Raw genomic sequence first — 49,397 nt, 5'->3', positions numbered from 1 at the left:
CCGAGCTACAAGCGCCGAGCTACAAGCGCCGAGCTACAAGCGCCGAGCTACAAGCGCCGAGCTACAAGCGCCGAGCTACAAGCGCCGAGCTACAAGCGCCGAGCTACAAGCGCCGAGCTACAAGAAAACCCCGAAGGCTGAGCCTTCGGGGTTTTCTTTTTGCTCTGGGCGATTCCAGGCTGTCGACCTGCAGCTTGCAGCTTGCAGCTTGCAGCTTGCAGCTTGCAGCTTGCAGCTTGCAGCTTGCAGCTTGCAGCTTGCAGCTTAGACGGCGTCCTTATCCGTCTCGCCGGTGCGGATGCGGATCACCTGCTCCAGGGCGGTGACGAAGATCTTGCCGTCGCCGATCTTGCCGGTGTTGGCGACCTGGGTGATGGCGTCGATCACCTGCTCGGCCATGGTCTCGTCCACGGCGACCTCGAGCTTCACCTTGGGCAGGAAGTCGACCACGTATTCGGCGCCGCGATAGAGCTCGGTGTGGCCCTTCTGACGGCCGAAACCCTTGACCTCGGTGACGGTGATGCCCTGGACGCCGATGTCCGAGAGCGCCTCGCGTACGTCGTCGAGCTTGAACGGCTTGATGATGGCGGTCACCAGTTTCATGGTCATCTCCTCGATGGTTCGTATCCGATGGCGCCATTCGCCATCCCTGACGGAGTCATTGTGACAGAGCATACACCGCCGGCGGGAGGAACGAAAAATGGCCCCGCGAGGGGGCCATTTCGAGGTGCTGCATCGGTCGGGGCGATCAGGTGCGAGCGGCCATCTGCGGCCGGCCCGCGCCCTCGCTGCGGGGGCGGCCGGTGCCGCCACCGCCGTGCACCTTGGAGACGGTGAACTCGGGGTAGGCCTCGAGGCCACACTCGGCCAGGTCCACGCCCTCGTATTCCTCTTCCTCGCTGACGCGCACGCCCATGATGGCCTTGATGATCAGCCATACCACCAGGCTGGCGATGAAGACCCAGGCGAAGATGCCGATGATGCCGATGATCTGCGGGCCGAAGGAGGCGCTGTCGTTGGTCAGCGGCACCGCGAGCACGCCCCAGATGCCGGCCACGCCGTGGGCGGAGATGGCGCCGACCGGATCGTCGAGCTTCAGCTTGTCGAGGCCGACGATGGCGACCACCACCAGCAGGCCGCCGAAGGCGCCGATCAGGGTGGCGGCGAGGGCGCTGGGCGACAGCGGATCGGCGGTGATGGACACCAGGCCGGCGATGGCGCCGTTCAGGGCCATGGTCAGATCGGCCTTGCGGAACCAGGCCTTGGCCAGGATCAGCGCGGCGATCACGCCGCCGGCGGCCGCGGCGTTGGTGTTCACCAGCACCTGGGCCATGTTGTTGGCGGAGCTGACGTCGGACACCTTCAGCTCGGAGCCGCCGTTGAAGCCGAACCAGCCCATCCACAGGATGAAGGTACCCAGGGTGGCCAGCGGCATGTTGGCGCCGGGGATGGCGAAGATGCTGCCGTCCTTGCCGTACTTGCCCTTGCGCGGACCGAGCACCAGCACGCCGGCCAGCGCCGCGGCCGCACCGGCCATGTGCACGATGCCGGAACCGGCGTAGTCGGAGAAGCCGAGCTCGGAGAGCCAGCCGCCGCCCCAGGTCCAGTAGCCGGAGACCGGATAGATCACGCCGGTCATCACCACGGCGAAGGCCAGGAAGGCCCACAGCTTCATGCGCTCGGCCACGGCCCCGGAGACGATGGACATGGCGGTGGCCACGAACACGACCTGGAAGAAGAAGTCGGCGCGCATGGAGTAGTAGGGCGCGTCGTCGCCGCCGGCGGTGACCGCCGCGACGGTGTTCTCGTCGCCCAGCAGGAAGCCGAGGTTGGGCAGGATGCCGCCCGCGTCGCTGGAGTACATCAGGTAGTAGCCCAGCAGCAGGTACATGGTGCAGGCGATGGCGAACAGGGCGATGTTCTTGGTCAGGATCTCGGCGGTGTTCTTGGACCGCACCAGGCCGGCCTCGAGCATCGAGAAGCCCGCGGCCATCCACATCACCAGGACGCCGCAGATCAGGAAGTAGAAGGTATCGAGCGCGTAGCTCAGCTCTGTTATCTCGTTCATGGCTGTCACTCCAGGGTAAAGGGAGAAACGGTTGACTTAGACGGCGTCGGCGCCGCGCTCGCCGGTGCGGATGCGGATGACGTCCTCGAGCGGCGTCACGAAGACCTTGCCGTCGCCGATCTTGCCGCTGTTGGCGGCGCTGCAGATGGCGTCCAGCACGCTGTCGAGGCGGCCGTCGTCGACGGCGATCTCGACCTTGACCTTGGGCAGGAAGTCGACGACGTATTCGGCGCCGCGGTAGAGCTCGGTGTGGCCCTTCTGGCGGCCGAAGCCCTTGACCTCGGTGACGGTGATGCCCTGGACGCCGTTGTCGGCGAGCGCCTCGCGCACGTCGTCGAGCTTGAACGGCTTGATGATGGCGGTAATCAGCTTCATCCCGGATCTCCCCATTGGATGAGCGCGGGCTGCTCCGCGCGGTGTGTGTGCAGGTTTTCCTGTTACTGCTTAAACCGTGCCACCAAACCGAATTCGCCATGGTTTTCATGATCTTGTTTTTCCAACCTGACCCGATGGTGAGATTCTGGTGCAGGCAGGAAAGGACGCTGTGCACTGATTTGATGCCGGTGAGCGATCGCTTCGCACCATCCGGGAGCGCGGCCGGCGACATGCGGGAATGCGCCCGCCGAACGGCTTGCGTATCCTTGGAGGCAGCCCCATCTCACTCGGGCCTATCCCACTCAGGAGAGACATCATGGTCAGCCAAGACCGCATCGGCCGCCTGGCCCAGCAGATCGGCGAGCGCCTTCAGGGCGCCTCCCAGGCGCCGGAAGACATGCAGAAAGGCATCCAGCAGGTGGTGCGCGGCGCCTTCGACCGGCTCGAGCTGGTGTCGCGGGAGGACTTCGACATCCTGATGGACGTGCTGCAGCGCACCCGCGGCCGGGTCGAGGCGCTGGAGAAGCAGGTCGCCGCCCTGGAAGAAGCGCTGGATGCCAGCCGCCCGGGCGGCGAGGCGCCGGCCGTGGCGGATGAGGCCGCGATGGTCGACGAGGCCACTCCGCAGCCGTCCTCCCGCCCCGAGCAGGACGCCGGCGCCGGTGAGACCGGCCGCTGATCGAGCTCCTGCCGGGCGGTGCCCGCCGCGCTGAACTAGCCTTAGGACTTACCTGAGGAAAGGAACCGCGCGAGGGACCGCCGATGACCCTGTCGATCGTTCGCACCCGGGCCGGCCTCGGCCTCGAGGCCCCCGAGGTGCTGGTGGAAGTGCATCTGGCCAACGGCCTGCCCGGCATCACCCTGGTCGGGCTGCCTGAGACGGCCGTGCGCGAGAGCCGCGAGCGGGTGCGCAGTGCCCTGGTCAACGCCGGCTTCGATTTTCCCCTGCGCCGCATCACCCTCAACCTGGCCCCCGCCGATCTGCCCAAGGAGGGCGGACGCTTCGACCTGCCCATCGCGCTGGGGCTGCTGGTGGCCTCCGGGCAGGTGCCCGCCGAGGCGCTGGCCGAGACCGAATGCGCGGGCGAACTCGCCCTGGATGGGGCGCTGCGCCCGGTGGTCGGCGTGCTGCCGCTGGCCCTGGCCACTCGCCGGGCCGGGCGGCGGCTGATCGTGCCTCGGGCCAACGCCGACGAGGCGGCGCTGGCCGGCGGTCTCGAGGTGCTGCCCGCCGACGATCTGCTGCAAGTGGTGGCGCATCTGCTGGGGCAGACGCCGATCGTGCCCCATCGTGCCGCGCGCCCCGCCGTGGCCCTGCCGGCGGGGGCGGACCTCGCCGAGGTGCGTGGTCAGCATCAGGCGCGGCGCGCCCTGGAGGTCGCTGCCAGCGGCGGCCACAACCTGCTGCTGGCCGGCCCGCCGGGCACCGGCAAGACCATGCTCGCCAGCCGCCTGCCGGGCATCCTGCCGCCGCTGACCGAGGACGAGGCGCTGGAGGTGGCGGCGGTGCGCTCGGTGTGCGGGCTGCCGCTCGGCGAACAGTGGGGGCAGCGCCCCTTTCGCTCTCCCCATCACACCGCCAGCGCGGTAGCGCTGGTCGGTGGCGGTTCGCGGCCCAGGCCCGGCGAGATCTCGCTGGCCCATCAGGGGGTGCTGTTCCTCGACGAGCTGCCCGAATTCCCGCGCCAGGTGCTCGAGGTGATGCGCGAGCCCATGGAGTCCGGGCACATCCATATTGCCCGCGCCAGCCACGAGCGGCGCTATCCGGCGCGCTTCCAGCTGGTGGCGGCGATGAACCCCTGCCCCTGCGGCCATCTCGGCGATCCCCGCCGCGCCTGTCACTGCACCGCCGCCCAGATACAGCGCTATCAGGCGCGGCTCTCCGGGCCGCTGCTCGACCGCATCGACCTGCAGGTGGAAGTGCCGGCGCTGCCGCCCGAGCAGCTGACCGCCCGGGAGCGCGGCGAGCCCTCGCAGGCGGTGCGCGAGCGGGTGCTGGCGGCCCGCGAGCGACAGTGGGCGCGCGGCGCGCTCAACGCCCATCTGGGCGGACGTGAACTGGAGGCTGCCTGCGCGCTGAGCGGGGCCAACCGGGCCTGGCTGGCCGGCGTGCTGGAGCGGCTGAACCTGTCGGCGCGGGCCTATCACCGGGTGCTGCGGGTGGCATTGACCCTCGCTGACCTGGCCGGCGAGCCGCATCCCGGGCGTGAACAGCTGATCGAGGCGATCGGCTATCGCCAGCTCGATCGGCTGCTGCAGGGGCGCTGAAGGGGAGAGGTCGCTAGAGCGCGCTGGCGTCCAGCGCGCCGTCCAGCTGCGTCTGCCACAGCGGCGTGTCGCTGCCCGGACGGCGCAGGGTGAGCTGCAGGCGATAGGGCAGCAGGGTGCGGTCGGACAGCGTGAGCCGCGGGCCGGCCGCGATCAGTCGGCTGTCCAGCCGCCACTGGTTGGCCTCGGCGCCCCGTGACAGCGCGGGCCGCCAGTCCAGCACCTGGGGCCCCCGGTCATGGCCCAGCAGGGCGCGGCTCAGGCTCTCGAGCAGGCGATCGTCGTCGACGCCGAGGGCGGCGTCGATCTGCGGCGCGGCCAGCAGCAGTACCTGGTCGGTGGCCGGATGCGGCAGCGGCGGTGCCGCGATCACCTGGTCCGCGGCGCGCTCGCCGAGGCCGTGGAGGGCCTGGCGCATCGTCTGGGGATGCGCCGGGACGCCGGTGGCGCAGCCGCCGAGCAGCAGTACCGTCAGCATGAGGGGCAGCAGGGTCGGCAGGAAGGCGGTGGGGCGAAGGCTCATCGGTGGGGGGCGTCTCGGTGGGCAGGCGCGGCGGCATCGGTCGTCTCGAGACCGGCAATGAAGCGCGTGAGTTCCTCGAACAGCGCCCGGCGGATCGGCTCGGCCTCGTTGACCAGATGGTGGCGCGCCTCGGGGTGGCGATGCACCTCGGCTCGCGGAAACTTGCGCGTCAGCACCTCCAGGTTCCACTCCCAGTCCACCGTCAGGTCCTGCTCGCCCTGCAGGATCAGGGCCGGCAGCGGGCTGGCCGGCATGGCCAGCAGTCGCGGCATCCAGCGGCGCATGGCGTCCACCCATTCCATGGCCAGGCGGTCCGGCTGCAGCGGATCGCTCTCGCGCAGGAAGGTGGCGAAGTCGCTGTCGGTGGAGTTCTCGCGGAAGCGGCGTGGCACCGAGCGCACGAAGGGCCCCAGCAGCCGGTGCAGCCAGCTCGACTGATTCCAGCCCCAGGGGCGGACCAGCGGGGCCAGCAGCACCAGCCCGCTCCAGTGGCCGTCGTGGCCCCGGCGCAGGGCGTCGGTGGCGAGGATCGCCGCGCCGGTGCTCTGGCCGATGCCGACCCAGGGGCGAGGCGCCAGGTCGCGGGCGGTCAATTGGGTCTGCAGGTTGTCCAGACAGCTGCCATAGTCATCGAAGTCGGCGATGGTAGCGCGGGGGCCGCTGGACAGCCCGTGCCCCGGCAGGTCCCACAGCACCACCTGCCAGCCGCGTTCGAGCAGGCACTCGAGCAGGTGGCGGTAGAGACCGAGGTGATCGTAGTAGCCGTGCACCACGAACACCGTGCCGCGCGGCGACGGCGGGCGCCACACCTGGGTCCACAGGCGGAAGCCGTGGGCGTCCACGTACCCCACGTGCAGGCCTACCCGCTCGGCGAGCAGCGGCGCCAGGCCGTAATGCCCCAGGTAGCCCTGGAGCGGACTGCCGTCGGGATCGGCCGGGGCAATGGGGCCCAGGGCCTGCAGGGGGGTGAAATCGCTCATCGGGTCCTCCGTCGTGGCTGCTCATGCTAGCGCCCTGCCGGGATCGTCACCAGCGCTGCGCTTCCAACGCCGACGTCTCGTCTATTGGTCGAGTCTGCGGGGTGGTTCGCAGGCTTCGGGTTTACATGTGGAAGTATTTTCCACAATACTGTTGGCACGCAGTCACCATTGCCTGTCCGGCCACTCGGCGCTTGGGGAGCGCCGAAACGCCCCGCATAGGAGAACGACCCATGACCCAACGCATCACTCGCCATCGCCTTCAGGTGGCCGCCGAACTGGACCGCTTCATCAACGAGCGGGCCCTGCCGGGCTCCGGCGTCGATCCCGAGGCCTTCTGGGCCGGCGTCGACGCCCTGTTCCATGATCTGACACCGAAGAACCGCGAACTGCTCGCCGAGCGCGACGCCATGCAGGCCGAGCTCGACGCCTGGCACCGCGAGAACCGCGGTCCGGTGCGCGACATGGCCGCCTACCGCGCCTTCCTCGAGCGCATCGGCTACCTGCAGCCGGCGCCCGCCGAGGTCAAGGTCACCACCACCAACGTCGACCGCGAGATCGCCGTCCAGGCCGGCCCGCAGCTGGTGGTGCCGGTGAACAACGCCCGCTACGCGCTCAACGCCGCCAACGCCCGCTGGGGCAGCCTCTACGACGCACTCTACGGCACCGATGCCATCGCCGATGAAGACGGCGCCGAGCGCAGCGACAGCTTCAACCCGAAGCGCGCCGAGAAGGTCATCGCCTACGCTCGCGGCGTGCTCGATCGCGCCGCGCCGCTGGCCACCGGCTCTCACGCCGAGGCCGTGAAATACGCGCTGCGCGATGGCCACCTGGTGGTGAGCCTGGAAGGCGGCCGCGAGACCGGCCTCAAGGAGCCGGGCAAGCTGGTCGGCTACCTGGGCGAGGCCGACGCGCCGACCTCGGTGCTGCTGGCCAACAACGGCCTGCACCTGGAGATCCAGATCGACGCCACCCACCCGATCGGCAAGACCGATGCGGCAGGCGTCAAGGACGTGGTCGTCGAGGCCGCGCTGACCTCGATCATGGACTGCGAGGACTCGGTCGCGGCGGTGGACGCCGAGGACAAGGTCGGCGTCTACGCCAACTGGCTGGGCCTGATGGCCGGCGACCTCGAGGAGCCGATCGAGAAGGGCGGCAAGCGCTTCACCCGCAAGCTGGCGGCGGACCGCACCTGGACCGCGCCGGACGGCGGCGAGGTGATCCTGCCCGGCCGCTCGCTGCTGTTCGTGCGCAACGTCGGCCACCTGATGACCACCCCGGCGGTGCTCGACGCCGACGGCAACGAGCTGCCGGAAGGCATCCTCGACGCGGTCATGACCAGCCTGCTGTCCATCCGCGACCTGCAGAAGGGCGAGGGCGAGGCCCGCAACTCCCGCGAGGGCTCGGTCTACATCGTCAAGCCGAAGATGCACGGCCCGAAGGAAGTGGCCTTCACCAACGAGCTGTTCGGCCGTGTCGAGGACCTGCTGGGCCTCGAGCGCGACACCCTCAAGATGGGCATCATGGACGAGGAGCGCCGCACCTCGGTCAACCTCAAGGCCTGCATCGCTGAGGCGACCTCGCGGGTGGTGTTCATCAACACCGGCTTCCTCGACCGCACCGGCGACGAGATGCACACCGCCATGCAGGCCGGCCCCATGGTGCGCAAGGGCGACATGAAGAGCGCCGCCTGGATCGGCGCCTACGAGCGCAACAACGTCCAGGTCGGCCTGGCCTGCGGGCTGCGCGGCCACGCCCAGATCGGCAAGGGCATGTGGGCCATGCCGGACCTGATGGCGGCCATGCTCGAGCAGAAGATCGGCCATCCCAAGGCCGGCGCCAACACCGCCTGGGTGCCGTCGCCGACCGCCGCCACCCTGCACGCCCTGCACTATCACCAGGTCAGCGTGGCCGAGGTGCAGCGCGAGCTGGAGGCCCAGGGCGAACCGGACCTGCTGGACGAGCTGCTGACCGTGCCGGTGGCCGAGAACACCGACTGGTCCGAGGACGAGCTGCAGCAGGAGCTGGACAACAACTGCCAGGGCATTCTCGGCTACGTGGTGCGCTGGGTCGAACAGGGCGTCGGCTGCTCCAAGGTGCCGGACATCCACGACGTGGGCCTGATGGAAGATCGCGCCACCCTGCGCATCTCCAGCCAGCACGTGGCCAACTGGCTGTATCACGGCGTGGTCGACGAGGCCCGCGTGCGCGCCACTCTGGAGCGCATGGCCAAGGTGGTCGACGAGCAGAACGCCGGTGATCCGGCCTACACGCCGATGAGCGCCGACTTCGCCGGCTCCCATGCCTTCCAGGCCGCCTCGGACCTGATCTTCAAGGGCATCGAGCAGCCCTCCGGCTATACCGAGCCGCTGCTGCACCACTGGCGCGCCGTCCACAAGGCCGGCTGATCGTCGCTCGCCAACGTGCCGCCTGCCGCCCCCTTCATGGGGGCGGCTTGCGTTCGGGGCGAGAAAAATAAAAGAAGGGAAAAGGGAGATGCCCCGGGTGTGCGCCGCGCGCGGGCTGGGCTATCTTGTGGCCATCGTTCAGCCGCAGGGAGCGCGCCCATGACCGTGATGACCGCCGCCGCCATCGAGGAATTCCTCGACGAGGTGTTTCCCCAGCGTGCCGGCACCATCGAGGGCGTCGGCGAGGGCCGCGCCACCATGAGCCTGGCCATCGAGGACGAGCATCTGCGCCCCGGCGCCAGCGTCTCCGGCCCGACCCTGATGGGGCTGGCCGACGTCTGCCTCTACGTGGCGATCCTGGCCCAGATCGGCCCCGAGCCGATGGCGGTCACCAGCGACCTGCACTGCCGCTTCCTGCGCCGCCCGCGGGGCGATCGCGACCTGATCGCCAATGCCCGGCTGCTCAAGCTGGGGCGGCGGCTGGCGGTGGGCGAGGTGCAGCTGTTCTCCGACGGCGAGGAGGCGCCGGTGGCGCTGGTCACCGCGACCTATGCCTTGCCCGATGCCGACTGACTGCGCCAGGCCGCCACGGCCAGCGCCAGCCAGCCGAGAATCAGCAGCCCGCCGCCGATCGGCGTGATGGCGCCGAGCCCCTTCACGCCGCTGATCGCCAGGGCGTAGAGCGAGCCCGAGAACAGCGCCATGCCGGCCAGCCACAGGCCGAGGATCCAGCGCTGGCCGGCCAGCGGCCGCGCCGCGCGCCAGGCCAGCACGCCGAGCATCGCCAGGGTGTGCCAGGCCTGGTAGCGCACCCCGGTCTCGAAGACCGTCATCAGCCTCGGCGTCAGCGTGCCGTTCAGGGCATGGGCGCCGAAGGCCCCGGCCATCACCGTCAGCGCGCCGCACAGCGCCACTGCCATCCACCAGCCACGATCCTGCATTCTGTCTTTCTCCCGTTGGGGGTTCCCGTGACGTCTGAGCAGGGGCGCTGGGGACAGGCCAGAGCGGGGTTTTTGCCAGGGATGGCAAAAGGTAGCGCCCAGGGATGGGTCCACAGCGCCCCGCAGCGGCCTGTCACCAGACAAGCCCGCGCCATACCGTACCCGGGGGCGCCCCGAGGCGCTACAATATGGGCCCGCGAAATCGCAGCCCCGGAGGATGCCATGCAGATCCAGCTCAACGGTGAGGCCCGCACCCTGGAGGCCGAGGCCTCCGTGGCCCAGCTGGTCGAGACCCTCGGCCTGGCCGGACGGCGCATCGCCGTGGAGGTCAACGAGGAGATCGTCCCCCGAAGCGTCCACGACGAGACGCGCCTGGCCGACGGCGACCGGGTGGAAATTGTCCATGCCATCGGTGGCGGCTGAAGGAAAACACTGATTTATCGCTGGGCTCGATATCTTGGCCGCCGGCGGTATTCGAGCGCGAGCCGGGCCAATATCCTCATTTACTGGCGTGTAAACTCCGGTATTTCCGTTCCGGCGTCGCCCAACCTATCTTCGCTCGCAAGACAAATCAGCGCTTTCCCCTGAGCCATAGGAGAAATATACGCATGACCGACTTCTTCCAGGACGCGCCGCTGCGCGTCGCCGGCCGAGAATTCGCCTCGCGCCTGCTGGTGGGCACCGGCAAGTACCGCGATTTCGACGAGACCGGCGAGGCCATTGCGGCCAGCGGGGCTGAGGTGGTGACCTTCGCCGTGCGTCGCACCAATCTGGGGCAGGACGCCGCGGCGCCCAACCTGCTCGACGTGGTGTCCCCGGAACGCTATACCCTGCTGCCCAACACCGCCGGCTGCTACACCGCGAAGGACGCGGTGCGCACCTGCCGGCTGGCCCGCGAGCTGCTCGACGGCCACAACCTGGTCAAGCTCGAGGTGCTGGGCGACGACACCACCCTGTATCCCAACGTGGTGGAGACCCTGGCCGCCGCCGAGACCCTGGTCAACGACGGCTTCGACGTCATGGTCTACACCAGCGACGACCCGATCGTCGCCCGCGAGCTGGAGCGCCTCGGCTGCTGCGCCGTGATGCCGCTGGGCTCGCTGATCGGCTCCGGTCACGGCATCCAGAACCCGCACAACATCCGCCTGATCATCGAGCAGGCCGGCGTGCCGGTGCTGGTGGACGCCGGCATCGGCACCGCCTCCGAGGCCGCCCAGGCCATGGAACTGGGCTGCGACGGGGTGCTGATGAACTCCGCCATCGCCCACGCCCGCCAGCCGGTGCTGATGGCCGGCGCCATGAAGCAGGCCGTGCAGGCCGGCCGCGAGGCCTTCCTCGCCGGCCGCATGCCGCGCCGCCAGGGCGCCGAGGCCTCCTCGCCGCTGGCCGGCCGCATCAACGCCTGATCCTGTCCTTTCGACCTTCACGAGTTTCGACGCCGCGCATGAACGACGAACAACGCCCCGACACGCCCTCGACCACCGGCCCCGAGAGCGCCGACGCCCCGCTGCACCGCCGCGGGATCAAGAGCTACGTGCTGCGTGCCGGGCGCATGACCGCCGCCCAGACCCGCGGCCTCGAGGAGGTGTGGCCGCGTCTGGGGCTGACCCTCGAGGACGGCCGCCAGGACCTCGAGACGCTGTTCGGGCGTCGCGCCCCGGTGGTGCTGGAGATCGGCTTCGGCATGGGCGGCTCGCTGATCGAGCAGGCCGAGACCCACCCCGACACCGACTTCATCGGCATCGAGGTGCACGCGCCCGGCGTCGGCAAGCTGCTCGACGAGGCCGACAAGCGCGGTCTCACCAACCTCCGGGTCTATCGCGAGGATGCCCTGCTGGTGCTCGAGCGGTGCCTGCCCGAGGGCAGCCTCGACACCCTGCAGCTGTTCTTCCCCGATCCATGGACGAAGAAGAAGCATCACAAGCGGCGCATCGTCCAGCCGGCCTTCGTCGAGCTGGTGCGCACGCGCCTCAAGCCCGGCGGCACCCTGCATATGGCCACCGACTGGGAGGCCTACGCCGAGTGGATGGCCGAGGTGATGGCCGAGGCCCCGGGCTACGAGAACACCGCCACCGACGAGACGGCGCCCTACGTGCCGCGCCCCGAGTTCCGCCCGCTGACCAAGTTCGAGCAGCGCGGCGAGAAGCTCGGCCACGGCGTCTGGGATCTGATCTTCCGCCGCGTCGACTGAGCCTTCCTGCGGCCGATTCAGCCTCGGCGGGTCGCCGAGGCACTCGGCCTCACCCTGCGGCGGGCCTCCCGCTCCGCGATCGGGCGAGCCGTGGCGACATGGCCGCCGGCGCCGCGTCCGCGCGGTCGTCCGCCGAGCAGCGCGGCGCCGGCCCCCACGAGCCCCAGGGCCATGCCGGCGGCGCCCAGCATGCCCGGGCGCTCGCCGAACATCAGCGCCGTGGCGGCCAGCGTCGCGGCCGGCGTCAGGGCCACCAGCGCCGCGCTCCGGCTGACGCCGAAGCGCTGCAGGCTGGCGTTGAAGAAACCGTAGCCGCCGAAGGTCGCCAGCGCGATCAGCCAGGCCAGGGCGGCGAGGGTATCGCGATCCACCGGCGGCGGAGACAGCCCCTCGCCCCTCAGCAGGGCAGCGAAGGCGAAGACCAGCGTGGCCGCCGCCAGCTGCGCGGTCAGTCGCGTCGCCATGGGCAGGGTCGCCGGCCGGCCGGCGCTCATCACGCTGCCGAGGCTCACCGCGGCCACTGCCAGCAGCGGAAGCCCGTAGGCCCAGAGCGGTGCCCCGCCCATGCCGTCGAGATCATCCATCACGCTCAGCCCCGCGCCCAGGGTCGCGCCGACCAGGCCCAGCCACTGGGCCGCCTGCGGGCGCTCGCCCAGCAGGCGGCCGGCCAGCAGCGTGGCGGCCAGCGGCTGCAGGGCGCCGATCAGGGCCGCCACGCCGGCGCCGACGCCGCTTTCCACCGCCAGCAGCATGGCCAGCAGATAGCCGCCAACCGTGAGGCTGCCGACCAGGGCCTCGTGGCCCAGCGCCGCGGGCGCCAGAGCGATGCGCCCTCGGTACGTGGCCAGCGCCCATAGCGCGGCCAGCAGGGTGGCCAGGGCGAAGCGCCAGGCGTAGAGCGACAGCACCGGCGACTCGACGGCGATGGCCAGGCGGCTGCCGACGAAGCCGCTGCTCCAGCAGATCACGAAGCCCAGCCCGACGGCCAGACCGCCCAGGTGCGGTGCCTGCCAGGGCGCCCTCATTCGTCTCGTTGCCAGCATGTCGGTGTCCTCCCGTCGACCTTGCGGGAGCGAGTCTGCGCCGGCTAATGTCTTCAGGGAATCGAAACTTATTTCACTGAGTGTTCAATATGGCTGAAGTCTCTTCGCAGACGCTGGATCTCGAGGCCCTGCGCAGCTTCGTGGAGGTGGCGCGGCTGGGGTCGCTGGCCGCGGCGGCCGAGCAGCGCCACCGTACCGTCAGCGCCCTGAGCATGCAGATCAAGCGCCTAGAGACGCGCCTGGGCGCCCGGCTGCTGGTGCGCGGCGCCCGCGGCATGACGCTTACCGCCAGCGGCGAGGCGCTGCTGGGCGAGGCGCGCGAACTGCTGCGCCATCACGACGGTCTGGTGGCGCGGATCAGCGGCCGGGGGCTTTCTGGCCGGGTGCGCTTCGGCATGCCGGAGGACTACGCCAGCCGCCTGGTGGGGCGCCTGCTGCCGGATTTCCTGGCCCGGCATCCGGATGTGGTGCTGGAAGCGGTGACCGCCACCAGCGGCGAGCTGGCCCGGCGGCTGGAGCGCGGCGAGCTGTCGCTGATCGTGGCGCTGGACCGCCCCCACCGGCTGAGCGGCGGCGAGCCGCTGTGGCGGACCTCGCCGGTATGGGCCGGGGCGCGCGAGCTGGCGCTGACGCCGGAGACGCCGCTGCCGTTGGCGCTGCATCCGGTGGATTGCCCCTACCGCCAGCTGGGCATCGAGGCCCTGGGAGCCGGCGAGCGCTCGTGGCACGCGGTCTTCACCAGCACCAGCATTCACGCGCTGGAGACCGCCGTCGAATCGGGGCTGGCGGTCAGCATTCTGGAGCGCGATCGCCTGACGCCGGCCATGCGCGAGCTGGGCGAGGCCGAGGGCCTGCCGCGACTGGCGGACTGCCAGGCCGAGTTGCACTACGGTCGGCGGGTCAATGCGGCCTCCTGGCCGGCGGTGGAGGCGCTGGGCGAGATGATCAAGGCGCGGCTGGGACAGCGGGCCTGAGCGACGCGGGGCACGATACTGGGAGGCGCGCAAAAGAAAGCCGCCCCGGGCGGGGCGGCGAAAGACCGTGACTAGCAATGAGGAGGAGAATCCCCGCGGAGGACTGGCTGGGCCCCGCGGGTCTGGCACGCACCTCGGCGATGCCATGACGACAAGGTAAATCATTCTCATTCGTGGCGTCAACATTAACGAGAATCTTTTTTATTTGCTGGGCGGTCGGACTGTTGGCCGGTCGGGCCTAGCCGGCGAGGCGCAGCCACAGCGGCAGGCTGAGCATGGCCAGCAGGGTCTGGGCGGTGATCAGCGCGGCCATCAGCTCGGCGTCGCCGCCCAGCTGGCGGGCCAGGATATAGGCCGAGGTGGCGGTGGGCAGGGCGGCGAACAGCAGTACCACGTCGCGGCTCACCGGCGGCAGGCCGCACAGGGCGGCCAGGCCCAGCACCAGCGCCGGCAGCAGCACCAGCTTGATCAGGGTGGCAGTCCACAGGCCGCCGTCGCGGCGCAGCATCGCCTGCGGTCGCAGCGCCACGCCCACCGCCACCAGGCCCAGCGGCAGCGCGGCGCGGCCGAGCAGGGCCACCGCGTCGTGGCTCCAGCCGGGCAGGCCGATGCCCGTGAGGTTGAGCCCGGCACCCGCCAGGCAGGCCAGGATAAGCGGGTTGCGGGCCAGGGCCCTGAGGCTCGCCCCCACGCCGCCCCGGCCCAGGGTGCCGGCGGCGAGGAAGGTCAGCACGCACAGCACGTTGACCAGCGGTACCATCAGCGCCACGGCCACCGCCGCCACGGTAGCGCCGGCCGGGCCGTGCAGAGCGGCGGCGCCGGCCACGCCGACATAGGTGTTGAAGCGCAACGCGCCCTGGAAGACCGAGGTGAAGGCCGGCATGTCGAGCCCCAGTCGCGGGCGCAGCGCCCACAGGCCGACGGCCAGCAGCAGCAGGCCGCCCAGCAGCACCAGTGCGAGGCGGGCGACCGGCACGGCGCGGATGTCGGCCACGGCCAGGGTGGCGACGAGCATCGCCGGGAACAGCAGGTAGTAGATCAGGCCCTCGAGGCGCGACCAGAAGTCGCCGCCGGGCCAGGGACCACGGCCCAGCAGGGCGCCGAGCAGGATCAGCAGGAACAGGGGCCCGAGGGCGCCGATGATGCTTTCCATGACGATGCCATTCCCTGGTCGATAGGTGAGCGCGGGGTGTCAGGCCACCCAACGCAAGGCGGCCGGCCCCGAAGGAGGCCGGCCGCCGATCACGCCATCGAGGCGCGTTTGCCGGTGGGCGATCAGCCTTCGGCGTTGTCCGGATTCACGTCGAGCAGCTCGACCTTGAACACCAGCGTCTCGTTGGGCCCGATCGGGCCCTGGCCGCGGGCGCCGTAGGCCAGGTCGGCCGGGATCACGACTTCCCAGGTGTCGCCGACGCTCATCTTCTTCAGCGCTTCCTGCCAGCCCTCGATGACCTGGCCGACCTGGAAGGTGACCGGCTCGCCGCGCTGATAGGAGCTGTCGAAGACGGTGCCGTCGATCAGCTTGCCTTCGTAGTTGACCTTGACGGTGTCGCCGTCGGCCGGGGTCGCGCCGTCGCCGGATTCGATCTCGCGGTACTGCAGGCCGGAGTCGGTGACGGTCACGCCGTCCTTCTTGGCGTTCTCGGCCTGGAAGGCCTCGCCCGCGGCCTTGTTTTCCTCGGCCTGCTGCTGGGCCTCGGCGGCGCGCTGCTGCATGGCCTGCTGCTGGAAGGCCTGCATGGTGGCGTTCATCTCGTCCTCGGTCATCTCCAGGTCGTTGCCGTCGAAGACGTCCTGGACGGCCTGGGTAAAGGCGTCGACATCGAGGTCGGAGACGTCCTGCTGGATGCTCTTGCCCAGGGTCACGCCGAGGCTGTAGCCGAGCTTCTCGCTGTCGATACTGGAGTCGGATTCGGGGGTGGCGGCCAGCGCCAGCGGGGCCGCGGTCAGCAGTGCCGTCAGGGATGCGGTGGTCAGCAGTCGCTTCATGAAAATGCCTTGTACTCCGGCGCATTGGCGCCATCGGTGAATGGGATCCTTGGGACTCTAACAGGGCCGGATCGGTTCCGCATCCGTCTCAACGGCGCGGGAATCGATCCGGCAGCAGGGCGCTGGCGGCCCTAGACGACGAGGGTCGGGCAGTGGGCGGAACCCGCCACCCGCTGGGACACGCTGCCCAGCAGCAGGCCCTTGTCACCGTTGGTGCCCTGGGCGCCGATCACGATCAGGTCGCAGTCGCGCTTGCGGGCGAAGCGCACGATGGTGCGCGAGGGGCGTCCGCCCTTGACGAAGGCGCGGACCTTGTCGGCGGGCACGCCGAGCTCGGCGGCGTGGGCCTTGGCCTGCACGGCGATCTCGGTGGCGTACTCCTTGAGTGCATCGTCGGGGATATCGAGCCGCTCGGGCCGGATCATGGACAACGAGGCCTCGAGCAGGCTGTGATGCTTGAACACGCAGAGAATGTAGAGTTCGGCGTCGGTGAGCCGCTGCAGCGCAACCGCCTTGTCCAGCGCCTTGATGGCCCCCTTGGAACCATCCACCGGAACCATGATCCGCTTGAACATCATGACCTCTCCTCTTGGTATCCCGGTCAGTCGCTGAAGGCGATGTCGCGAAGGAACAGGGCGATCTGCGGGAACATGATCAGCAGGGCGGCGGCCAGAATCAGCAGGCACACGAACGGCGGGGTGCCCTTGATCACGTCCAGGTAGGGGCGCTTGAAGATCGCGATGGCGGTGAAGATGTCACAGCCGAAGGGCGGCGTCGCCGAGCCGATGGCCACCTGCAGCGTGATCAGGATACCGACCAGCACCGGATCCAGGCCGGTGGCCTCGACGGCCGGGGCGAAGATCGGCGTCAGCACCAGGATCACCACGATCGGATCGACGAACATGCAGGCCACGAAGAAGGCGATGCAGATCGCGATCAGCACGCCGGTGGGGCCGGCCTCGTTAATGCCCACCGCTTCGAGGATCGCCTGAGGGATCTGGGCGAAGGAGATGATCCACGAGAAGCCGTTGCCCACCGCCACCAGGATGAAGACCACCGCGGTGATCAGGCCGGTGGACTTGGCGATGGCGTAGATGTCGTTGATCTTCAGCGAGCGGAAGATCACGAACTCGAGCAGGATGGCGTACAGCACGCAGGCCGCGGCGGCTTCGGTGGGGCTGAAGATGCCGCCGTAGATGCCGCCGACGATGATCACCGGGAAGCCCAGCGGCCACAGCGCCATGCGCACCGAGGCCATGCGCTCGCCCCAGCTGGCCTTGGGCTCGGTGGGCACCTTGCGCACCACCGCGTAGCCCACGCAGTAGGCGGCGAACAGGCACAGGATCAGCAGGCCGGGACCGATACCGGCGATGAACAGCTCGCCGATGGAGGTGCCGGAGATGACGCCGTAGATGATCATGCCGATGCTGGGCGGGATCAGGAAGGCGATGTCGCTGGAGTTGATGATCAGCGCCAGGGTGAAGGCATCCGAGTAACCGGCCTTGAGCATCCGCGGGCGCAGCGGCGAGCCCACCGCCACCACGGTGGCCTGGGTGGAACCGGAAACGGCGCCGAACAGGGTGCAGGAGGCGGCGGTGCTGACCGCCAGGCCGCCCTTCACGTGGCCGATGAAGGACATCACCATGTTGATCAGTCGCTCCGCCGACTGCCCTCGCGTCATGATGTCGGCGGCGAGGATGAACATCGGCACCGCGATCAGCGAGGCCGGTCGGATGCCCGCCATCATCTGCTGGATCAGCGTTTCCATCTGACCCATGCCGTTGAACATCATGAAGAAGCCGATCACCGCCGCGGTGATCAGCGGAATCATCATTGGAAAGCCCAGCAGCAGCAGGGCAATCATGGTCACAACCATTATTGTCGTCATCGTTCACTCCCCGGGGTCGTGCCCATCATCAGACTTCCGTTTCCGTATCCTTGTAGCCGTCGAGCACCGAGGTCGACAGGTAGACGTCGTGCGACGTCATGTTCTTGATCGCCGTCAGCAGGTACTGGATGCCGGTGATCAGAAAGCCCAGCGGCGCCCAGACATAGATGAGATAGATGGGAAAACCCAGTGCCGGCAGGATGCGACCCTTGTCGTGCAGGTCGATGATGTAGAGCACCGAGAAATAGAGCAGGAAGAACATCACCAGGGAGGTGAACAGCGAGATGACGATCATCAGCGCTCGGCGCCCGCCCACCGGCAGCGCATCGTAGATCGCCGACATGCGGATGTGGCGGCCGTGGCGCGCGGCATAGCCGATGCCGGCGAAGGTGATCATGATGATCAGGATGCGGTTGATCTCGCCGGTGAAGAAGATGCTCTCGCCGAGAATGAAGCGGCCGATGACGTTGGCGATGGTGTTGGTGGCCATCAGCAGCACGCCGAGGGCGAGAATCACGGCCTCGACCTTGCTGATGAAGGTGTCGATGACGCCGAGAAAGCCCGGCAGCCCGGAGCGGTAGTGCTTTTCGGAATCTTCGTCGGTCATGGGGCATTATCCTGGAATCGTGGCGAACGGCATGAGACGGAAGCGACGTCCCTGTCAGCAGCGTAACGGCTCTCGATCATGTCGCAGGCCCTTGAGGGTCAACGTTGGATGAACGTTGCCCGGACGGAAACAGAACGGGGGCAGCCTGGCTGCCCCCGTTCGTACCGAGCGAGCGTTCGCTCTTACTCCTCGGTTTGCTGCACGGCCTCGAGATCGGCCTTGAACTGGTCGAGCAGTTCGGCGCCGTCGTCACCGGTCATTTCGAGGAATTTCTCCTCGACCTGCGGCGCACGCTCCTTGAAGGCCGCGATCTGCTCGTCGGTCAGACGCGTCACGGTGCAGTCGTCGCAGGCTTCCATGATCTTGTCGAGCGACTCTTCGGCGAGGCCCTTGATGTGCTCGATGGTGTGATCGTAGGCCGCATCGGTGGCGTCCTGCACCAGCTGCTTGTCTTCGTCGGAGAGGCCTTCGTAGAAGTCCTGGTTGGCCATCATGGCGGTGGTGAACCAGCCGTGACCGGTGAAGGTCAGGTTCGGGGATACCTCGTAGAGGCCGCCGGATTCGATCCAGAAGATCGGGTTTTCCTGGCCGTCGATGATGCCGGTCTGCAGGCCGCCGTAGACCTCACCCCAGGGCAGCGGCGTCGGCGTGGCGCCGAAGGCGCTGTAGGTCTCGGCCAGCAGCGGGTTGGTCATGATCCGGATTTTCTTGTTGTCGAAGTCCGCGGGCTTGGTGATCGGCTCGTCGGCGGTGACCACCATTTCCCCTTCGGGGAACATCTGCAGCAGCTTCAGCCCGTGCTCGGCGTAGAGCTTGGGGAACATCTCGTTGATGGCCTTGCTCTCGTCGAAGAACTCGAGCACGGTGTCCATGTCGGTCGGCATCAGATAGGGGATGAAGAAGATCTGGGCCGCCGGGATCAGAGCACCGGTGAAGCCGGGAGACTGGTCGACGAACTGCAGGATGCCGTTCTGGGTCTGCTCCATGATGTCGTCGGACTCGCCGAGCTCACCGAAGCGATAGACCTGCACGTTGTGATCGGAGTTGTCTTCCACGTAGCGCTTGAATTCCTGGGCGAAGACGTCCTGTACGTCGCCCTCGTACTCCTCGTGGGCGTAGCGCCAGTTGTCCGAGAAGGCGGACGTCGACATGCCCAGCATCAGGGCACCGATGCCCGCGGTGGCCAGCAGCTTTTGTGACTTCATTGATGTGCTTCCTCTGCAGGTTCTGTCAGCAACATCATGATGATATTGCTAACGAAAAGAACGTTTTGTTTTTGCAGTGTTTGTTCAGGCTAGTGGGGCGATCATGAAGGGTCAAGTTGGCCATTCAACCTTCCCAGCGCCGAAAGATGAGACGCTTTCGTTAGTCGGGAATGGAAAGGCAGTGCATCTTGCAGGTCATCGCCGGTCGCGAGAGACCGATGGCCGGCGCTGTCGTCGAGGCTATGGGTCTCGAGCCGTACCAGGGCCTCGCGCTCGGCGTCGAGCTCGGCGGCCTTGAGCCGCTGGCGCAGCGCGGCGACGCCTTCTCGCTCTGCGGCCTCGGCCTTGAGCGACCGCCGCAGCCGGCGCAGCGGCGCGGTCACCTCGGCCTGCCAGCGGGCCACCGCGTCGGGCATCGGGCCGGCGGCCAGCCCGTGGCGGAACAGCCACAGCCGCCACAGCAGCTCGATCACCTCGACGCCGGCGTCGTCCTGCAGATGCAGGCAGGCGGCCTCGGCGCCGGGGCGGGCGTAGAGCGCCAGGGCGAAGTCCCATAGCGGATCGGCGGCGAGCCGGGCCCGCAGAGCGGCCGGCAATTCGGTAGAATCGGGCGTCATGATTCGGCTGTCGTCACGGCGGCGGCCCTATGCCTTCCTGTGGAGCCTTCATGATTGCACTGCGCCAAGTTTCCCTGCAACGCGGCACCCAAGCGCTGCTCGAGGACGCCGACCTGACCCTGCACGCCGGCCACAAGGCGGGCATCGTCGGGCCCAACGGCGCCGGCAAGTCGAGCCTGTTCGGCCTGCTGCGCGGCGAGTTCGGCCCCGATCGCGGCGAGCTCGAGATGAGCGGCGGCCAGCGCATCGCCCACATGGCCCAGGAGGTCGAGGCGCTGGAGCGCAGCATCCAGGACTACGTGCTCGACGGCGACCAGGCCCTGCGCGAGGCCGAGGCCGCGCTGGCCGACGCCCAGGCCCATGACGACGCCCATCGCGAGGCCGAGCTGCACGGCACCATCGAGGCGCTGGACGGCTACAGCGCCCCGGCCCGGGCCGCTCAGCTGCTGGTCGGGCTCGGCTTCGACCAGGGCGACCTGACACGGCCGCTGTCGGACTTCTCCGGCGGCTGGCGGATGCGCGTCAACCTGGCGCGCACCCTGTTCATGCCCTCCGATCTGCTGCTGCTCGACGAGCCCACCAACCACCTGGACCTCGACGCCCTGCTGTGGCTCGAGCAGTGGCTGACCCGCTACCCGGGCACCCTGCTGCTGATCTCCCACGACCGCGACTTCCTGGACGCGGTCTGCGACCACATCGTGCACTTCGATCGCCGTTCGCTGGTCCTCTATCGCGGCAACTACACCACCTTCGAGCGCACCCGCGCCGAGAAGCTGGCCCTGCAGCAGGCCGAGGCGGCCAAGCAGCAGGCGCGCAAGGAGGAGATCGAGCGCTTCGTGGCGCGCTTCCGCTACAAGGCCACCAAGGCCCGCCAGGCCCAGAGCCGGCTGAAGATGCTCGAGCGCATGGGCGAGATCGCCGTGGCCCACGTCGACTCGCCCTTCCACTTCACCCTGCCGTCCGCCGACCGCACCTCGCACCCGCTGCTGGTGCTGGACGAGGCGCGGCTCGGCTATCGCGGCGAGGGCGGCGAGACCGTCCAGCTCGAGGGCGTCGACATGACCCTGCAGCCGGGCCAGCGCATCGGCCTGCTGGGGCCGAACGGCGCCGGCAAGTCGACGCTGATCAAGTCGCTGACCGGCGAGCTGCCGCTGCTCGGCGGGCGCCGGGTGCCCGGCGAGCACCTGGCCATCGGCTACTTCGCTCAGCATCAGCTCGAGGGGCTCGACCTCGCGGCCACGCCCTTCATCCACGTGCAGCGGCTCTCGCCGACGGCTGCCGACCTGGACATCCGCCACTTCCTGGGCGGCTTCGGCTTCAAGGGCGACGACGCCTTCGCCGAGGTGGGGCGCTTCTCCGGCGGCGAGAAGGCGCGGCTGGCGCTGGCCCTGGTGGCCTGGCAGAAGCCCAACCTGCTGCTGCTCGACGAGCCGACCAACCACCTGGACCTGGAGATGCGCGAGGCGCTCACCGAGGCGCTGGCCAGCTTCGAGGGCACGGTGATCGTGGTCTCCCACGACCGCCACCTGCTGCGCGCCACCGTGGACGAGTTCTGGCGGGTCGCCGACCACCGCGTCACGCCCTTCGACGGCGACCTCGACGACTATCGCGCCTGGCTCAAGACGCGGCTCGAGAACGAGCGCCGCGAGGCGCGGGCCCAGAAGGTCGAGCGTCAGGAGGCCGCCGAGGCGCCGAAGGAGGACCGCAAGGCCGCGCGCCGCGCCGCCGCCGAGCTGCGCGAGAAACTGCGCCCTCTCAAGCGCGAGCGCGACCGCGCCGAGCGCGAGATGGAGAAGGTGCAGGCATCGCTCGGCAAGGTGGAGGACGCCTTGGGCGACGCCGAGCTCTACACCGACGAGGCGCGCAAGGACGAGCTCTCCAAGCGGCTCGCCGAGCAGGCCGAGCTGGCATCCCGCCTCGGCGAGCTGGAGCAGGCCTGGCTGGCGGCGGAGGAGTCGCTGGAGGCGATGGAGACGGAGCTGCGCGAGGCGACCTGAGCCGTGCTCAGCCCTCGAGCAGGAAGGTCACCGGGCCGTCGTTGACCAGCGCCACCTGCATGTCGGCGCCGAACTCGCCGGTGGCGACCCGCGGCCAGGCGGCCCGGGCGCGCTCGACCAGGGCGTCGAATAGCCGCTGGCCCTCGGCGGGCGGCGCGGCGCTGGAGAAGCTCGGGCGCAGGCCCTTGCGCGTGTCGGCGGCCAGGGTGAACTGCGAGACCAGCAGCAGGCCGCCCTCGGCCTGCTGCAGGTTGAGGTTCATCTTGCCGTCCTGGTCGGAGAACACCCGATAGTGCAGCAGCTTGTGCAGCAGACGCTCGACGCTCTGCTCGTCATCCCCCTTCTCGACGCCGATCAGCGCCAGCAGGCCGTGATCGATGGCGCCGGTCTCCCGATCATCGACGGTGACGCTGGCGTGGCGAACGCGCTGGATCAGGGCTTTCATGGCCGTTTTCCCTTCATGACACCTCCCGCCCTCGGCGGCTGGCAAAAGCCGGCAGCCTAGCACGCCGGCATTCAGCGCCCCAGCAGAGCGTCGCGGAAGTCGTCGCCCAGCGGCGCCTCGCCGAGCCAGATCCCGAACAGGGCATCGGCCAGCGCCGGCTCCGGCCGTGCATAGAGCGACTCGCCGTTCAGGGCCAGGCTCAGGGCCTCGCCGTCCCAGGTCAGGGCGTAGCGGTCGCCCGGCGAGACGTCGCGGTAGCGGGCGTTGAAGGCCGACAGCGCCGGTTCGAGCGAGCGGAAGTCGGCCGTGTCGAGCTGCTCGCGCAGGGTGTCGCGGGTGACCTCGGCGAAGTCGCCGGCGTCGATGGCATGGAAGTACTCGAGCTCCAGGCGCCGCGGCACGTTGGCCGACTGGGGCGCGGGCCGCGGATAGCCCTCGGCCTGATAGTAGGCGCCGGCGTAGGCGTCCCAGATCATGTAGCGGAACAGGCCGTGGCCGATCAGTCGGTAGGGACGCCCGTCGACCTGCTGGACGGTGTCGAAGCGGGCGTTCTTGACCACAACCTCGGCGCCGGCGGGCATGGCGGCCAGGCTCGTGGTCAGTGCCAGCATCAGGGCGGTAGCGGCAAGGGGCAGGCGCAACATCGGCATGACGAAATCCTCCTGATGGGATCATTCCTTATGCCGACAATATTTATTTGTAATGGTTCTGTATAGCCTTTTGGTGGCCTTTCACGGCTCCTGGGAGAGGCTTGAGGTGTGCCTGAAAAGTTGGCGAGCGAAGGCTAGACCAGGCAAAAATCAGCGAGAAGCCGGAGTTTACGGGGTGTAAATGAGGACTTTGAGCTGATTTTTAACGCCGTATAGCCGAGCGCAGCTCCTTTTCAGCTATGACTTACCAGCTGCGGCACAGCATGACGTCACAGTGCGGCTCGGCGAGGAGTCGCTCGGTGATCTGGCTGTGGCGGCCCAGCTGGCCGCGGCTGCCGAGCGCCAGCAGGTCGGGTGGTTGGCGGCGCAGGCGGGCCATCAATACCTCCTGCGGGTCGCCCTGCTCGAGCTCCAGTTCCACCTCGGGCACGTGCTCGAGCTCGACCATCAGCTGCTCGGTCTCCTGCTCCAGGTGGCGGCGCAGCGTGGCGACCTCGCTGTCGCGCCAGCGGGCGTAGTCGCTCGACGAGCCCAGCTCCCGCTCGCCGGGGATGTTCCAGGCGTGAAGCAGGGTCAGCCGGCTCTCGGGGAAGCGCTTGAGGGCTTCGCGCAGGGTGCGGCGGCAGGTCAGCGAGAAGTCGACCGGCACCAGGATGTCCTGCCACGGCTGGGTGGCGGGATGGCTCACCGACAGCACCGGGCAGGGCGCGCCGCGCAGCACCCGCGCCAGGGTGGTACCGGCGACCAGGTCCGGCTGGCCGCGCTTGCGGTGGGCCCCGAGGATGATCATGTCGGCCTCGCGCTCGTGGGCCTCGCGGATGATCTCGGCGTAGGGGGCACCGGCCACGGTCTGGATCAGGCTGGCCGGCTCGTCGAGGGCATAGTCCTCGCGGAGGTCGGTGAGGGTGGCGGCGATGTCCGCCACCACGGCCTCCTCGAGATCGTGCAGCACTCGCCGGGGCAGGTAGGGGTCGAGCACGTGGACGACGTCGAGCCGGGCGCCGGTCTCGTTCGCCAGCCGGATGGCGCGGGCGAAGGCGGCGCGGTTCTCGGCGGAGAGATCGCAGGCGAACAGCAGGGTGCGGGACATGGCACAACCCTCGTACGGCCGGAAGATGGCCGTTTCAGGATGGGCGCCCCCCGCCTCTCCTGCAAGGTGGCTTTTCCGGTACCGGCAGGCGCCGCGTCACCACCGGGCGTGGAAGTGATGCACCGGGCCGCGGCCGTGGCCCACCGCCAGCTTAGGGCTGGCATCGAGGGCGGCATGCAGCCAGCGCTTGGCCTCGCCGATGGCGCCGACGATGGCCTCGCCGTCGGCCTCCGGCGGCAGGTGGGCGAGATGGGCGGCGATGGCCGAGGACAGCGCGCAGCCGGTGCCGTGCAGGTTCTCGGTGGCGATGCGCGGCGCCGGCAGCCACTGGCTGCGCTCGGGCGTGGCCAGCAGGTCGGGGCAGGTCTCGCCGCTCAGGTGGCCGCCCTTGAGCAGCACGTAGGGCGCCTCGAGGGCCTGCAGCGCGGGCAGCATGGCCTCCATGGCGTCCGGGGTGCGCGGCGTCTCGGCGTCAAGCAGCACCGCGGCCTCGGGCAGGTTGGGGGTGATGACGTCGGCCAGCGGCACCAGCACATCGCGTACCGCGGCGATGCCGGCGGCGTCGACCAGGATGTCGCCGCTCTTGGCCACCATCACCGGGTCGAGTACGATCCAGCGCGGCCGGCGGCGGCCGAGCACCTCGGCCAGCGTCTCGGCCACGGCGCGGTCGGCGACCATGCCGATCTTCACCGCGTCGATGCGTACGTCGTCGAGCAGGTTCTCGAGCTGCTCGCCGATCACCGCCGCCGGCACCGGGTGCACGGCGGCCACGCCCCGGGTGTTCTGGGCGATCACCGCGGTGATCACGTTGGTGGCATAGGTGCCCAGCGCCGAGAGCGTCTTGAGGTCGCCCTGCAGGCCCGCGCCCCCGGAGGGGTCGGAGCCGGCGATGGTAAGCGTATGAGGAATGGAGGACATCGTGTGTCGTCTCGTGGCGTGAATCCGGCGTCTAGCATACGCCAGCGGCCGGGTGGGCGGCCATGCTGAGCCTGTTCCTGATCGCCCTGGCCAGCGCCACCCTGCTGCCCGGCGGCTCAGAGGCCTGGCTGGCTCGGCAGTGGTGCCAGGGCGGGGCGCTGCCGGCGCTGTGGGCGGCGGCCACCGCGGGCAACGTGCTGGGCAGCCTGATCAACGTGGCGCTGGGGCGCTATGCCCGCCATTTCCAGGACCGTCGCTGGTTTCCGGCCTCGCCCGCCGCGCTGGCACGGGCGGAGCGCGGGTATCGGCGCTTCGGCGAGGCCAGCCTGCTGCTGTCGTGGACGCCGCTGATCGGCGATCCGCTGACCGTGCTGGCGGGCATCTTCCGGCTGTCCTGGTGGCGGGCCACGCTGTGGATCCTGGTGGCCAAGGGCGGGCGCTATGCGCTGGTGCTGGCGCTGGCCGAGGCCTGGCTGGCGCCCTACTGCGTGTAGGCGGGGCCCTTCAAACGCAGCAGGGCCGCCCGAAGGCGGCCCTGTTGCGTGCAGCTGTTGTCTTGAGCTCCGGGGCTGATCCGGCGACAGGCCTGCGCGGGGCGCTGTGAACCCATCCATGGGCGCTAACTTTTGCCATCCATGGCAAAAACCCCCGCTACGTCCTGTCCCCGGTGCCCCTATGCGGCTCCGAGCCTTATTCGGCGGCGGTGGTGGTGTCGCCTTCCGGGTTGCGGGCGTTGTAGTAGGCCTGCTCGGAGATGGCGTGGTAGTTCACGACCTTGTCCTGGAAATCGCGATAGGAGTCGTAGATCTTGCCGGCCATGTCGCTGGACTCGGCCAGCTCGGCGACCACGTCGGCGGAGATGCGCTTGGCCTCGGCCAGCACGTCGTCCGGCAGGCGGCGCAGCTCGACGTCGTGCTCGTTGACCAGGGTCTCCAGGGCGTCGTTGTTGCGCGCGGTGTACTCGTCGAGCACGTCCTGGTTCACGTCGCGGATGGCGGTGCGCAGGATCGCCTGGAGGTCGTCCGGCAGCGACTGCATGGCCTCGTCGTTGACGATCGCCTCGAACATCACCGTCGGCTCGTGCCAGCCCGGGTAGTAGTAGTAATCCGCGGCCTGGTAGAGGCCGAAGGCCAGGTCGTTGTAGGGGCCGATCCACTCGGTGGCGTCGATGGCGCCGGACTGCAGCGAGGTGAAGATCTCGCCCCCCGGCATGTTGACGATCGCCACGCCCATGCGGCTCATCACCTCGCCGCCGAGGCCCGGCATGCGCATCTTCAGGCCGTCCAGGTCGTCGACCGAGTTGATCTCCTTGTTGTACCAGCCGCCCATCTGCACGCCGGAGGCACCGGCGGCCATGACGTCGACGCCGAACGGCTCGTACAGCTCGTTCCACAGCTCCAGGCCGCCGCCGTAGTGCAGCCAGGCGTTCATCTCCTGGGCGTTCATGCCGAACGGCACGGCGGCGAAGAACTGCGCCGCCGGGGCCTTGCCCTTCCAGTAGTAGGAGGCGGAGTGGCCCATCTCGGCGGTGCCTTCGGACACGGCGTCGAAGACTTCGAAGCCGGGTACCAGCTGGCCGGCGCCGAACACCTCGATGGTCAGCCGGCCGTCGGACATCTCGTCGACCAGCTTGGCGAGGCGCTCGGGACCCTGGCCGACGCCGGGGAAGTTCTTGGGCCAGGAGGTCACCATCTTCCACTCGTAGGTGTCCTGGGCCTGGGCCTGGACGCCGACGAGCAGCAGGCCGGTGGCGGCGCCGGCGAGGGTAATGGCTTTGGCGAGTGACGTGCGTTGCATGCTTGCTCCCTTGATCTGTTATGGCGTTGTTGAACCGGGCTTTCCGGTAGGGCAGGGCTGCAGAAGGCTCGGCGCCGGGGCCGGGCCTTCGTGAGGAAGGACCTTGGTCGCTTCCGACACTGTAGCCGCCGGCGCCCCTGGACGATCCACGGGGCGCCAACGCTAGGCCGGGGGTGCCGCCGCTAGAACTGCTGCGGCAGCCAGGTGGCCAGTTGGGGGAAGAACGACAGCGCGATCAGCATGCCGAGCTGCAGGATGATGAAGGGCACGACGCCGCGGTAGATGGCCGAGGTCGGCACCGATTCCGGCGCCACCCCGCGCAGGTAGAAGAGCGCGAAGCCGAAGGGCGGCGTGAGGAACGAGGTCTGCAGGTTGATGGCGATCATGATCCCCAGCCATACCGGGTCGAGGCCCATGGCCAGCAGGATCGGGCCGACGATCGGCACCACCACGAAGGTGATCTCGATGAAGTCGAGGATGAAGCCGAGCAGGAAGATCACCAGCATCACGATCAGGGTGGCACCGACCACGCCGCCGGGCATGTTCTCGAACAGGTGGGTGACCAGCTCCTCGCCGCCGTAGGCGCGGAACACCAGCGAGAACAGCGCCGCACCAATCAGGATCAGGAACACCATGGTGGTGACGTCGACCGTCGAGCGCAGCACCTCCTTGAGGGTGGCCAGGTCCAGGCGGCGATAGGCCAGGGCCAGCACCAGCGCGCCGAAGGCGCCGACCGCCGAGGCCTCGGTGGGCGTGGCGAAGCCGCCGAGGATCGAGCCCAGCACGATCACGATCAGCACGATCGGCGGCACCAGCCCCTTGAGCAGCAGCATGCCCAGGCCGCCTTCGTGACCGAGCTCCGCCATCAGCTCCTGGCGATCCACGGCCGGAGCGGAGGACGGCTTGAGCCAGGCGGTGACGGCGACGTAGGCGACATAGAGCCCGACCAGGATCATGCCCGGTACCAGGGCGCCCATGAACAGGTCGCCCACCGAGACGGTCTTGGGGCTGAAGATGCCCATCGACAGCTGCGCCTGCTGGTAGGCGGAGGACAGCACGTCGCCCAGCAGCACCAGGGCGATGGACGGCGGAATGATCTGGCCCAGGGTGCCGGTGGCGCAGATGGTGCCGGTAGCCAGCGGCATGCTGTAGCCGCGCTTGAGCATGGTCGGCAGCGACATCAGGCCCATGGTGACCACGGTGGCGCCGACGATGCCGGTGGAGGCGGCCAGCAGCATGCCGACCACGGTCACCGAGATGCCGAGGCCGCCGCGCAGCGAACCGAACAACATGGCCATGGCCTCGAGCAGCGTCTCCGCCACCCGGGACTTCTCCAGCAATACCCCCATCAGCACGAACAGTGGCACCGCGAGCAGCGTCTGGTTGCTCATGATGCCGTAGAGGCGGTTGGGGAAGGCGGCCAGGTAGCCGCCGTCGAAGTTGGCGTCGATGCCCAGCGATTCCAGGCCGAAGCCCAGCCCGGCGAAGGCGAGGGCGGTGCCGGCCAGCGACAGCGCGACCGGATAGCCGAACATCAGGACGGTGCAGATCACGGCGAACAGCACCAGTGGCATGAACTCCAGCATCACAGGTGCTCCTCGTGGTGGTCGGGCACGTCGGCATCGGGATCGATGCGGCCGGTCAGGATGAACAGGTTGCGCGAGGCCTCGACCAGGCCCTGCAGGATCATCAGCCCGGCGAACACCGGGATCAGCGTCTTGAGCAGGAACACGCCGGGAATGCCGCCGGTGTCCGGCGAGCTCTCGAGGATCGCCCAGGACTTGCTCACGTAGCCCAGGCTGGACAGGATCACGAACGCCATGAAGGGCAGCAGCAGGAACAGCGTGCCCAGCAGGTCGACCAGCGCCTTGCGCTTCGCCGTCATGGCCCGATAGAAGATGTCCACCCGCACGTGTCCGCCGTGGCGCAGGGTGTAGCCGGCGGCGAGCATGAACACCGTGGCGTGCATGTACATCACCGATTCCTGCATGGGGATGCTGTTGATGCTGAAGGCATAGCGCAGCACCACGATCAGGAACTGGACCAGCATCATCAGCAGGATCAGCCAGGAGAGGCTACGGCCGAGCCACTCGGAAAAGCGGTCGAGCCGGGCCAGGAGGCTCGGTAGCTCGTGGGTGGGAGGCATGGGTAATCGCTCGAGGTTGCAATGATGTCGAGATATTAGCGCCGTGCGTTGAAACGGCCCAGCCGACTATACGGGAATTCGTCAACGCCTGTCGGCATGCCGGGTGGGACATTGGTCTTACCCCTGAGGGGGTTCAGGGCCTCAGGGGTGGAACAGGCTGGCGCGGCAGGCCTCGGGCAGGCGGATCTCGATCGCCACCGGCAGGTGGTCGGAGAACAGGTGGTCCAGCACCTCGACGCGATCGGCCTCCAGCGAATCGGAGAGCAGGATGTGGTCCAGGGCCCGGCGCGGCTGCCAGGAGGGATAGCTGAGCGGCGGGCGCACCGGATGCAGCGGCAGCGCCTCGCGGAAGCGCGAGTGGGCGTGGATCTGGTCCGGCGTGCAGTTGAGATCGCCCATCACCACCACGTGGCGCAGCGGCTGGACCAGCTCGCTGAGGTAGTCGAGCTGGCGCACGCGACCGCGATGGCTCAGCGCCAGGTGGGCGACGAACACGTGCAGGGCGTCGGGACCCTCGCCGAAGCGGGCATGGATGGCCCCGCGGCCGGGCAGGGTGCCGGGCAGGCGATGCTCCTCGATGCGCGATGGCGTCAGCTTGGCCAGCAGGCCGTTGCTGTGCTGGGCGACGCGCCCGAGGTTGCGGTTGAGCTGCTGGTAGTGGTGCGGGAAGCCGGCGTGGGCGGCCAGGTAGTCGACCTGGTTGACGTGGCCGGAGCGAAAGCTGCCGCCGTCCACCTCCTGCAGGCCGACGATGTCGAAGTCGCGGAGCACCTCGCACATGGCGTCGAGGCGCTCGCTGCGCCGCGGGTGAGGCAGCAGGTGCTGCCAGCCGCGGGTCAGATAGTGATGGTAGGCCGAGGTCTGGATGCCTACCTGCAGATTGAAGGTCAGCAGCTTCAGAGGCGTGTCCTCGGCCTGGTGGCTCATGTTATTCGGCCCGCTCCTCGCGCACCTGATCGACCAGGGCACCGGCGATCTGGGGCATGTTGTCGAGGCTGCCGGCGCTGCTCGGCGTCACCACGAAGCGGCCGTCGACGATCAGCGCCGGCACGCCCATCAGCTGCATGTTGCGCATCCGCGCATGGGCCCGGTTGACCTCGGACTTGACGCCAAAGGAGTGCAGGGCGTCGAGGGCCTCCTGCTTGGTGACGCCGTACTGGCTGAAGAAGGCCGCGATCTCGTCGTCGTCGGTCAGCTGAGCGCCCTTCTCGTGAATGGCGTCGAAGAAGTCGCTGTGCATCGCCTGCTGGATGCCCAGCGCCTTGGCGGCGTAGAAGGCCGTGGCGTGGCGATTCCAGGCGCCCCCCATGGTGGCCGGCATGCGCTGGAACTCGACGTCGTCGGGCAGCTCGGCGACCCAGGCGTTGAGCGTGTCTTCCAGGGCATAGCAGTGCGGGCAGCCGTACCAGAAGGCCTCGGTGACCTCGATCTTGTCGTCGGCGACCTGGGTGTGCACCGGCTCGTCGAGCACGGTGTAATCCTGGCCGGCGACCAGATCGGCGGCGGAGGCGAGGGTGGACAGGCCGAGGCCGGCCACGGCGACCATCAATGTCTTGAACATGCGGGGAGTCTCTCCTTGAAGTGAGGTGTTCGGTACGCCGCCATCCGGAAACGGCGTTCGCGGCCTTGGAGTCTTCGCCGGGTCCCGGGGTTCCCGGCGATGCCGAAGGCGGGGCTCAGTGCAGGCCGTGCACGTAGTTGGCCACCGCTTCCATGTCGCGGTCGCTCATCTTGGCGGCGATGTCGCGCATGATGGCGTTGGGGTCGTTGGCGCGTTCGCCGGCGGCGAAGGCCTGCAGCGTGGTGACGACATAGTCGCGCTGCTGGCCCGACAGGGCCGGATAGCCGGCGCTGCCGATGCCGGCGCCGGTCGGGGTGTGGCAGGCGGCGCAGGCCGGAATGCCCTGCTCCAGATCGCCGGCGTGATACAGTTCGCGGCCGCGCTCGACCAGGGCGGGATCGGGATCGGCCTGTCCCAGCGCCGGTTCCATGGCGGCGAAGTGGGCGGCCACGTCCCAGGCGTCCTGGTCGGAGAAGTCGTCCACCTGGCCGGCCATCTGTGGCACCTGACGCTTGCCGTCGCGGATGTCCATGATCTGCTTGGCCAGATAGGACGCCTGCTGGCCGGCCAGATTGGGAAAGGCCGGCGTGATGCCGACGCCCTGCTGGCCGTGGCAGGCGGCGCAGGCCGCGGCCTTTTGCTGGCCGGCGGCGGCGTCGGCATCCGCCAGGGAGGCGGCATGGGCGCCGCCGATGGCGAGAAGGGGGAGGGCCAGGCTGGCCAGTAGCTTTCTCATCGCGAATCCACACTGCCGTTTGTTGTTGAGCGGGCGGGGCCGCCTGTCGCTGGCGTTGGGCGCACGGTGTATACTGCCGTCTCCGGCCGCAGGCAAAATCGACTGCAGTATAAAGGAACACCGGTATCGCGGAAATGCAACCCGCGGCGCCCTTGATCGACGTCAGGAACCCCGCCATGTCGCGCCTCAACTACCAGGCCGCCCGCTTCATCACCAGCGCCCCGACCCTGGCGAAATGCCCGGCCGACGGCGGCGCCGAGGTCGCCTTCGCCGGCCGCTCCAACGCCGGCAAGTCCAGCGCCATCAATGCCCTGACCCGCCAGAAGGCGCTGGCGCGCACCTCCAAGACCCCGGGCCGGACCCAGCTGATCAACTTCTTCTCGCTGGACGAGGGCGACGCGCTGCGCCTGGTCGACCTGCCGGGCTACGGTTACGCCAAGGTCCCCGAACAGGTGAAACGCGAGTGGCAGCACCACCTGGCCGACTACCTGCGCCGGCGCGCCTCGCTGCGCGGCCTGGTGCTGTTGATGGACGTGCGCCATCCGCTCACCGAGTTCGACCAGACCCTGCTCGGCTGGGCCGACGAGGCCGACATGCCGGTGCTCATCCTGCTGACCAAGGCCGACAAGCTGAAGCGCGGCGCGGCCAAGAACGCCCTGCAGCAGGTGCGCTCGCGGCTGCGCGAGTGGGAGGACCTGGTGACCGTGCAGCTGTTCTCGGCGCTCAAGAAAGAGGGCATCGAGGAGGTGCATCAGCGCCTCGACGACTGGCTGCTCTCCGAACCCCGGTAAAAACGGACTGCGCTCGTCCAGGCGGCGTTAACCGCCGCCTTAGCATGCTCATTGACTGCTCGTAAACTCCGCTTCTGCGGCGTCGGTTGCCTAGCCTGGCCGTCGCTCGCCGTGTTTTTCCTCGGGGTTCCCGTTTCCCACGCGGATCATTCCTTACCCAGCCTCTCTAGCAGCGCCGGCAGCTCGCGGATATGCGAGAGCCGGTGCACGCCCGCCGGCATCGCCTCGCCGTGGGGCGTATCGCCGGCGATCCAGGCCGCCTGCATGCCCAGCCGCACCGCCGGCAGGATGTCCTCCTGCCAGGAATCGCCGATATGCATCGCCCGCTCGGGCGTGGTGCCCAGCTTGGCCAGCGTCATCAAAAAGCAGCGCGGATCCGGCTTGGGCGCGTGCATCTCGCCGGCGGCGATCGAGACCTCGAAGTGGCGCGACAGCGGCAGCCGGTGGAAGGCCAGATTGCCGTTGGTGATCGAGGCCAGCCGGTAGCGCCGACGCAGGTCCTCGAGCATCGGTTCGACTTCCGGATAGGGCGAGACGCGCAGGCGCAGGCCGTGAAACTGCTCCATGGCCGCCAGCGCCCACATCCAGGCCGCCGAACGCGGCAGGCCGAAGTCTTCCAGCAGCGCGCGCAGCGCCTGCTCGCGAATCCAGGTGAAGTCGCCGCGGCGCAGCGGATGGCGCTCGGCCAGCTCGCGCCGGCGGCGCTGGTAGGCCTCGATCGGCTGCCGCTCGGCGAAGCGGCCCAGTGCGTGCTCGCCGCGTGCGGCGAGCCACTCGGCGAGGGACTCGTCGAGCCAGGCGTAGTGGCCCTCCTCGGTCAGGGCCATCACGCCCTGGTTGTCCCACAAGGTGTCGTCGAGGTCGAAGGTCAGGGCCTGGAGGGGGCGCTGGCCGTGGGGATGGAGAGGGCGTGGCGTCATGGGGAAGTGTCGCTGTCGTCGGGGCGGCGTCGCGCCCGGGGGTGTGCCGCGTCGTACCCGGCGGCCAGGTGCTGCCAGTCCAGCCGGGTGTAGACCTGAGTGGTGGACAGGTGGGCATGGCCCAGGAGTTCCTGGACCGCGCGCAGGTCCTGGCTGGATTCGAGCAGGTGGCTGGCGAAGGAGTGGCGCAGCCGGTGCGGATGCAGGTGTTCGTCGAGGCCGCGCCGGCGGGCCAGCTGGGCCAGGCGCTGCTGGATCGCCCGGTGGCCGAGGCGCCCGCCGCGGGCGCCGACGAACAGCGCGCTCTCGCCGTCGCCGGCCAGGGCGCCGCGGACGCCTAGCCAGGCGTCCAGCGCCTGGCGAGCGCGTGCGCCCACCGGCACCTGGCGCGGCTTGCCGCCCTTGCCCAGCACCCGCACCCGCTGGGGCTGGAGGTCGGTCAGGTCGAGGGCGGCCAGCTCGGCCAGGCGCAGGCCGCTGGAATAGAACAGCTCGAGCATGGCCTGGTCGCGCACCGCCAGCGGCGAGCCGTCGTGGGGCGTATCGAGGAAGCGCGCCAGGGCGTCCACGTCCACCGGGCGCGGCAGGTCCTTGGGTGCCCTGGGCGTGCGCACCAGCTCGGTCGGATTGTGGGCCAGCCGACCGTCGCGCCGCAGCCATTCGGCGAAGCGCGCCACCGCCGCGCGGCGTCGGGCCAGGCTGCGCGGCGCCAGGCCGCCGGCCCGCTCGCCGCCGAGGAAGCGGCGCATCAGGGCCACGTCCAGCGCGCCGCCGTCGTCCACGCCCTGGGCGTCGAGAAAGGCGGTGAGCGCCGCCAGGTCCTGGCGATAGGCGCTCACCGTGGCCGGGCTCGCCGTGCGGGCGAGCTCGGCGAGGCAGGCCTCGACCTGGCGCGTCAGCGGCGTGGTGTCAGCCATGGCGGGCGGGGGCCAGCCGCACCAGCAGCCGCGCGACCACGTCGGCGACGTATTCGGTGAACAGGGTGTCCATGCTGGCGCGGAAGTGGTCCGGGTCGGGGCTGGCCAGCACCAGGTAGCCCATGGGCTCGCCCAGGGTCAGCCGCGCCAGGGCGCAGGAGCCGGCCTTGTCGGGCGCCGGGGCGTGGGGCAGCAGGCGCTTCCAGTCGGTGGGCGTGAGCCGCGCGCAGCGGCTGGCCCGACCGTCGAGCAGGGCATTGAGACGCTGGGCCGCATGGTCGTCGAGCACCTGGCGTGGCGCCTGGGGCGGGCTCGGCTCGTCGTCGGTCAGCGCGGCCGGGCACCACAGCGCCAGCGTCGGGGTCTGGAAGCGCTCGCTGAACTGGGTCGCCAGCGCCTGGCCGAGGGCGTCGCCGTCCTCGGCCTCGAGCAGCGCCAGCACCAGCTCGCGGGTGCGGCGGTACTGGGCCTCGTTGTGCCGCGCCGACTCGAGCAGCTGCTCGAGGCGCCATTCGGACTGTTCGGCGCGGCCGCGCAGGTCGTGCACCAGACGCTCCAACAGCGAGGTGGCGCCCCGGGCCTCGGGATGCGGCACCCGCAGCTGTTGCAGCAGCCCCTCGCGGCCGACGAAGAAGTCGGGATGGCGGGCCAGCCACTGGGCGACGACGTCGGGGTCCAGGGTCTTGCGCGGCTCGGGGGCGGCTTGGCTCATGGGCGATCTCTCCTCTGCGTTGGGCGCGCGGTGTTGTCGGTCTTTATGCCAGGGGTACGCGTCCCTCGAAGACCCGCGTGGCGGGTCCGGTCATGGTCAGGTGGGCGTCGTCGCCGGGCCAGGCGATCTCGAGATCGCCGCCGGGCAGGTGCACGGTGACCGGGCTCTCGAGCCAGCCCAGGCGGATGCCGGTGGCCACCGCCGCGCAGGCGCCGGTGCCGCAGGCCAGGGTCTCGCCGCTGCCGCGTTCAAAGACGCGCAGGCGAATCTCATGCGGCGACACGACCTGCATGAAGCCGGCATTGACCCGTCTCGGAAAGCGCGGGTGATGCTCGATGGCTGGGCCCAGGCGCGCTACCGGCGCGCTGTCGATGTCGTCGACCCGCAGCACCGCGTGGGGGTTGCCCATCGACACCACGCCGACCTTGAGGGACTCGCCCTCGACGGTGAGTGCGTGCAGTGGGCGGTCCTCGTCGGCCTCGAACGGCAGCGCCTCGGGCGCGAAACGCGGGGTGCCCATGTCGACGCGAACCCGTTCGTCTTCCTCGACCACCAGGGTCAGGGGGCCGCCGGCGGTCTCGACGCGAATCTCGTGCTTGTGGGTGAGGCGCTGGTCACGCACGAAGCGGGCGAAGCAGCGGGCGCCGTTGCCGCAGTTCTCCACCTCGCTGCCGTCGGCGTTGTAGATCCGGTAGCGGAAATCCATGTCCGGATCGCGCGGCGGCTCGACCACCAGCAGCTGGTCGAAGCCGATGCCGAAGCGGCGATCGGCCAGGGCGCGGATCTGCTCGTCGCGCAGCCGCGCCCGCTGGCTGATCAGGTCGACCACCATGAAGTCATTGCCGAGCCCGTGCATCTTGGTGAACTGCAGCAGCATCAGGGCGTCTCCGCGCTGTCGTCCGGCAGTACCGCCTCGCCGGCCCACAGGTCCTCGAGCCGCTCGCGGCGGCGCACCAGGTGGGCGCGATCGCCGTCGACCATCACCTCGGCCGGGCGCGGGCGGCTGTTGTAGTTGGAGGCCATGACGAAGCCGTAGGCGCCGGCAGAGCGCACCGCCAGCAGGTCACCCGGGGCGATGGCGAGCTCGCGGTCCTTGCCGAGGAAGTCGCCGGTCTCGCACACCGGGCCGACCACGTCGTAGGTGTCGCTGGCGCGTTCGCCGGTGGTGTCGACGGCGAGGATCGCCTGCCAGGCCTGGTACAGCGAGGGCCGGATCAGGTCGTTCATGGCCGCATCGACGATGGCGAAGTTCTTGGTCTCGCCGGGCTTGAGGAACTCGACGCGGGTCAGCAGCACGCCGGCGTTGGCGGCGATCGAGCGGCCCGGCTCGAACAGCAGCGTCAGACGCTCGCTGCCCGGCCAGCGCGACAGTCGCTCGAGCAGCGCGGTGGCGTAGTCGAACGGCTGGGGCGGACGCTCGTCCTGGTAGGTCACGCCGAGGCCGCCGCCGAGGTCGAGGTGCTCGATCTCGATGCCGTCCTCGCGCAGCTTCTCGAGCAGCACCAGCAGCCGGTCGAGGGCGTCGAGGAAGGGCGTGGTGTCGGTGAGCTGGGAGCCGATATGGCAGTCCAGCCCGGCGACGCGGACGTGCTCCATGGCCGCGGCCCGACGGTAGACCTCATGGGCCTCGTCGACCGGGATGCCGAACTTGTTGTCCTTCAGCCCGGTGGAGATGTAGGGATGGGTGCCGGCGTCGACGTCAGGATTGACGCGCAGCGAGACCGGGGCGACCTTGCCCATGCCGCGGGCCACGGCGTTGAGCCGCTCGAGCTCGGCCCGGGACTCGACGTTGAAGCACTTGATGCCCACCGAGAGCGCGCGCTCGAGCTCGTTCTCTTCCTTGGCCACGCCGGAGAACACGATCCTGGCCGGGTCGCCGCCGGCCACCAGCACCCGTTCCAGCTCGCCCACCGAGACGATGTCGAAGCCGGCGCCGAGGCGGGCCAGCAGGTTCAGCACCGCCAGATTGGAGTTGGCCTTCACCGCGTAGCAGATCAGGTGCGGGTGGCTGCCCAAGGCCTCGGTGTAGGCGCGGAAGTGGCGCGCCAGGGTGGCCTTGGAGTAGACGTAGCAGGGCGTGCCGAACTCCTCGGCCAGCTGCGGCAGCGGCACGTCTTCCGCGTACAGGACGCCGTCGCGATATTCGAAATGGTCCATCAGTCTTCCTCGGCGCTGCGGGTGTCGTCGGCGTTGGCGTCGTTGCCTTGGGAATCGTCGTTGTCCTGGGTGTCGGCATCCTGCTGGGCGCTCTGGGGCGCGTAGCGCTCCGCCGCGGCCTCGTCGCCGGGCAGGTAGAGCGGACCCTTCTGGCCGCAGCCGGCCAGCAGGGCGAGCGTCAGCAGGGCGAGGGGAGCGAGGCGGCGCATCAGCCTTCGCCTCCCGGGGCTCCCAGCGCGGCCAGGGCCTCGCGGGCGCGCTGGGCGGCGGCGCGCACCTGGTCCGGGGCGGTGCCGCCGATGTGGTTGCGCGCGGCCACCGAGCCCTCGAGGGTCAGCACCTCGAACACGTCCTGCTCGATCACGTCGGAGAACTGGCGCAGCTCCTCGAGGCTCATGTCGGACAGGTCCTTGCCCTCGCGCAGGCCGTAGGCCACGGACTGGCCGACGATCTCGTGGGCGTCGCGGAAGGCCACGCCGCGGCACACCAGGTAGTCCGCCAGGTCGGTGGCGGTGGAGAAGCCCTTGCGCGCGGCCTCGCGCATGCTGTCGGCCTTGGCCTCGATGGCCGGCACCATGTCGGCGAACGCCTTGAGGCAGTCCTGCACGGTGGTCAGGGCGTCGAACAGCGGCTCCTTGTCCTCCTGGTTGTCCTTGTTGTAGGCCAGCGGCTGGGACTTCATCAGCGTCAGCATGCCCATCAGGTGGCCGTAGACGCGGCCGGTCTTGCCGCGCACCAGCTCCGGCACGTCCGGGTTCTTCTTCTGCGGCATGATCGAGGAGCCGGTGCAGAAGCGGTCGGGCAGGTCGATGAAGTCGAACTGGGCGCTGGTCCACAGCACCAGCTCCTCGCTCATGCGCGACAGGTGCATCAGCAGGGTGCTGGCGAAGGCGGTGAACTCGATGGCGAAGTCGCGATCGCTGACGGCGTCGAGGCTGTTCTCGGCCGGGCGGTCGAAGCCCAGCAGCTCGGCGGTCACGTGGCGGTCGATCGGGTAGGTGGTGCCGGCCAGGGCGGCGGCGCCCAGCGGCAGCACGTTGACCCGCTTGCGGCAGTCGAGCAGGCGCTCGTGGTCGCGGGACAGCATCTCCTGCCAGGCCAGCAGATGGTGACCGAAGGTCACCGGCTGGGCGGTCTGCAGGTGGGTGAAGCCGGGCATGATGGTGTCGGCCTCGCGCTCGGCCAGCGCGATCAGGCCCTGGCGCAGGCGGGAGAGCTCGGCGGCCACGGTGTCGATCTCGTCGCGCAGGAACAGGCGGATGTCGGTGGCCACCTGGTCGTTGCGTGAGCGGCCGGTGTGCAGCTTCTTGCCGGTGATGCCGATCTTGTCGGTGAGCCGCGCCTCGATGTTCATGTGCACGTCCTCGAGCGCCACCGACCACTCGAAGGTGCCGGCCTCGATCTCCGCCTGGACCTCGTCGAGGCCTGCCAGGATGGCGTCGCGCTCGTCCTCGGTCAGCACGCCGACCCGCGCCAGCATGGTGGCGTGGGCGCGAGAGCCCTGGATGTCGTGGTGGGCCAGGCGCCGGTCGAAGTCGACCGAGGCGGTGAAGCGGGCGACGAAGGCGTCGGTGGGCTCGCTGAAGCGGCCGCCCCAGGACTGGTTGGTGCTGTCGTTCGTCGGGGTTTGGCTCATCGGGCTGACATCCTGCATGACGGTAAGAGGGAGGCGGCGAGCGGCGGGCCGTGCCGGCTTGACATGGCGGAAAGTGTACCAGAGTCCACGGGCCAGGCGAGGGGCATGGCGGCCTGCTCGGCGGCGCCTTCGGCGTGCCGCCGGGCGACCGTTCGCGGCAGCGCCCGGGGGGGCTGCGTTTTTCCTGGCCTGTCGGGTACTTTATGATGAAGGCATATCAGAGATCACCGGGCGCCCGCGCGAAGGCGCCGGCGCAATGAAACCGGGACGGAGAAAACGCCTGTGCAAGCCATGACAACGCTGCGTATCGCCACTCGCAAGAGCCAGCTGGCCCTGTGGCAGGCCGAACACGTGCGTGATCGCCTGATGGCGACGCATCCCGGCCTCGAGGTGGAGCTGGTGCCGATGTCCACCCGCGGCGATCAGATCCTCGACACGCCGCTGGCCAAGGTCGGCGGCAAGGGGCTGTTCGTCAAGGAGCTGGAGGAGGCGATGCTCGACGGTCGCGCCGACATCGCCGTGCACTCCATGAAGGATGTGCCGATGCACTTCCCCGAGAGCCTGGGGCTGTCGGTGATCCTGGCGGGGGCCGAGCCCACCGACGCCTTCGTCTCCAACCACTATGCCTCGCTGGACGAGCTGCCCGAGGGGGCCCGCGTCGGCACTTCCAGCCTGCGCCGCGGGCTGCAGGTGCGCGAGGCGCGCCCCGACCTCGAGGTGTTGAGCCTGCGCGGCAACGTCCAGACCCGCCTCGGCAAGCTCGACGACGGCGAGTTCGAGGCCATCCTGCTGGCCACCTCGGGCCTCAAGCGCCTGGGGCTCGGCGAGCGCATCACCATGGAACTGCCGCCGGAGGTCTGCCTGCCGGCTTGCGGTCAGGGGGCGCTGGGCATCGAGTGCCGCATGCATGACGCCGAGCTGATCTCGCTGCTGGCACCGCTCGACGACCCGGCCACGGCCACTCGGGTGCGCGCCGAACGCGCCATGAACACCCGTCTCGAGGGCGGCTGCCAGGTGCCGATCGGTGGCCATGCCGTGTTCGAGGATGACGGCCAGACCCTGTGGCTGCGTGCCCTGGTCGGCAATCCCGAGGGCACCGAAGTGCTGCGCGCCGAGGGCCGCGGCTCGATCCACGAGCCGGAAGCGCTGGGCATCCGCGTCGCCGAGGAGCTGCTGGAGATGGGTGCCGGCGACATTCTCGCCGAGGTCTACGGCGCCGGCTGATGGCGAACGCGCCGGTGCTGATCTGCCGTCCCGGCCCGCGGGCCGCGGCGCTGGCCGAGGCCATCGCCGCGCGTGGCTACGTCGTCGAGCGCGGCGAGGTCATGGCCCTCGAGCCGCTGCCGGAGAGCCAGGCGCATCGCAATGCCTGGCTCGATTTCGATCGGTTCCGGCGGGTGGTGGTGGTCAGCCCCTTCGCCGCCGAGTGCCTGGCCGAGGCCTTGGATCGCTACTGGCCGCAGCTGCCGGTGGGCATCGACTACTATGCCGTGGGCGCGGCCACCGCCGAGGTGCTGCATCGCGAGCTGGGCGTGCGCGTGCATCTGCCGCCTGCCGGTGACGGCGACACCAGCGAGGCGCTGCTCGGCCTGGGGTCGCTACAGCGCCTCGACGAGCAGCCCGTGCTGCTGGCGGCGGGCGAGGGTGGCCGGGCGCTGCTCGGCGATACCCTCGCCGCTCGCGGCGCCCAGCTGACCCGGCTGGCGCTCTACCGCCGCCGCCTGCTCGACCCCGACGCCGCCTTCCGGCGCCGGCTCGCCAGCGGTGACTATCGGGCGCTGGTGGCCTCCAGCGGAGAAATCCTCGAACATCTGGCAAGATGGTGCTCGCGCGCCGCCTTGCACCAACCGCTAATCGTGTCCAGTACCCGGTTGGCTACACTGGCCGGCACGCTGGGGTTTCGTCGCCCCGTGGTGGCGGCGGGGGCCACGCCCGCCGCGCTGGCGAAGGCCGTGGCCGAGGAAGACCCGGAGAGGGCCGATGTCGATCATGACGATCTCGAAAAGGGCTAGCGACAGATGAGCAAGCAACACAACGATCAGGACGAACAACAGACGCCCTCCGGCGCCGGGAATGACGCCGACTCGTCGCCCCAGGTCGAGGCCGAGGCGAGCCAGGGCGGCAACACTTCCTCGTCGCGGCGTTCCCGGCGGCGTGGCAAGGGCGGCGCCCAGCAGTCGGCCAGGGATTCGGCGTCTACCTCCCAGGCCGACGGCAAGTCGGCGTCGGCAGACGCGAACAAGGCCTCGTCCGACGGCAAGCGCAGCGACGCGACCGCCGCGTCGAGTGCCGCCAAGCCCGAAACGAATAAACCCGCTGCCAGCAAGTCCGATGCGACCAGCGGCGCCGGCAAGGGCGGCGCCAGGCCCTCCCAGGGCAAGACGACGCCCACCGGCGCTGCGGCTGGCCAGGGCGGCAAGGGAGCCGGTGGCGATGAAGGCGCGTCCGGCGGCAAGCGGGGCGGCAAGTCCGGCGCCGTGGCGCTGGGGCTGGTGATCCTGCTCGGCGTCGGCGGCGCCTACTTCGGCTGGCAGGTCTGGCAGCGCCTCGACGCCCAGCAGCAGAGCCTGGCCGCGCTGCCCGAGCAGCCCGCCAGCCAAGGCGCGCTGGACGACCTGGCCGCGCAGCTGGAAAGCGGCCAGAGCGAGCGCGAAGCCGCCATCGGTGACCTGCGTAGCGAGTTCTCCGACTATCGCGGCAACGTCGATGACGCCCTCGACCGGGTCCTCGAGCAGCTGTCCCGCGAGCAGAAGACCGATTCGCGCGACTGGCTCCATGCCGAGGCCGCCTACCTGCTGCGCCTGGCCAACCAGCGCCTGCAGCTGGAGCGCGACGTCGAGGGCTCGGCGGCGCTGCTGCGCACCGCCGATGCCCGACTGCGCGATGCCGACAACCCGGCACTGCTGCCGGTGCGCCGCGAGATCGCCTCCGAGCTGGCGGCGCTGGACGCCGTGCCGCGGATCGACCGCACCGGCCTCTACCTGGCGCTCAACGCCGAGCAGGAACAGATCGCCGGCCTGCCGCTGGCCCAGGACATCGACCAGATCGCCGCCAACTCCACCATCGAGGAGGCGCCGAGCGGCACCTGGAAGCAGCAGCTGGCCCGTTTCGGCAGCGAGCTCAAGGACCTGGTCACGGTGCGCAAGCATGACGAGGCCCTGGAGGCGCTGATCTCGCCGGAGCAGGAATCCTACCTGCGCCAGAGCGTGCGGCTGATCCTCGAGCAGGCGCAGCTGGCGCTGCTCAAGGAGGAGCAGGAGCTCTTTGATGCCAGCCTGGACAAGGCGCTGACCCTGCTCCGCGGCTACTACGACACCGACAATGACGGCGTGAAGTCGGTCATGTCGCGTCTCGAGGAGCTCAAGGGCCGCAACATCCACCCCGAGCTGCCGGACATCAGCGGCTCCCAGCAGGCCATGGCCGAGTTCATCGACAATCGCCACGAGGGCGGTGGCAGCGCCTCGGGGGGTGAATCATGAGAAAGCTGATCCTGCTCATCGTCGTCGGGCTCGCGGTCGGGGCCCTGTTCGGCCAGCTGATGATGTCGGTGCCCGGCTACTGGCTGGTGCGCGTCGGCGACACCTCCTATCAGACCTCCTTCTGGTTCGGCCTGGTGCTGCTGCTGGCCGCCTTCATCGTGCTGCACTTCGCGCTGCGCCTGCTGATGCGCCTGTCGCGGCCGGTGTCGCGCTTCAAGGTGTGGAACAGCCGCTCGCGCAACCGCACCGCCATGAAGCGCACCGTGCGCGGCCTGGTGGCGCTGGCCGAGGGCCGCTGGAAGCGCGCCGAGAAGTCGCTGGTCAAGGCCGCCGACGATTCCAGCACACCGCTGGTCAACTACCTCTCCGCGGCGCTGGCGGCCCACTACCAGGGCCGCTACGAGCAGGCCGACACCCTGCTCAAGCGCGCGCATCTCAGCACCGAGGGCGCCGACACCGCGGTGGGCATGATGCAGGCCCAGCTGATGCTGGACCGCCAGCAGTACGAGGAGGCTCTGGCCATCCTCACCCGCCTGGATCGCCATCTGCCCAACCATCCACAGGTGCTCAAGCAGCTTAAGCAGGCCTACATCAGCCTCAGCGACTGGGACGGCCTGCGCCGCCTGCTGCCGCGGCTGGGCGCCCAGCAGCTGATTTCCAGCGAGGAACGCGAGCAGCTCGAGCTGCAGGCCTATCGCGAGCTGATCACCCGTGAGGCCCGCCAGCCGGGCGACATCGAGCGGGTACGCAACCTGTGGGCCGACATGCCCGAGGAGCTGCGCAACAAGGTCGAGCTGATCGTGCTCTACGCCGAGGCGCTGGTGCGCGGCAACGAGCAGGGCATCGCCGAGCGCCTGCTGCGTCACTCGCTCAAGGAGCAGTGGGACAGCCGCTTGGTACTCCGCTACGGTCTGCTCGAGGTGGATGCCGCCCGCCAGCTGGTGGTGGCCGAGAAGTGGCTGCAGGAGCGGCCCAATGACCCGGATCTGCTGCTGACCCTGGGGCGCCTGTCGCTGCGCAACGCCTACTGGGGCAAGGCCCAGGAGTACTTCGAGGCCAGTCAGCGCCAGCGCCCGAGCGGCGTGGTGTGCGCCGAGCTGGCGCGGCTCTATGCCAACCTGGGCGAGCACAACAAGAGCCAGCTCTACTATCGCCGCAGCGTCGAGCTGCTCGACAAGTCGCTGCCCTCGCTGCCTCAGCCCACCGAGCCCGAGGATACCCTGGCGCGCAACGGCGCCCGTCAGGCCTCCTGAGCGAGCACATCCGCGCCCGCCGGCGCCCGGCGGGCCAGTCAACCAGAGAGCAGGAAACAAGAGAAGGGGCTGCCGATCGGCAGCCCCTTCTTCGTGGTGCGTTCCGCCGTCTGTCAGGGAGCGTGGCGGAGGGCATGGGGAAACCCGGGCGGCATCCGCGGACGCCGCCCGGGCACGGCTCAGCTGCCGTCGTCCTGGTTGTGGACCTCCCGGGCGGCGCCGGTATCGGCCGGGCCGAAGTGGGCGTCCTGCTGACGATGCTCGTCGGATCCGGCGGCCTGCTTGTCGAGGATGCGCAGGTTGGCCGGCGGCGCGCTGCCGTCCTTGTTCTCCCCGAAGTAGAGCGTGGTGTGCGGGAAGGGAATCTCGATGCCGGCGGCGTCGAAGTGCAGCTTGACCAGCCGGTTGTAGGCGCGGCCCACGGCCCACTGGTCGCCCGGGGTGGTCATCAGGCGCACGCGGATGTTGACCGAGCTGTCGGCCAGCGCGATGACCCCGGCCACTTCCAGCGGCTCCAGCAGCTTGGCCTTCTGCTCCTCGTCGTTGGCGAGGTCGTCGAAGGCGTCGCGCAGGGCCTGGATCGCCTGGTCGATGTCCTCGCGGTAGGCGATGCCGTACTCGCCGACGTGGTAGGCGAAGTCGCGCATGTAGTTGGAGACGGTGTCGACGCTGGAGAAGGGCACGATGTGGTAGGTGCCGGAGAGGTCGCGGATGCCCACCGAGCGGATGCTCAGCTTCTCGGCCACCCCGGTGACCCCGCCCACCGTGATCACGTCGCCGGTGTTCATGGCGTTCTCGATCTGAATGAAGACCCCGGTGATGATGTCCTGCACCAGCTTCTGGGCGCCGAAGCCGATGGCCAGGCCCAGCACCCCGGCGCCGGCGATCAGCGGGCCGATGTTGATGCCGATCTCGGACAGCACGATCATCGCCGTCAGCGTGATCAGGGCGATGGCCAGGGCGTTGCGGAACAGCGCCAGCAGGGTCTGGGTCCGGGCCGAGGGCATGCCGCCGCCGGTCTCGGGGTTCAGCTTGTGCTCGATCAGGCTGGCCAGCCCCAGCCAGGCGCCGGCGGCTACTGCCAGGATCACGAACACGCTGACCAGCTTGCCGACCAGGCTGCGGCCGGCTTCGGAGGCGTACCAGGCGGCGAGGTCGAAGGCGCCCCAGGCGTTCAGCACCAGCATCACCACCACGATCAGGATCACGGCGCGCACGACCCGCAGCGCGGTGGGCACGTAGCTGTTGAGCCGCGCCTCCAGCAGCGGCAGCTTGCGACGCAGATCGTCGTTGAGGCGAATGCGGCGGCCGATGGTCTGGGTCAGGAAGGACGAGATCAGCATGCCCGCCAGCACGGTCACCAGCGTCTTGAGCGTGGCCAGCAGCACGAAGGGCAGGGCGGTCTCGGGGCGGGTCAGGGTCAGCACCAGCACCACCGTGAAGTAGGCCAGCGCGAACAGGTGCCAGGTGCGGGCGAACAGCTGCAGCGAGACCCGGCTGGCGGTCATGGTGGTCTGCCCGGCCTTGTGGTTCAGGGCCTGGCGCAGGGGCTGGCGATTGCGCAGCACCACGGCCAGGGCGTAGACGTAGGCGCCGAGCATGATCAGGGTGCCCACGGCGCTGCCCAGCGACGGCGACAGGTAGACGTTGACCAGCGGCACCCCCACCATCAGGCCGTAGCCGGCCAGGCCGATCAGGCGGGCGATCCAGCGGTTCCAGTAGCGCGCGCTGTCGGCCCCGATGGGCAGCAGCCGCAGCCCCTCGTAGTGCGAGGCGAACAGCATCCGCACCGCGGCCTTGAGCAGCTCGATGACCAGGAAGGCGTTGAGGAACAGCGAGGCGCGGGTGGAGAGTTCGCCGCTCTCGCCCACCGCGAAGGTGGCGACCAGATTGCCGCCGACGTAGGCCAGGGCCACCACCAGGGCATCGATCAGCGCCGCGACGCCGACGCACAGCACCAGCCGCAGCAGCGGCTGCAGGCCCTGGCCGTTCAGCGACCACTGGCTGAGGCGGGTGAAGAGCGGTCGGGCGAGTCGGCGGATGACGACGAACAGCACGAAGGTCGCCAGGATGACCATGCCGAGGTTGATGGCGGCGCTGGTGAAGGCGGCCATGTCGAAGCCGCTGTCGTCACCCAGGCCGCCCTCGAACAGGCTGACCAGGGTATCGGCCGCGCGGCCGATCTGTCCGCCCAGCTCATCGACGACGTGGCTGGTGGCGTTGGCCAGCTGGCGCGGCAGCGAGGGCTCGCTGGCGACCTCCTTGGCCGCCTCGGTGGCGGCATCGGCCGGCGCCTGGGCCTGGGCGCGCAGCTGGTCGATCAGCTGCTGGCGCGTCTCGGGATTCTCCAGCAGGCTGGCCAGGGTGGCGTTGGCCGCCTGCTGGCCGTCGGGGTTCTGCTGTGCCTGCAGCGGGCCCGAGACCAGCAGCAGACAGGCCAGGAGCCAGCCGCTGAGCAGATAGAGGGTTCGTCTGGGGAGCGTCACGCGATGGGCCTCCTTGTCGTGGCGTGGGTGTGAGGCATGGTAATAGTCGGCATCTTCCCAGTCTGGGGGAAAGGCGTCGAGTCTCGAGCGTCCTACAATGGTGTACGAGAGTTGTACATATGTCGAAGTCTATGTCATCTTTGTTTTCAAGCCTCCACGGCGATATTCCCTGCAAGGCAAGCATGCCCCCTGCGCCACCCTCCTCGGGTGGCGTTTTTTTGTCGGCTTCCCCCGGCTTCGTTAGCATGTTGGCGAATTCATGCGGAGACGGATCATGAGCGGCGGCATCGTCGGCCTGGGGCTGGTGGCAGTGGGAGGAGCGCTGGGTGGTATGGCGCGCCTGGCGGTAGGCGACCTGGCGGCGCGCTGGCTGGGGCGCGGTTTCCCCTGGGGCACCCTGGTGGTGAACGTGCTGGGCTGCCTGGCGATCGGCGCCCTGGCGCCGGCACTGGGCTGGCCGCTGACGGCGTCGCCGGCCTGGTCGCTGTTGGCAGTCGGCGGGCTCGGCGGCTTCACCACGGTGTCGTCCTTCAGCCTGCAGACCCTGACCCTGTGGCAGGAGGGCCGCACTGGCCCGGCCGCGGCCAACGTGCTGATTACCCTGATGGCCGGCGTGGCCGCTGCAGCGCTGGGCTGGTGGCTGGCCGGAGGTGGCGCATGACGGGCTGGCGCAGCTACCTGGCGGTGGGGCTCGGCAGCGGACTGGGGGCGCTGTCGCGTCATCTGGTGGGGCTCGGCGTGATGCAGGCGCTGGGCAGCGCCTTCCTGTGGGGCACCCTGGCGGTCAATCTGGTCGGCTCCTGGCTGATCGCCACCTTCGCCGCCCGGGCGGCGCACCGCATCACCGGCCATGCCGCCCGCTGGCAGCCCTTTCTGGTGGCCGGCTTCTGCGGCGGCTTCACCACCTTCTCGCTGTTCGGCCTGGAGACGCTCTATCTGCTGGAGACGTCGCGCCCCGGGCTGGCGCTGGCCTATGGCGTCGGCAGCGTGCCGCTGTGGCTCGCCGCTGCCTGGTGGGGGCAGAGGGTCGGACGCGGCGCATTATAGGCGCCCGACCCCGCGCCTGAGGGCATAGGCGCTCCTTCTAGCATCAGCTCGAGGTCTTGCTGCGCTTGGGTTTCGGTTCCGGCTTGGCCTTGGGCGCCTCGCCGTTGCCGGCCTGGCGCTTCTGGCTCGGGAAGTGCTCTCGCACCAGCGTCAGCAGGCCCTGGGTGGAGCCGTCGAAGTCCTGGCTGTTTTCGTCGATGCGCTCGCTGATCTCGCCGGCGATGCGCTTGCCGAGCTGCACGCCCCACTGGTCGAAGGAGTTGATGTTCCAGATCACCCCCTGGACGAACACCTTGTGCTCGTACAGGGCGATCAGGGCGCCGAGGTTCTTCGGCGTCAGCTCGTCGAGCAGCAGGGTGCTGGAGGGGCGGTTGCCCGGGCAGCTGTAGGGGTCCAGGTCGCTGCCCTTCTGGCTGCCTTCCATGAAGGCGTTGGCCTGGGCCAGCATGTTGGTCAGCAGCGCGAAGTGGTGATCCTCCATGCCGGGCTCGGGCTTGAGCGAGGCGATGAAGTCGATCGGCACGTAGCGGGTGCCCTGGTGCAGCAGCTGGAAGAAGGCGTGTTGGCCGTTGGAGCCGGTCTGGCCCCAGACGATCGGCCCGGTCTTGTAGTCGACCGGGTGGCCGAAGATGTCCACCGACTTGCCGTTGGACTCCATGTCGAGCTGCTGCAGGAAGGACGGCAACTGATGCAGCGCCTGGTCGTAGGGCACGATGGCGTGGGTCTCGGCGCCGGTGAAATTGATGTACCAGATCCCGATCAGCGCCATCAGTACCGGCATGTTGGCGGCGTTGGGCGCGGTCAGGAAGTGCTGGTCCATCTCGTAGGCGCCCTCGAGCATCTCCATGAAGCCCTCGAAGCCCACGGCCAGCGCGATCGGCAGGCCGATCGACGACCACATGGAATAGCGTCCGCCGACCCAGGCCCAGAACTCGAAGACGTTCTCTTCGCGGATGCCGAATTCCATGGCCGCCTTGCGGTTGGTGGAGGCGGCGACGAAGTGCGCGCCCACGTCGGCGTCCTCGCCGGCCTGCTCCAGGAACCAGCGACGCGCGGTCTTGGCGTTGAGCAGCGTCTCCTGGGTGGAGAAGGTCTTGGTCGAGACGATGAACAGCGTGGTGGCCGGGTCGAGCCCGCTGAGCACCTTCTGGATGTGGGCGCCGTCGACGTTGGAAACGAAGTGGAAGTTGAGCTCCGGATGGCGGTACTTGAGCAGCGCCCGGCAGGCCATGTTGGGCCCCAGATCGGAGCCGCCGATGCCGATGTTGACCACGTCCTTGATGCGCTCGCCGCTGTAGCCCTTCCACTCGCCGCTGCGTACCGCCTCGGAGAAGCGCTTGATCTGCTCGCGGGTGCGCTGGATCTCCGGCATCACGTCCTCGCCGTCGACCATCAGCGGACCCTCGCCGACGTTGCGCAGCGCGGTGTGCAGCACCGGACGATTCTCGGTGACGTTGATGATGTCGCCGGAGAACATCTGGGCGCGGCGCTGGACCAGCGCCGAGTGGTCGACCAGTTCGAGCAGCTTCTCCAGCACCGCCTCGGAAATGTGATGCTTGGAGTAGTCGAGGAACAGGCCGCCGACGCGCAGGCTCATCTTGTCGAAGCGCTTCGGGTCGGCGGTGAAGTAGTCGGCGATGCGGTCGCTGGCGGTGTCGTCATGCAGACGCTTCAGGGCCTGCCAGGTGACGCTGCGGGTGAGCTGAAACATGCAAGGTGTCCTCGTTGGGGCTTTCTTTATGTCTTCTTGTCGTGGCGCTCAGTCGGCGCGCGCCGAGATCCAGCCGCCGGCATCGGGGATATCGATCTCGACGTCGCGGCCGAGCAGGGGCGAGCTGAGCAGGAAGTCCGCGCTAGCGGGATTGCAGGCCACCGGGACGTTCCACAGCGCGGCCAGGCGCAGCAGCGCCTTGACGTCGGGATCGTGGGGCTGGGGCGCGAAGGGGTCCCAGAAGAAGATCAGCAGGTCGAGGCCCTGCTCGGCAATGCGTGCGCCGATCTGCTGATCGCCGCCCAGCGGGCCGCTCATCAGCGGCTCGATCTCGAGCCCCAGCTGCCGGGCGAGCCGGGTCGCGGTGGTGCCGGTGCCGACCAGCGCGTGGCGGCTCAGGGTGTCCTGCCAGCGCTCGGCCCAGGCCATCATCTCCGGCTTCTTGCCGTCATGGGCGATCAAGGCGATGCGCTTGCGCGCCGGCAGGGTGCGGCGGATGTCCCGCCGCGGGCGTGTCTCACTCATGCTGGGCTTCCACCTTGATGATGCGCAGGGTATTGGTGCCGCCATGGGCGTTCATGTGGTCGCCGCGAGTGAGGATGACGTGATCCCCGGGAACCGCGATGCCCTTGGCCACCACTCGATCCAGGGCGCGGTCGTTGAGCTCGTCGGCCGACATCTCGCTGGTGTCGAAGGGCAGCGAGATGACTCCACGATACAACGCCATGCGCCGCTGGGCGACGGGGCTGTGTGCCAGGCCGACGATCGGCAGCCCGGAGCGGATGCGCGAGGCGATCAGCGGGGTGTAGCCGGTGGAGGTCATGCAGGCGATGGCGGCCACGCCCTCGAGGTGGTTGGCGGCGTACATCGCCGA

The 49,397-nt window shown here is 69.3% G+C and carries 51 protein-coding genes and 1 pseudogene; 17 read left to right on the top strand and 35 right to left on the bottom strand.

Annotation, left to right across the window (positions count from 1 at the left end; all coding sequences use genetic code 11):
• Positions 1-264: 264 nt before the first annotated feature.
• The 3 genes from glnK to MYL53_RS16875 all read right to left on the bottom strand — a co-directional run bounded on the left by glnK (position 265) and on the right by MYL53_RS16875 (position 2,443).
• Positions 265-603, bottom strand: coding sequence for a P-II family nitrogen regulator (gene glnK / locus MYL53_RS16885; protein WP_035594994.1), 339 nt, complete (start codon positions 601-603; stop codon positions 265-267).
• A 145-nt stretch (positions 604-748) separates the two neighbouring features.
• Positions 749-2,068: an ammonium transporter gene (locus MYL53_RS16880; protein WP_247855240.1), complete on the bottom strand. Its 1,320-nt coding sequence runs from the start codon at positions 2,066-2,068 to the stop codon at positions 749-751.
• A 36-nt stretch (positions 2,069-2,104) separates the two neighbouring features.
• Positions 2,105-2,443: a P-II family nitrogen regulator gene (locus tag MYL53_RS16875; protein ID WP_247855239.1), complete on the bottom strand. Its 339-nt coding sequence runs from the start codon at positions 2,441-2,443 to the stop codon at positions 2,105-2,107.
• A gap of 316 nt (positions 2,444-2,759) precedes the next feature.
• On the opposite strand from MYL53_RS16875, the gene MYL53_RS16870 reads away from it, so the two are divergent.
• Together MYL53_RS16870 and MYL53_RS16865 are read left to right on the top strand one after the other, a co-directional pair.
• Positions 2,760-3,122 carry an accessory factor UbiK family protein gene (locus MYL53_RS16870; protein ID WP_247855238.1) on the top strand — a complete coding sequence of 121 codons (363 nt, stop codon included), beginning with the start codon at positions 2,760-2,762 and terminating at the stop codon, positions 3,120-3,122.
• Between the two features lie 83 nt (positions 3,123-3,205).
• Positions 3,206-4,711: a YifB family Mg chelatase-like AAA ATPase gene (locus MYL53_RS16865; RefSeq protein WP_247855237.1), complete on the top strand. Its 1,506-nt coding sequence runs from the start codon at positions 3,206-3,208 to the stop codon at positions 4,709-4,711.
• Positions 4,712-4,724: 13 nt separating this feature from the next.
• Here the strand turns inward: MYL53_RS16865 and MYL53_RS16860 are convergent, their stop codons facing one another.
• Together MYL53_RS16860 and MYL53_RS16855 are read right to left on the bottom strand one after the other, a co-directional pair.
• On the bottom strand, positions 4,725-5,234 hold the full coding sequence (locus MYL53_RS16860; protein ID WP_247855236.1) for a hypothetical protein: 510 nt from the start codon (positions 5,232-5,234) through the stop codon (positions 4,725-4,727).
• Complete coding sequence (locus tag MYL53_RS16855) at positions 5,231-6,214, bottom strand: alpha/beta hydrolase (protein ID WP_247855235.1); 984 nt, start codon at positions 6,212-6,214, stop codon at positions 5,231-5,233. The genes MYL53_RS16860 and MYL53_RS16855 overlap by 4 nt, the downstream gene beginning before the upstream one ends.
• A gap of 230 nt (positions 6,215-6,444) precedes the next feature.
• Between MYL53_RS16855 and MYL53_RS16850 the strand changes: the two genes are divergently transcribed.
• Together MYL53_RS16850 and MYL53_RS16845 are read left to right on the top strand one after the other, a co-directional pair.
• Complete coding sequence (locus MYL53_RS16850) at positions 6,445-8,619, top strand: malate synthase G (RefSeq protein ID WP_247855234.1); 2,175 nt, start codon at positions 6,445-6,447, stop codon at positions 8,617-8,619.
• 159 nt (positions 8,620-8,778) lie between these two features.
• Positions 8,779-9,192, top strand: a complete 414-nt coding sequence (locus MYL53_RS16845; protein WP_035595012.1) for a PaaI family thioesterase — start codon at positions 8,779-8,781, stop codon at positions 9,190-9,192.
• Here the strand turns inward: MYL53_RS16845 and MYL53_RS16840 are convergent.
• Positions 9,168-9,560 (bottom strand): DUF423 domain-containing protein, encoded by a 393-nt coding sequence (locus MYL53_RS16840; RefSeq protein WP_247855233.1) that lies wholly within the window; start codon positions 9,558-9,560, stop codon positions 9,168-9,170. The genes MYL53_RS16845 and MYL53_RS16840 overlap by 25 nt on opposite strands.
• Positions 9,561-9,782: 222 nt before the next feature.
• Here MYL53_RS16840 and thiS point away from each other — a divergent pair, with 222 nt between their 5' ends.
• The 3 genes from thiS to trmB all read left to right on the top strand — a co-directional run bounded on the left by thiS (position 9,783) and on the right by trmB (position 11,751).
• Positions 9,783-9,983, top strand: a complete 201-nt coding sequence (gene thiS, locus MYL53_RS16835; RefSeq protein WP_247855232.1) for a sulfur carrier protein ThiS — start codon at positions 9,783-9,785, stop codon at positions 9,981-9,983.
• 185 nt (positions 9,984-10,168) lie between these two features.
• Positions 10,169-10,966: a thiazole synthase gene (locus tag MYL53_RS16830; RefSeq protein WP_247855231.1), complete on the top strand. Its 798-nt coding sequence runs from the start codon at positions 10,169-10,171 to the stop codon at positions 10,964-10,966.
• Between the two features lie 38 nt (positions 10,967-11,004).
• A complete protein-coding gene (gene trmB / locus MYL53_RS16825) occupies positions 11,005-11,751 on the top strand; it encodes a tRNA (guanosine(46)-N7)-methyltransferase TrmB (protein ID WP_247855230.1) in 747 nt (248 codons plus the stop codon).
• A gap of 17 nt (positions 11,752-11,768) precedes the next feature.
• Here the strand turns inward: trmB and MYL53_RS16820 are convergent, their stop codons facing one another.
• Entirely contained in the window at positions 11,769-12,794 is a 1,026-nt protein-coding gene (locus MYL53_RS16820) for a DMT family transporter (protein WP_247855229.1), read from the bottom strand.
• 89 nt (positions 12,795-12,883) lie between these two features.
• On the opposite strand from MYL53_RS16820, the gene MYL53_RS16815 reads away from it, so the two are divergent.
• On the top strand, positions 12,884-13,768 hold the full coding sequence (locus MYL53_RS16815; protein WP_247855228.1) for a LysR substrate-binding domain-containing protein: 885 nt from the start codon (positions 12,884-12,886) through the stop codon (positions 13,766-13,768).
• Between the two features lie 238 nt (positions 13,769-14,006).
• Here MYL53_RS16815 and MYL53_RS16810 read toward each other — a convergent pair whose 3' ends face one another.
• From MYL53_RS16810 to MYL53_RS16780, 7 genes are all read right to left on the bottom strand, one after another.
• The gene (locus MYL53_RS16810; protein ID WP_247855227.1) at positions 14,007-14,921 is read right to left on the bottom strand and encodes an AEC family transporter; all 915 of its coding nucleotides are present in this window, start codon (positions 14,919-14,921) and stop codon (positions 14,007-14,009) included.
• 122 nt (positions 14,922-15,043) lie between these two features.
• Positions 15,044-15,757, bottom strand: a complete 714-nt coding sequence (bamJ, locus tag MYL53_RS16805; protein WP_247855226.1) for a BamJ family beta-barrel-assembly machinery protein — start codon at positions 15,755-15,757, stop codon at positions 15,044-15,046.
• Between the two features lie 131 nt (positions 15,758-15,888).
• Positions 15,889-16,332, bottom strand: a complete 444-nt coding sequence (locus MYL53_RS16800) for a universal stress protein (RefSeq protein WP_247855225.1) — start codon at positions 16,330-16,332, stop codon at positions 15,889-15,891.
• Positions 16,333-16,358: 26 nt separating this feature from the next.
• Positions 16,359-17,645 carry a TRAP transporter large permease gene (locus MYL53_RS16795; RefSeq protein WP_247855224.1) on the bottom strand — a complete coding sequence of 429 codons (1,287 nt, stop codon included), beginning with the start codon at positions 17,643-17,645 and terminating at the stop codon, positions 16,359-16,361.
• Between the two features lie 28 nt (positions 17,646-17,673).
• Positions 17,674-18,252 carry a TRAP transporter small permease gene (locus MYL53_RS16790; protein ID WP_247855223.1) on the bottom strand — a complete coding sequence of 193 codons (579 nt, stop codon included), beginning with the start codon at positions 18,250-18,252 and terminating at the stop codon, positions 17,674-17,676.
• 182 nt (positions 18,253-18,434) lie between these two features.
• The gene (locus tag MYL53_RS16785) at positions 18,435-19,457 is read right to left on the bottom strand and encodes a TRAP transporter substrate-binding protein (RefSeq protein ID WP_247855222.1); all 1,023 of its coding nucleotides are present in this window, start codon (positions 19,455-19,457) and stop codon (positions 18,435-18,437) included.
• 101 nt (positions 19,458-19,558) lie between these two features.
• Positions 19,559-20,074 (bottom strand): TIGR02444 family protein, encoded by a 516-nt coding sequence (locus MYL53_RS16780; RefSeq protein ID WP_247855221.1) that lies wholly within the window; start codon positions 20,072-20,074, stop codon positions 19,559-19,561.
• A 50-nt stretch (positions 20,075-20,124) separates the two neighbouring features.
• On the opposite strand from MYL53_RS16780, the gene MYL53_RS16775 reads away from it, so the two are divergent.
• Positions 20,125-22,071, top strand: a complete 1,947-nt coding sequence (locus MYL53_RS16775) for an ABC-F family ATP-binding cassette domain-containing protein (protein WP_247855220.1) — start codon at positions 20,125-20,127, stop codon at positions 22,069-22,071.
• 7 nt (positions 22,072-22,078) lie between these two features.
• On the opposite strand, the gene dtd is transcribed toward MYL53_RS16775, so the two are convergent.
• The 4 genes from dtd to thiD form a co-directional block, all read right to left on the bottom strand.
• Positions 22,079-22,516 carry a D-aminoacyl-tRNA deacylase gene (gene dtd / locus MYL53_RS16770; protein WP_247855219.1) on the bottom strand — a complete coding sequence of 146 codons (438 nt, stop codon included), beginning with the start codon at positions 22,514-22,516 and terminating at the stop codon, positions 22,079-22,081.
• 71 nt (positions 22,517-22,587) lie between these two features.
• Complete coding sequence (locus MYL53_RS16765) at positions 22,588-23,166, bottom strand: chalcone isomerase family protein (RefSeq protein WP_247855218.1); 579 nt, start codon at positions 23,164-23,166, stop codon at positions 22,588-22,590.
• 244 nt (positions 23,167-23,410) lie between these two features.
• Positions 23,411-24,256 carry a universal stress protein gene (locus MYL53_RS16760; protein ID WP_247855217.1) on the bottom strand — a complete coding sequence of 282 codons (846 nt, stop codon included), beginning with the start codon at positions 24,254-24,256 and terminating at the stop codon, positions 23,411-23,413.
• Between the two features lie 96 nt (positions 24,257-24,352).
• Positions 24,353-25,174 carry a bifunctional hydroxymethylpyrimidine kinase/phosphomethylpyrimidine kinase gene (gene thiD / locus MYL53_RS16755; protein WP_247855216.1) on the bottom strand — a complete coding sequence of 274 codons (822 nt, stop codon included), beginning with the start codon at positions 25,172-25,174 and terminating at the stop codon, positions 24,353-24,355.
• 62 nt (positions 25,175-25,236) lie between these two features.
• On the opposite strand from thiD, the gene MYL53_RS16750 reads away from it, so the two are divergent.
• On the top strand, positions 25,237-25,668 hold the full coding sequence (locus MYL53_RS16750) for a YqaA family protein (protein WP_247855215.1): 432 nt from the start codon (positions 25,237-25,239) through the stop codon (positions 25,666-25,668).
• Between the two features lie 196 nt (positions 25,669-25,864).
• Here MYL53_RS16750 and MYL53_RS16745 read toward each other — a convergent pair whose 3' ends face one another.
• From MYL53_RS16745 to MYL53_RS16720, 6 genes are all read right to left on the bottom strand, one after another.
• A complete protein-coding gene (locus tag MYL53_RS16745) occupies positions 25,865-26,971 on the bottom strand; it encodes a TRAP transporter substrate-binding protein (RefSeq protein ID WP_247855214.1) in 1,107 nt (368 codons plus the stop codon).
• A 182-nt stretch (positions 26,972-27,153) separates the two neighbouring features.
• Positions 27,154-28,557: a TRAP transporter large permease gene (locus tag MYL53_RS16740; protein ID WP_247855213.1), complete on the bottom strand. Its 1,404-nt coding sequence runs from the start codon at positions 28,555-28,557 to the stop codon at positions 27,154-27,156.
• Positions 28,557-29,117, bottom strand: coding sequence for a TRAP transporter small permease subunit (locus MYL53_RS16735; RefSeq protein WP_247855212.1), 561 nt, complete (start codon positions 29,115-29,117; stop codon positions 28,557-28,559). Before MYL53_RS16735 ends, MYL53_RS16740 begins: the two co-directional genes overlap by 1 nt.
• Positions 29,118-29,258: 141 nt before the next feature.
• Positions 29,259-30,044 (bottom strand): endonuclease/exonuclease/phosphatase family protein, encoded by a 786-nt coding sequence (locus MYL53_RS16730; protein WP_247855211.1) that lies wholly within the window; start codon positions 30,042-30,044, stop codon positions 29,259-29,261.
• 1 nt (position 30,045) lies between these two features.
• On the bottom strand, positions 30,046-30,678 hold the full coding sequence (locus MYL53_RS16725; RefSeq protein WP_247855210.1) for a thiol:disulfide interchange protein DsbA/DsbL: 633 nt from the start codon (positions 30,676-30,678) through the stop codon (positions 30,046-30,048).
• Between the two features lie 115 nt (positions 30,679-30,793).
• Positions 30,794-31,414, bottom strand: a complete 621-nt coding sequence (locus tag MYL53_RS16720; RefSeq protein ID WP_247855209.1) for a c-type cytochrome — start codon at positions 31,412-31,414, stop codon at positions 30,794-30,796.
• Positions 31,415-31,590: 176 nt separating this feature from the next.
• Here MYL53_RS16720 and yihA point away from each other — a divergent pair, with 176 nt between their 5' ends.
• A complete protein-coding gene (yihA, locus tag MYL53_RS16715) occupies positions 31,591-32,205 on the top strand; it encodes a ribosome biogenesis GTP-binding protein YihA/YsxC (RefSeq protein ID WP_247855208.1) in 615 nt (204 codons plus the stop codon).
• A 146-nt stretch (positions 32,206-32,351) separates the two neighbouring features.
• On the opposite strand, the gene MYL53_RS16710 is transcribed toward yihA, so the two are convergent.
• The 7 genes and pseudogenes from MYL53_RS16710 to argH form a co-directional block, all read right to left on the bottom strand.
• Positions 32,352-33,125: an HAD family hydrolase gene (locus tag MYL53_RS16710; protein ID WP_247855207.1), complete on the bottom strand. Its 774-nt coding sequence runs from the start codon at positions 33,123-33,125 to the stop codon at positions 32,352-32,354.
• Positions 33,122-34,042 carry a tyrosine recombinase XerC gene (locus MYL53_RS16705; RefSeq protein ID WP_247855206.1) on the bottom strand — a complete coding sequence of 307 codons (921 nt, stop codon included), beginning with the start codon at positions 34,040-34,042 and terminating at the stop codon, positions 33,122-33,124. Before MYL53_RS16705 ends, MYL53_RS16710 begins: the two co-directional genes overlap by 4 nt.
• Positions 34,035-34,754 (bottom strand): DUF484 family protein, encoded by a 720-nt coding sequence (locus MYL53_RS16700; RefSeq protein WP_247855205.1) that lies wholly within the window; start codon positions 34,752-34,754, stop codon positions 34,035-34,037. The genes MYL53_RS16705 and MYL53_RS16700 overlap by 8 nt, the downstream gene beginning before the upstream one ends.
• Positions 34,755-34,797: 43 nt before the next feature.
• Positions 34,798-35,631 (bottom strand): diaminopimelate epimerase, encoded by an 834-nt coding sequence (gene dapF, locus MYL53_RS16695; protein ID WP_247855204.1) that lies wholly within the window; start codon positions 35,629-35,631, stop codon positions 34,798-34,800.
• Entirely contained in the window at positions 35,631-36,911 is a 1,281-nt protein-coding gene (lysA, locus tag MYL53_RS16690) for a diaminopimelate decarboxylase (protein ID WP_247855203.1), read from the bottom strand. The genes dapF and lysA overlap by 1 nt, the downstream gene beginning before the upstream one ends.
• 104 nt (positions 36,912-37,015) lie before the next feature.
• Positions 37,016-37,120 (bottom strand): annotated as a pseudogene (gene lptM, locus MYL53_RS17380) (LPS translocon maturation chaperone LptM); the annotation flags it as partial.
• Complete coding sequence (gene argH, locus MYL53_RS16680; RefSeq protein WP_247855201.1) at positions 37,120-38,547, bottom strand: argininosuccinate lyase; 1,428 nt, start codon at positions 38,545-38,547, stop codon at positions 37,120-37,122. The pseudogene lptM and the gene argH, both read right to left, overlap by 1 nt.
• Before the next feature lie 291 nt (positions 38,548-38,838).
• On the opposite strand from argH, the gene hemC reads away from it, so the two are divergent.
• The 4 genes from hemC to MYL53_RS16660 are packed head-to-tail and all read left to right on the top strand — an operon-like array spanning position 38,839 to position 43,279.
• A complete protein-coding gene (gene hemC / locus MYL53_RS16675; RefSeq protein WP_282103674.1) occupies positions 38,839-39,771 on the top strand; it encodes a hydroxymethylbilane synthase in 933 nt (310 codons plus the stop codon).
• Complete coding sequence (locus MYL53_RS16670) at positions 39,771-40,559, top strand: uroporphyrinogen-III synthase (protein ID WP_247855198.1); 789 nt, start codon at positions 39,771-39,773, stop codon at positions 40,557-40,559. Before hemC ends, MYL53_RS16670 begins: the two co-directional genes overlap by 1 nt.
• Before the next feature lie 6 nt (positions 40,560-40,565).
• On the top strand, positions 40,566-42,026 hold the full coding sequence (locus MYL53_RS16665; RefSeq protein ID WP_247855196.1) for a uroporphyrinogen-III C-methyltransferase: 1,461 nt from the start codon (positions 40,566-40,568) through the stop codon (positions 42,024-42,026).
• The gene (locus tag MYL53_RS16660; RefSeq protein WP_247855194.1) at positions 42,023-43,279 is read left to right on the top strand and encodes a heme biosynthesis HemY N-terminal domain-containing protein; all 1,257 of its coding nucleotides are present in this window, start codon (positions 42,023-42,025) and stop codon (positions 43,277-43,279) included. Before MYL53_RS16665 ends, MYL53_RS16660 begins: the two co-directional genes overlap by 4 nt.
• A gap of 179 nt (positions 43,280-43,458) precedes the next feature.
• Here MYL53_RS16660 and ybiO read toward each other — a convergent pair whose 3' ends face one another.
• Positions 43,459-45,765: a mechanosensitive channel protein gene (ybiO, locus tag MYL53_RS16655; RefSeq protein WP_247855193.1), complete on the bottom strand. Its 2,307-nt coding sequence runs from the start codon at positions 45,763-45,765 to the stop codon at positions 43,459-43,461.
• A gap of 274 nt (positions 45,766-46,039) precedes the next feature.
• Here ybiO and crcB point away from each other — a divergent pair, with 274 nt between their 5' ends.
• Together crcB and MYL53_RS16645 are read left to right on the top strand one after the other, a co-directional pair.
• A complete protein-coding gene (crcB, locus tag MYL53_RS16650; RefSeq protein WP_247855190.1) occupies positions 46,040-46,426 on the top strand; it encodes a fluoride efflux transporter CrcB in 387 nt (128 codons plus the stop codon).
• Positions 46,423-46,812: a fluoride efflux transporter FluC gene (locus MYL53_RS16645; RefSeq protein WP_247855188.1), complete on the top strand. Its 390-nt coding sequence runs from the start codon at positions 46,423-46,425 to the stop codon at positions 46,810-46,812. Before crcB ends, MYL53_RS16645 begins: the two co-directional genes overlap by 4 nt.
• A gap of 43 nt (positions 46,813-46,855) precedes the next feature.
• Here MYL53_RS16645 and pgi read toward each other — a convergent pair whose 3' ends face one another.
• The 3 genes from pgi to MYL53_RS16630 form a co-directional block, all read right to left on the bottom strand.
• Complete coding sequence (gene pgi, locus MYL53_RS16640) at positions 46,856-48,523, bottom strand: glucose-6-phosphate isomerase (protein ID WP_247855186.1); 1,668 nt, start codon at positions 48,521-48,523, stop codon at positions 46,856-46,858.
• Between the two features lie 48 nt (positions 48,524-48,571).
• Positions 48,572-49,048, bottom strand: a complete 477-nt coding sequence (locus MYL53_RS16635) for a methylglyoxal synthase (protein ID WP_247855184.1) — start codon at positions 49,046-49,048, stop codon at positions 48,572-48,574.
• Positions 49,041-49,397, bottom strand: a 357-nt coding sequence (locus MYL53_RS16630) for a pyruvate kinase alpha/beta domain-containing protein (protein ID WP_282103671.1), incomplete at its 5' end; no start/stop codon positions are given. The genes MYL53_RS16635 and MYL53_RS16630, both read right to left, overlap by 8 nt.

This window comes from Halomonas getboli (assembly GCF_023094245.1).
In the GTDB taxonomy this organism is placed as follows: Bacteria; Pseudomonadota; Gammaproteobacteria; order Pseudomonadales; family Halomonadaceae; genus Halomonas; species Halomonas getboli.
Note: the sequence above shows the minus strand (reverse complement) of the source record. Positions and strands in the feature narration are given on the sequence as shown.

What these genes read in the sequence shown, in the direction of transcription:
- MYL53_RS16865 (WP_247855237.1), top strand. Translation starts at nt 3,206, where the DNA reads ATGACCCTGTCGATCGTTCGCACCCGGGCCGGCCTCGGCCTCGAGGCC.
- MYL53_RS16840 (WP_247855233.1), bottom strand. Translation starts at nt 9,560, where the DNA reads ATGCAGGATCGTGGCTGGTGGATGGCAGTGGCGCTGTGCGGCGCGCTG.
- MYL53_RS16645 (WP_247855188.1), top strand. Translation starts at nt 46,423, where the DNA reads ATGACGGGCTGGCGCAGCTACCTGGCGGTGGGGCTCGGCAGCGGACTG.
- dapF (WP_247855204.1), bottom strand. Translation starts at nt 35,631, where the DNA reads ATGCTGCTGCAGTTCACCAAGATGCACGGGCTCGGCAATGACTTCATG.
- MYL53_RS16875 (WP_247855239.1), bottom strand. Translation starts at nt 2,443, where the DNA reads ATGAAGCTGATTACCGCCATCATCAAGCCGTTCAAGCTCGACGACGTG.
- MYL53_RS16780 (WP_247855221.1), bottom strand. Translation starts at nt 20,074, where the DNA reads ATGACGCCCGATTCTACCGAATTGCCGGCCGCTCTGCGGGCCCGGCTC.
- MYL53_RS16790 (WP_247855223.1), bottom strand. Translation starts at nt 18,252, where the DNA reads ATGACCGACGAAGATTCCGAAAAGCACTACCGCTCCGGGCTGCCGGGC.
- MYL53_RS16745 (WP_247855214.1), bottom strand. Translation starts at nt 26,971, where the DNA reads ATGCAACGCACGTCACTCGCCAAAGCCATTACCCTCGCCGGCGCCGCC.
- MYL53_RS16720 (WP_247855209.1), bottom strand. Translation starts at nt 31,414, where the DNA reads ATGAGAAAGCTACTGGCCAGCCTGGCCCTCCCCCTTCTCGCCATCGGC.
- dtd (WP_247855219.1), bottom strand. Translation starts at nt 22,516, where the DNA reads ATGAAAGCCCTGATCCAGCGCGTTCGCCACGCCAGCGTCACCGTCGAT.
- argH (WP_247855201.1), bottom strand. Translation starts at nt 38,547, where the DNA reads ATGAGCCAAACCCCGACGAACGACAGCACCAACCAGTCCTGGGGCGGC.
- bamJ (WP_247855226.1), bottom strand. Translation starts at nt 15,757, where the DNA reads ATGAAGCGACTGCTGACCACCGCATCCCTGACGGCACTGCTGACCGCG.
- thiD (WP_247855216.1), bottom strand. Translation starts at nt 25,174, where the DNA reads ATGTCCTCCATTCCTCATACGCTTACCATCGCCGGCTCCGACCCCTCC.
- MYL53_RS16815 (WP_247855228.1), top strand. Translation starts at nt 12,884, where the DNA reads ATGGCTGAAGTCTCTTCGCAGACGCTGGATCTCGAGGCCCTGCGCAGC.
- MYL53_RS16660 (WP_247855194.1), top strand. Translation starts at nt 42,023, where the DNA reads ATGAGAAAGCTGATCCTGCTCATCGTCGTCGGGCTCGCGGTCGGGGCC.
- MYL53_RS16830 (WP_247855231.1), top strand. Translation starts at nt 10,169, where the DNA reads ATGACCGACTTCTTCCAGGACGCGCCGCTGCGCGTCGCCGGCCGAGAA.
- MYL53_RS16740 (WP_247855213.1), bottom strand. Translation starts at nt 28,557, where the DNA reads ATGCTGGAGTTCATGCCACTGGTGCTGTTCGCCGTGATCTGCACCGTC.
- MYL53_RS16725 (WP_247855210.1), bottom strand. Translation starts at nt 30,678, where the DNA reads ATGTTCAAGACATTGATGGTCGCCGTGGCCGGCCTCGGCCTGTCCACC.
- lysA (WP_247855203.1), bottom strand. Translation starts at nt 36,911, where the DNA reads ATGGACCATTTCGAATATCGCGACGGCGTCCTGTACGCGGAAGACGTG.
- MYL53_RS16870 (WP_247855238.1), top strand. Translation starts at nt 2,760, where the DNA reads ATGGTCAGCCAAGACCGCATCGGCCGCCTGGCCCAGCAGATCGGCGAG.
- MYL53_RS16750 (WP_247855215.1), top strand. Translation starts at nt 25,237, where the DNA reads ATGCTGAGCCTGTTCCTGATCGCCCTGGCCAGCGCCACCCTGCTGCCC.
- thiS (WP_247855232.1), top strand. Translation starts at nt 9,783, where the DNA reads ATGCAGATCCAGCTCAACGGTGAGGCCCGCACCCTGGAGGCCGAGGCC.
- MYL53_RS16760 (WP_247855217.1), bottom strand. Translation starts at nt 24,256, where the DNA reads ATGTCCCGCACCCTGCTGTTCGCCTGCGATCTCTCCGCCGAGAACCGC.
- MYL53_RS16705 (WP_247855206.1), bottom strand. Translation starts at nt 34,042, where the DNA reads ATGGCTGACACCACGCCGCTGACGCGCCAGGTCGAGGCCTGCCTCGCC.
- MYL53_RS16635 (WP_247855184.1), bottom strand. Translation starts at nt 49,048, where the DNA reads ATGAGTGAGACACGCCCGCGGCGGGACATCCGCCGCACCCTGCCGGCG.
- MYL53_RS16845 (WP_035595012.1), top strand. Translation starts at nt 8,779, where the DNA reads ATGACCGTGATGACCGCCGCCGCCATCGAGGAATTCCTCGACGAGGTG.
- MYL53_RS16665 (WP_247855196.1), top strand. Translation starts at nt 40,566, where the DNA reads ATGAGCAAGCAACACAACGATCAGGACGAACAACAGACGCCCTCCGGC.
- MYL53_RS16800 (WP_247855225.1), bottom strand. Translation starts at nt 16,332, where the DNA reads ATGTTCAAGCGGATCATGGTTCCGGTGGATGGTTCCAAGGGGGCCATC.
- crcB (WP_247855190.1), top strand. Translation starts at nt 46,040, where the DNA reads ATGAGCGGCGGCATCGTCGGCCTGGGGCTGGTGGCAGTGGGAGGAGCG.
- MYL53_RS16765 (WP_247855218.1), bottom strand. Translation starts at nt 23,166, where the DNA reads ATGCCGATGTTGCGCCTGCCCCTTGCCGCTACCGCCCTGATGCTGGCA.
- MYL53_RS16860 (WP_247855236.1), bottom strand. Translation starts at nt 5,234, where the DNA reads ATGAGCCTTCGCCCCACCGCCTTCCTGCCGACCCTGCTGCCCCTCATG.
- MYL53_RS16785 (WP_247855222.1), bottom strand. Translation starts at nt 19,457, where the DNA reads ATGAAGTCACAAAAGCTGCTGGCCACCGCGGGCATCGGTGCCCTGATG.
- hemC (WP_282103674.1), top strand. Translation starts at nt 38,839, where the DNA reads ATGACAACGCTGCGTATCGCCACTCGCAAGAGCCAGCTGGCCCTGTGG.
- pgi (WP_247855186.1), bottom strand. Translation starts at nt 48,523, where the DNA reads ATGTTTCAGCTCACCCGCAGCGTCACCTGGCAGGCCCTGAAGCGTCTG.
- MYL53_RS16775 (WP_247855220.1), top strand. Translation starts at nt 20,125, where the DNA reads ATGATTGCACTGCGCCAAGTTTCCCTGCAACGCGGCACCCAAGCGCTG.
- MYL53_RS16795 (WP_247855224.1), bottom strand. Translation starts at nt 17,645, where the DNA reads ATGACGACAATAATGGTTGTGACCATGATTGCCCTGCTGCTGCTGGGC.
- MYL53_RS16700 (WP_247855205.1), bottom strand. Translation starts at nt 34,754, where the DNA reads ATGAGCCAAGCCGCCCCCGAGCCGCGCAAGACCCTGGACCCCGACGTC.
- MYL53_RS16670 (WP_247855198.1), top strand. Translation starts at nt 39,771, where the DNA reads ATGGCGAACGCGCCGGTGCTGATCTGCCGTCCCGGCCCGCGGGCCGCG.
- MYL53_RS16855 (WP_247855235.1), bottom strand. Translation starts at nt 6,214, where the DNA reads ATGAGCGATTTCACCCCCCTGCAGGCCCTGGGCCCCATTGCCCCGGCC.
- MYL53_RS16710 (WP_247855207.1), bottom strand. Translation starts at nt 33,125, where the DNA reads ATGACGCCACGCCCTCTCCATCCCCACGGCCAGCGCCCCCTCCAGGCC.
- MYL53_RS16820 (WP_247855229.1), bottom strand. Translation starts at nt 12,794, where the DNA reads ATGCTGGCAACGAGACGAATGAGGGCGCCCTGGCAGGCACCGCACCTG.
- MYL53_RS16730 (WP_247855211.1), bottom strand. Translation starts at nt 30,044, where the DNA reads ATGAGCCACCAGGCCGAGGACACGCCTCTGAAGCTGCTGACCTTCAAT.
- glnK (WP_035594994.1), bottom strand. Translation starts at nt 603, where the DNA reads ATGAAACTGGTGACCGCCATCATCAAGCCGTTCAAGCTCGACGACGTA.
- MYL53_RS16735 (WP_247855212.1), bottom strand. Translation starts at nt 29,117, where the DNA reads ATGCCTCCCACCCACGAGCTACCGAGCCTCCTGGCCCGGCTCGACCGC.
- yihA (WP_247855208.1), top strand. Translation starts at nt 31,591, where the DNA reads ATGTCGCGCCTCAACTACCAGGCCGCCCGCTTCATCACCAGCGCCCCG.
- MYL53_RS16810 (WP_247855227.1), bottom strand. Translation starts at nt 14,921, where the DNA reads ATGGAAAGCATCATCGGCGCCCTCGGGCCCCTGTTCCTGCTGATCCTG.
- MYL53_RS16880 (WP_247855240.1), bottom strand. Translation starts at nt 2,068, where the DNA reads ATGAACGAGATAACAGAGCTGAGCTACGCGCTCGATACCTTCTACTTC.
- MYL53_RS16850 (WP_247855234.1), top strand. Translation starts at nt 6,445, where the DNA reads ATGACCCAACGCATCACTCGCCATCGCCTTCAGGTGGCCGCCGAACTG.
- trmB (WP_247855230.1), top strand. Translation starts at nt 11,005, where the DNA reads ATGAACGACGAACAACGCCCCGACACGCCCTCGACCACCGGCCCCGAG.